Origin of the sequence: Burkholderia anthina, assembly GCF_902498995.1 — a bacterium.
GTDB lineage: Bacteria > Pseudomonadota > Gammaproteobacteria > Burkholderiales > Burkholderiaceae > Burkholderia > Burkholderia anthina.
The window spans coordinates 1-54,286 of record NZ_CABVLY010000036.1; the positions used below are offsets into that span (position 1 = coordinate 1).

Here is a 54,286-nt window from a genome sequence, read left to right on the forward strand (position 1 = left end):
CCGAGGCGCTCTGAGATAAGCATCATCGTCTCAGACGCGGCAGGAATCCGCCGCCTTCAGGCGGCGGAGGATGTCAACCAGGCCCCGATGGTCGGTTCGCTGAGCGCGCTTGCGCCCGCGTTCCCGCTCGCGACGGCCCTCGTCGATCCGCTGCGCGGTGCGTACGAACGCGACGGGCGGGCCGATTTCTCGCTGCTGTGGTCGGGCGAGGCCGCGGCGCTTGCACGCGAGGAGGACGCGGGGGTGCTGACGCAGCGCCTGTGGGGCGACGCGCTGGCATGTGCGGCGGGCTGCGCGACGCATTTCCGCCGGGCGGCTGAGCGGGCGCGGCAGGCGGCACCGGCACGGCGCGTGGAAAGGGGGGCGAAAACGGACACGGAAAGCCGACCCGAACGCGACCCTGAAAAGGCTGCGGAAAAGGCCGCCGAAACGGCCCCGGGCGGGGGCCATCGGCGTATCATCCGGGTTTTCGTCAGCCCGATCCAGGCACCCCCACCATGACCTCCGTCGACACTACCCCCGTCCTCGACCATGACAAGCTCGTTACCTTCGTCGAGCGCAAGTGGAACGATGAAATCCTCCACGCACTGACCGACTACATCGCGATCCCCGCGAAGAGTCCCGCATTCGACCCCGACTGGGCGAAGCGCGGGTATCTCGAACGGGTCGTGACCGATGCCGCGCAGTGGGCCGAACGCCAGCCGGTGAAAGGCCTGAAGCTCGAGATCGTGCGTCTGCCCGGCCGCACGCCGGTGATCTTCTTCGAAACGCCCGCCACGCGCTCGGGCAGCACCGACACGATCCTGCTGTACGGCCACCTCGACAAGCAGCCCGAATTCGACGGCTGGCGCGCGGACCTCGGCCCGTGGACGCCGAAGTTCGAGAACGGCAAGCTGTACGGCCGCGGCGGCGCGGACGACGGCTACGCGATCTACGCAAGCCTCGCGGCGCTCGGCGCGCTCGACGAGCAGGGCATCGAGCGGCCGCGCTGCGTCGGCCTGATCGAGACCTGCGAGGAATCGGGCAGCTACGACCTGCTGCCGTACGTCGACGCGCTGCGCGACCGGCTCGGCCAGGTGTCGCTCGTCGTGTGCCTCGATTCGGGCGCCGGCAACTACGACCAGATGTGGCTCACCACGTCGCTGCGCGGGCTCGTGTCCGGCGACCTGCAGGTCGAGGTGCTCGAGGAAGGCATCCATTCGGGCGTGTACGGCGGCATCGCGCCGTCGAGCTTCCGCGTGATGCGCCAATTGTTCGACCGCCTGGAAGATGCGAAGAACGGCAACCTGCTGCCGGGCGTGTTCCATTGCGAAATTCCGGACAGCCGCGTGCGCGAAGCCGACGCGGCGGCCGCGATTCTCGGCGACACCGTGTGGAAGGGGCTGCCGTGGGCCTGCGGAATGGACGGCAGGCCCGTGCTGCCGACCACGACCGATCCGCGCGAGGCGCTGCTGAATTCGACGTGGCGTCCGTCGCTGTCGGTGACGGGCGCGGCCGGCATGCCGGCGCTCGCCGATGCGGGCAACGTGCTGCGTCCGCGCACCGCGTTCAAGCTGTCGCTGCGCCTGCCGCCGCTCGTCGATGCCGCGCAGGCCGTGCAGCAGCTGAAGGCGCTGCTCGAACTCGATCCGCCGTACAACGCAAAGGTCACGTTCAAGCCGGACGCGGGCGCCGCGACCGGCTGGAGCGCGCCGGATCTCGCACCGTGGCTCGCGTCGTCGCTCGATGCCGCATCGCGCCGCCACTTCGGTGCGGACTGCGCATACATGGGCCTCGGTGGCACGATCCCGCTGATGAACGTGCTGCAGGCCGGTTTCCCGTCCGCGCAGTTCATGGTGTGCGGCGTGCTCGGGCCGAAGTCGAACGCGCACGGCCCGAACGAGTTCCTGCACGTGCCGTACGCGAAGAAGCTCACCGCGGCGGTAGCGGACGTGATCGCGTCCGCGCGCTGAGCGCCGTTGCTGCCCATCCCGCCTCGACCCGATCCGACGGAGCCTTGCCGATGACCGCGCTGCCGACACCCGATACCGAACCGCTGCGCATGCGCGCCGAACCGCTGCATGCCTTCGTCGCGGCACTGTGGGAGCGGGCCGGCAGCGGCGAGCGCGAGGCGCGGCTCGTCGCCGATCATCTGGTCGGCGCGAATCTCGCGGGTCACGATTCGCACGGGATCGGGATGATCCCGAACTACGTCGCATCGTGGCGGGAAGGGCAGTTGCAGTTGAACGGGCACGCGTCGATCGTCCGCGACGGCGGCGCGGTGCTCACGGTCGACGGCGGACGCGGCTTCGGCCAGGTGATCGCGTTCGAGGCGATGGTCGAAGGCATCGAGCGCGCGCGCCGCATGGGCATCTGCGCGATCGGGCTGCGCGACGTGCATCACCTCGGCCGCATCGGGCACTGGGCCGAGCAATGCGCGCGCTCGGGGCTCGTGTCGTTTCACTTCGTCAACGTGCCGGGCGACCTGCTGGTCGCGCCGCTGCACGGCACCGATCCGCGTTTCGGCACGAATCCGTTCTGCGCCGCGTATCCGCGCGCGGGTCGGCCGCCGCTGCTGCTCGACTTCGCGACGAGCGCGATCGCATACGGCAAGACGCGCGTCGCCCATAACCAGGGCAAGCGCGTGCCGGCCGGGGCGCTGATCGATCATCTCGGCCGGCCGACCGACGATCCGGCCGTCATGCACGCGCAGCCGTTCGGCTCGCTGCTGCCGTTCGGGCTGCACAAGGGCTATGCGCTGGCCGCGATGTGCGAGATCTTCGGCGGCGCGCTGGTCGGCGGCCATACGACGTACGGCGACACGCTGCAGAAGACGAGCGCGATCGTGAACGGGATGCTGTCGGTGCTGATCGACCCGAACGCGTTCGATGCGGCCGATGCGCAGCGCGAGGCCGATGCGTTCGTCGCGTGGGCGAAGGCGTCGCCGCAGGCGGGCGATGCGCCGGTGCGGATGCCCGGCGAGCCGGAGGAGGCGAGTCGCGCCGAGCGTGGCGCCGACGGCATTCCGGTCGATCGCGCGACGTGGCGGCAGATTCGCGAAAGCGCGGCGCTCGTCGGCTTCGACGATGCCCGGCTCGACGCGTGGACGCAGCGCTGTACCGGCGCTGCGTGACCGGCTAGCCCGAGCGAGCGGCCGATGAGCTGGCAGGCGGACAAGGCGCATGGCGAAGAGATCGCGTATCAGATCGCGAGCCTTGGCCGTGTCGGCGTCACTCGGTTCTTCAGCGGCGCGGCGATGCGGCTCGATGGCGTGATGTTCGGGTTTCTCGCGCGCGGGTCGCTGTTCCTGCGGGTCGACGACGTGAACCGGCCGGCGTTCGTCGCGGCGGGGATGGGGCCGTTCTCGTACACGGGGCGCACGCGCACCGTCGCGCTCGAAGGCTATTACGAAACGCCGGCCGACGTGCTCGAGGATGCCGGCGCGCTGTTCGACTGGTGCCGCAGCGCGTATCGCGCGGCGCTGTTGGCGGGTGCGCCGAAGCGCAAGACGAAGAAGGTGGCCGGGCCGAAACCGGCGAAGGAGCCGGAATCGGCGGGAGCGTCGAAACCGGCAGCGAAACGGAGTGCGAAGCCGGCCGCGAAAGCGGCTGCGAAATCCGCCGCGAAAGCGGGCGCGAAGCCGGCCACGAAACCCGCCGCACAGTCCGCCCCGAAACCCGCGTCGAAGCGCAAGCAACCGTAGCATCCGCCGCACGCCGTCACGGCGGCGGGATGTCCGTTGTCCTTTCTTTCCGTTTTGTTCTTGCCGGGCGAGTCGGACGACACATCGCGCGCGGGGTACACGAAAGCACCGGGCTTGCCGCACCGCACATTCCCGATGCTTCACAACGGCGGTTGCGGCGTTTATGATCGGCGCGGGTCGCATTCGCGTCTCGCGTTCCCCGTGCCGGCTCCGACGCCGGCGCCGCGAACGGCGCATCGAACGCCGCGCGGCATGCCTTCCCCACTCATCACTCCACACGGAGACAGCCGATGCGCGTCCTGATTCTCGGTTTAGCGATCTTCCTCGGTGTGCACTCGATCCGGATCGTGGCCGACGGCTGGCGTACCGCGATGATCGGGCGGATCGGCGAGAAGGGCTGGAAGGCCGGATATGCGATTGCGTCGATCGTCGGCTTCGTGCTGATCGTGCGCGGCTACGGGCTGGCGCGCGAGAACGTGACGCTGCTGTGGGTGTCGCCCGTCGGCGTGCGTCACCTGACCGGCGTGCTGACCGCCGTTGCGTTCGTGCTGATCGCCGCCGCGTACGTGCCGCGCAACCGGATCAAGCCGCTCGTCCATCATCCGATGCTGGCCGGCGTGATGGTGTGGGCGGTCGCGCACCTGCTCGTGAACGGCACGCTGCATGCGGTCGTGCTGTTCGGCGCGTTCTTCGTGTGGTCGCTGATCGATTTCGTCGTGTCGCGCACTCGCGATCGCCGCGATGGCGTCCGCTATCCGCCGGGCCGGCTGTCGGGCGACATCGTCGCCGTCGTGGCGGGGCTCATCGTGTGGGCCGGGTTCGCGCTGTTCCTGCATGGCCTGCTGATCGGCGTGCGGCCGTTCGGTTGAACGGCCGCGCCTGCCAGGGTTGACCGGCGGGCGCGCACGAACCGGCCGCCGCACCCGCGTGTGTCGCGGGTCGAGGCCGCCGCGCGGCTGCCCGACCGCTCAGCGCACCGATGCCTGTCCGAGCGACGACGACTTGCGTCGCATGAAGTACGACGCGACGATCGCCAGCGCCGTCGACACCGTGAACCAGAACTGGAACTGCGAATCCGGGTTGAACGCCTGCGAGCCGAGCACGGCGACCAGCGCGAGCAGCGCGACCCAGTTCGATACCGGATAGAACCACGCGCGGAACGCCGACGGATCGCGCTGTGCGTGTTTCGTCTGCCGGCGCATCGCGAAGTGCGCGACGATGATGAAGATCCACACGATCATCACGAACGCGCCGCTGCTTTTCGCGAGCATCAGGAACAGGTCGCCGCCGCTGACGAAGTGAATCGCGAGGATCGACACGCAGAGCGCGAGACACAGCAGGAGCGCGTTCATCGGCACGCCTTTCGCGTTGGTGCGGCCGAACATCGCGGGCGCGTGGCCGCGCTGGCTCAGCGAGAACAGCATGCGCGAGTTCGAGAACAGGAACGAGTTCATCACCGACATGAACGACACGAACAGCACGAGCTTCATCGCGATGGCCGCGCCGGTGAAACCCGCCATGGCGAACAGCGACACGTACGGCGACTTCAGGTTGGCCTTGTCGGTCCACGGCATGCACAGGATCAGGATCGACACCGAGCCGACGTAGAACAGCATCACGCGCACGATCACGCTCTTGATCGCGCGGATCACGTTCTTGCCCGGGTTCTCCGATTCGCCGGCGGCGACCGCCGCGATTTCGCTGCCGCCCAGCGAGAAGATCACGACCATCACGCCCGCGAGCACGGGCGAGATGCCGTTCGGCATGAAGCCGCCGTGATCCGTCAGGTTCACGAGGCCGGGCGCGGGAATGCGCGGCTGGAAGCCGAGCAGGATCGACAGGCCGAGCCCCATGAAGACGATGATCGTCGTCACCTTCGCGAACGACAGCCAGTATTCGGCCTCGCCGAACGCGCGCACCGAATACGCGTTGCTCGCGATCAGCGTGACCAGCATGAACAGCGCGCCGCCCCATATCGGCAGCCACGGCAGGAAATCGTGGAGGATCGCGCCGAGCAGGATCGCCTCGACCGTGATCGTCATCATCGACTTGAACCAGTACAGCCAGCCGACCGCGTAACCGGCCCATTCGCCGAGATACGCGCTCGCATACGTCGAGAACGACCCGCTGTCCGGATTGCGCGACGCCATTTCGCCGAGCATGAACATCACCAGCGTGACGATCACGCCGCCGATCAGGTACGACAGGATCGCCGCGGGGCCGGCGGTCGCGATGATCGCGCCGGAGCCGACGAACAGGCCCGCGCCGATCACGCCGCCCAGCGCGATCATCGTGATGTGTCGTTGTTTGAGGCTCTGCCTCAACGAGTTGTCCTGCATCTCCTACCTCTATTTATTGTTGGCCGGGAAGGTATCGGGCGGGGGCGGCGGCTAGCGTTCCGCCGCCGCGCGAAGCGCCGATGTCGGGAGCGTGTGTGACGCGATGTGCCGGGCCGGCGGCGGATGATGAAGGGGGGCGCCGGCCGCGGATTGCCGAGCGTTGCCCGCGAGCAGGCGATGACGATGGCAGCCCCGGATTGTCGACGGACGCGGGCGCGACCGCAAACGAGATATCCGAAAGACGTCTTGCGGTTTGCTCATCAATTGGCGGTGCGTCGCGACCGGTGGCACGTCGGTCGTCCATGCCGACGTCGACATGAAGTACATGGCGGTGCATCGATGGGCGCGGCGCGGCGCTCCGTATATCGTGGTTTCCGCGCGGCAACGTCCGGATATCCGGCAGGCGTCGCGCCGACGACAACCACTGTATGGAGACTCGAATGACGCATACCCAGGTCGTGCCGTTGACGCGGTCACGCGCGCCGCTTCCGCCCCGTAATTGCACGTTCGACACGCGCGATTGGGAAATCCTGAGCCGCTACTGGCATCCGGTGGCGTTCGCGGCCGACGTGGGCGCGCGCCCGCTCGGCGTGACGCTGCTCGACGAGCGCCTCGTGCTGTTCCGGTCCGGCGACGCCATCGTCGCGGCGCGCGACGTATGCCCGCACCGGGGCGCGCCGCTGAGCCTCGGCTGGGTGGCGGGCGACCGGCTCGTCTGTCCGTATCACGGCCTCGAATATGCGGCAGACGGCAAATGCGCGCACATTCCGTCGCAGCCCGACGGCCCGATTCCCGACCGCCTGTGCCTGACGACCTATGCGGTGCAGCAGGCATACGGGCTCGTGTGGGTGTCGCTGGGCGGCGGCGAAGTGCCGCTGCCGGATTTCCCCGCGTGGAATGCCGAGGGCTTCCAGCAGATCCTGCCGCCGTCGATCGACATCCGCGCGTCGGCCGGCCGGCAGACGGAAGGCTTCATCGACGTCGCGCACTTCGCGTGGATTCATCACGAGAGCTTCGCCGACCGGCGCAATCCGGTGGTGCCGCAGTACGCGGTCGAGCGGCGCGAGAACGGCCTGCGCGCGGAATACGTGAGCACCGTCAGCAACTTTCCGCGCGCGATGCAGCATCGCGCGCCGGAGGGTTTCCCGTGGCGGCGGGTGTTCGAGGTCGACGTGCCGTTTTTCGCGCGTCTCACCGTGCATTTTCCGGAAGGCGGCCGGCTCGCGATCCTGAATGCGGCCAGCCCGGTTTCCGCGCGTCTGACGCGTCTGTTCGTGCCGATCGCGCGCAATTTCGATCACGACCTGCCGCTCGACGACGTATATGCGTTCAATCGCCAGGTCTTCGAGGAAGATCGCGCGATCGTCGAGCAGCAGTGCCCGGAGGATCTGCCGATCGACCGTTCGCATGAAGCGCCGATCCTGGCCGATCGTTCGTCGGGCGCGTACCGGCGCGCACTCGGCGAGCTCGGTCTCGGCCAGTCTTATGCGCGCTGAGCGGCGCACGGGAGAAGCGATGAAGATCTGGGAATGCGTGATCTGCGGGTTTCGATACGACGAGGCCGAAGGCATGCCGGAGCACGGGATCGCGGCCGGCACCCGCTGGGAGGATGTGCCCGACGACTGGATGTGTCCGGACTGCGCGACCGGCAAGCACGACTTCGACATGCAGGTGGTGCAGGCATGAGCACATCCGAAACGTCGGGGAACCGGAGCGATCCGGTCGTCATCGTCGGCACGGGCCTCGCCGGTTATACGACGGCGCGCGAGTGGCGCAAGCTCGACGGCGAGACGCCGCTCGTGATGATCAGCCGTGACGATGGCAGTTTCTATTCGAAGCCGGCACTGTCGAATGCGCTCGCGCAGCGCAAGACGCCCGAGCAGCTCGCGATGTCCGACGCGCGGACGATGGCGGCGCAGTTGCGCGCGACCATCCTGACGCACTGCGCGGTGCGGCAGATTCGCGCGGCGACGCGCGAGATCGTGCTCGACGACGGCCGCGTGCAGCGCTATCGCGCGCTCGTTCTTGCAACCGGCGCGGATGCGCGGCGTGTGCACTGCGAAGGGGACGGCGCGGCCGACATCCTGTCGATCAACGATCTGGGCGACTACGCGCGCTTTCGCGACGGGCTGCGCGATTGCCGCTCGGTCGCGCTGCTCGGCGCGGGGCTCATCGGTTGCGAGTTCGCGAACGATCTGGTCGCGGCGGGGCTGCCCGTCACCGTGATCGATCCCGCCGACGCGCCGCTGTCGCGGCTGCTGCCGCCGGAGGCCGGCGACGTGTTCGGACGCGCGCTGAGCGACGCGGGCGTGCGCCTGCGGCTCGGCGCGGGCGTGCAGTCGGTTGCGCGGCTCGCACGCGGGTACCGGCTCGTCCTGACGAGCGGCGAGCCGCTCGAGGCCGACCTCGTGGTGTCGGCGATCGGCCTCGTGCCGAGAACCGCGCTCGCGCGGGAAGCGGGGCTCGACGTCGCGGACGGGATCGTGACCGACGCCTGGTGCCGCACCAGCGTGCCGGACATCTTCGCGCTCGGCGACTGCGCGGCGATCGAAGGACGTGTCCGGCCGTACGTGTTGCCCATCATGCACGCGGCACGCGCGCTCGCACAGTGCCTGCGGGGCACGCCGACGCGGGTGGCGTTTCCCGTGATGCCGATCGTCGTGAAGACGCCGGCGATTCCCGCCGTGGTGGTCGCGGCGGACGGCGGCGGGCGCTGGACCACCGACGTCGGCGTGGGGAACGCGCCGCGTGCGACGCGTGCGCTCTACGCGGATGCCGATTCCGGGCGCATCACGGGCTTTGCACTGCTCGATGCCGCGACGGCGGAAAAGGCTGCGTTGCTGAAGACGATGGCCGGCGACGCGCCGTCATAGCGCGGGCCGCATCGATCCCGAACCGGCGCTTTTCCAGGAGCGCCTTCGACAGGCAGCCCCTTCGCTGACCGACCCCTGTCGCGGACGTGGCCCGCGCGATCTGCGCGGATCCGTCCGTTCGTTGCCGCGAGCACTCGCTCGCGGCTTTTTTGCCTTTCAGTGGAGCGGGCGCACGCCGTCCGGCACCAGCGTCTTCGCAACGCCCGACACGAGGCGCCGCAACCAGACGGCGGCGGCGCTGCGATGCGTGCGGTCGTGCCAGAGCTGGTAGTAGGTCAGCGCCTGCGGCTCGCACGGAATCGGTTCGATGCGCAGCGGCAGCAGCGTGCAGAAATGCGTCGCCAGCGCGCGCGTCGTGGTGAACAGCAGGTTGGAACGCATCAGTACATACGGCGCCATGCCGAAATACGGCATCGTCGTCGTGACGTTTCTCGACAGGCCGCCGCGCGCGAGTTCGCGGTCGATGGTGCCGAGCCCCGTTGCGTGATGCGTGGTCACGCCGAGATGGTCGGCTTCGCGATAGAGGCTGGCGGTGAGCCGGCCGGGCCTGATCGGATGATCGTTGCGCATCAGGCACACGAGATCGTCTCGACACAGCGGCTGCAGATGCAGTTGCTGCGGTGGCGTGCCCCAGTTGCCGACCGCGAGATCGAGCGTGCCGCTTTCGAGCGCGTGTTCGTATCCGCCGTCGACGGTCATCAGGTGCTGGAACTCGATGCGCGCGCCTGGCGCCTCGTGCTTGAATGCGTCGACGATCGCGGGAAGAAAGAACACGTCGAGATAGTCGGGCGAGCCGATCCGGAACGTGCGGCGCGTCGTGGCGGGGTCGAACGTGCTGGCGGGATTCAGCACGGCCGCGATGCCCGCGAGCGCCTGGTCGAGCGGCTCGACCAGCGTCATCGCGTGGCTGGTCGGCACCATCCGGCTGCCGCTGCGGACGAGCAACGGATCGCCGGTGATCGCGCGCAGCCGGCGCAATGCGACGCTGATGGTCGGCTGCGATTGCCCGAGCAGCGCCGCGGTTCGCGACACGCTCGATTCGGTGATGAGCGTATGAAGAATCTTCAGAAGATGCGCGTCGATGACGTGTCGGGACATACCGGCTGCCGATGGGGTGAAGGGTAGCTCGATGTATACGTAGCGATATTTCGGGCGTCAATCGAGCGCGACGCCGGCGGTGTCCGGCAGCCCTTGCGGGGCGGACTTCATAACGGTGCGGATATCGCGTCTATGTTCGTGCGGCCATGGCCGCCGGGCGATTGCCGGTGCGCCGGCGCCGGCCGTTCCTGCGCGTGCGTCAGATCGGCTTGACGAACAACCCGACCGTGAGCGCGACGCCGATGCAGACGATGCCGATCCGCAGCACGCGCTCGTTGACGCGATGCAGTGCCCACGCGCCGAGCAGGCCGCCCACGATCGCGCCGCCGCCGAGCGCGATCGCCGCGCGCCAGTGCAGGTCGGGCGAGGTCACGAACAGCACGACCGCCGACGCGTTCATCACGCCGGCGAGCGCGTTCTTGGTCGACATCGCGTGACGCGGCGACAGGCCGGCCATCGTCAGCGCGGCCATCATCAGGAAGCCGATTCCGCCGCCGAAGTAGCCGCCGTAGATCGCGATCAGGAACTGCGAGATCGCGGCCGTGACCGGGCCGAGATGCCGTGCGCCCGCCCCGGGCTTGCGGAAGAAGCTGCCCCACGCGAACACGACCGTCGCGAACAGCACGAGCCACGGCACGAGGTGCGAGAAGATCGACGACGGGGTTTTCAGCAGCAGCAGCCCGCCGAGCGCGCCGCCGACCACGCTGATCGCGAACAGCGCGCGAAACGACAGCTTGCCCGCGCCTTGCACCATGCTCCGGCTGGCCCACCCGGTGGTGACCTGGCCGGGGAACAGCGCGACCGTCGACGTGATGTTCGCCGCGAGCGGCGACATGCCCGACACGATCAGCGCGGGCAGCGTGACGAACGAGCCGCCGCCCGCGAGGGCGTTCTGCAGGCCGGCCCACAGGCCGGCGAGGATGATGAGAGCGAGCATCGGTGCGGGGGCGCAGAGGTGGCGGGCTCGCATGCCGGAGGCGGGCACGCGCGGTGGTCGCTCGATGGTAATGCAGGATGGCCGGCGCGCAAATGGGGGCAAGCGCGGGGCTTCGGACGTGCGGGGCCGGGGGGCGAAGGGGGCTTGTCGTGTCACGCGGCCATGTCGCCATGCCGTTGTGCCGTCGTGTCGTCGTGTCGTCGTGTCGTTATCGCGCCAACGTCGGTTGGGCGAGCGTCCGGTGCCACGTCATTCGTCCGGCTGCGCGGCGGGTTCTTGCGCTGCCGCATCGCCTTCGACGTCCGGATAGACGATCGAACCGTCCGCCCGGATCACCGCGCCGGCCGTGAGGCGTGCAGGCTCCACGCGGTGCTTGCCCATGATGTGCAGCACCGTTTCGCCGCGCGCGATCAGGTAGTCGGACACGATGCGCCGGTGACAGCGCCACCACACGGCTTCCGAGCACATGATCGCGCAGCGCTGCGCGTGCCCCTGCGCGATCAGCCGGTCGAGGCCCGTTCGAAACTCGGGCGACAGCGCGTAGTCGGCGTAGCGATGGAAGCTGCGGTTCGTCCAGAAGTCGTTGACCTCGTCGGGCACGCCGCGCGACTTGCCGCGCAGGCCGCCGAGTTCCGCGATGTGCTCGTACGCGATGTCGACCGCGGCCAGCGCATCGGGCAGCGTCGCTTCGTTGAATTGCGGATTCGTGCGCGAGCGCGTCATCTTGCGGATGTCGGCGAGCAGCGCGATGTCGACCGCGTCGAGCATCTCGACGAACTCGTCGAGCGTGCGGTTCGAATGACCGATCGTGTAGAACGGGCGCGTCACACGCTGTCCTTGCCCTTGATGCGTTCGAGCACGCGGCCGCGATGCGCGGCGATGTGGTCGGTGCGGTCGCTCTTGATCTCGTATTGCGGATCGTCGGACGACGCGCGGTGCCGATGGCCCTTGTAGTCGAAATCCTGCGTGTGGATCGCGATGATCGTGCCGGTCACGTAACCGGCTTCGGAATTCCAGCGGACGTGGTCGCCCACCCTGAATCGCATCGTCATGCGGGGAGCCTCCTTGCATCGGTGCGTGCGCGGGTTGCACGGTGGTCATTATCGGCGCTGTCGGGGCGCGGAGAAAGATACAGCGGGCAGGGTAGCGCCGTGCGCAATCACCACGCCGTCCCCCATTTTCCCCTCTTGCTCTCGTGAAATTGCCGTGCTAATTTTTCATGAAATTAATTGACGAAAATTTCACGGGAGTCCGCATGTTCGTGCAGTCCGACCGTCACGTCGCAAGCTACTACGCCGGCACCTACCCGGCGCCGATTCCGCATCGTCCCGCACTGGATGAACGCATCGACGCCGACGTGCTGGTTGTCGGCGCGGGGTTCAGCGGGCTGCATACGGCGTTGCGCCTCGCGCTCGCGGGCAAGCGCGTGGTCGTGCTGGAAGCGAGCCGCGTCGCGTGGGCGGCGTCGGGCCGCAACGGCGGGCAGGCGCTGCTCGGCTGGTCGTGCGACATGCAGCCGCTCGAGGCTTCGCTCGGCCGCGACGGCGCGCGCGTGCTGTGGGACAGCATGCGCTGGGCCGCGGCCGAAGTGCGCGAGCTGCCCGCACGAAACGGTTTCGACATCGACTACCGGCCCGGCAGCCTGTGGGCGGCGGTAAGGCCACGCCGCGTGGCGATGCTCGCGCAGGCCCGCGACGAAGCGGCCGAGCGGTGGGGCTACGACCGGCTGCGCGTGATCGAGCAGGGCGAGATGCCCGAATGGATCGGCAGCGCGCGCTATCTGGCCGCGCTTTACGATCCCGAGGCCGGGCACCTGAATCCGCTGAAGCTCGCGCTCGGCCTCGCGCAGACGATCGAACGCGCGGGCGGCCGCATCTTCGAACAGAGCCGCGTGCTCGATTGTCGCGAGACGGCGGGCGGCCATGTTGCGCGCACCGCGCACGGCGAAGTGCGCGCCGACGTGCTCGTGCTCGCGTGCAACGCCTACGTCGACCGGCTCGATCCCGAGCTGTCGCGCCGGCTGCTGCCGGTCGGCACGTACCAGGTCGCGACCGCACCGCTTGCCCCGGACGTCGCGCGCGCGCTGCTGCCGCGGAACAGTTGCGTGATCGACAACCAGTTCGTGCCCGACTACTTCCGCCTGAGCCCCGACAACCGGCTGCTGTTCGGCGGCGGCTGCACCTATCTCGGCGGCATACCGGCCGACATCGCGGCGGCGACGCGTCCGCACCTCGAACGCGTGTTCCCGCAACTGAGCGGCGTGCCGCTCGATTACGTGTGGGGCGGCCACATCGACATCAGCATGCGGCGCACGCCGGACATCGGCCGCCGCGGCCAGCGCTTCTGGCTGCAGGGCTTTTCTGGGCACGGCGTGCTGCCGACGCTCGCCGGCGCGCGCGCGGTCGCCGACGCCGTGCTCGGCGACGACCGCCTGCTCGCGCAGTACCAGCGCATTCGCAACCCGCGCTTCCCCGGCGGCGACCGCCTCGCCGCGCCGCTGGAAGCGATCGGCAAGGCCTGGTACCGTTTGCGCGATACCGTCTGACGCACCGGATTCCAACATGAACGAACAGGAAGAAATAGAAAGTCTGGCGATCCTGATCCGCGATCTGCGCAAGCATCGCAAGGTCACGCTCAACGATCTCGCCGAACGGATCGGCCGCTCGGTCGGGTTTCTGTCGCAGGTCGAACGCGGGTTGTCGCGCCCGACGGTGGCCGATCTCACCGCGATCGGCGAGGCGCTCGGCGTGCCGACCACGTATTTCTACAGCCTGAGCAAGCCGCGCAGCGTGCCGTGGGTCACGCGGCCCGACGAGCGGCGCACCGTGTATTACGCGGCCGGCATCACCGACATCCTCGTGTCGCCGAACATGCGCTCGCGCTTCTCGATCCTCGAAAGCCATCTCGCGCCCGGCGCGAGCAGCGGCGAGCGGCCGGTCGACGACAGCGACGAGCAGGGCGGCTTCGTGCTCGAAGGCGAACTGACGATCTGGGTCGACGGCGACGACACGCCCGTCACGCTCGGGCCGAACGACGCGTTCCAGTTGCCCGCGCACAAGCGCTTCCGTTACGCGAACCTGAGCGATGCGCCGGCGCGCGTGATCTGGGTTTTCACCTGAGTTGTCGGCAGGGCGGCCCGACGGATCGCCGTGTTGCCGGCGTGCTGGTTTGCAGTACTGATCGACATCGGGCATGGGGCATTGATGCATGCCGATGAATCCGGGTCGCCGCAAGGCGGCACCGCCATACAGAACATGGAAAGGATGAGACATGGCTGACGTCGTTACCGTGCTGGTCGATGAAGTGCGCGCCTTTCGGCAGGCGCACCCCGAGATCCGTTATGTCGACCTGATCTGTCTCGACCTGCCCGGGCACTTCTACGGCAAGCGCTATCCGATCGATGCGCTCGAGAAGGTCGCGGCGGGCTCGCTGCTGAAGCTGCCGCAGAACTGCGTGCTGCTCGGCACGCAGGGCGGCCTCTACAAGATCGGCGATTACTGCTTCAACGACGGCGACCCCGATGCGCCGCGCCGGCTGATTCCGGGCACGCTGAAGCCGGTGCGCTGGGAGCGTCAGCCGCTCGCACAGATGCTGATCAGTTCCGACGGCACGGACGCGCCGATCGAGTTCGAGCCGCGCGAAGTGCTCGCGCGCGTGCTGCGGCGGTTCGCGGCGCGCGGGATCCGGCCGGTCGTCGCGTTCGAGCTGGAGTTCTACCTGTTCGCCGCGCAGCTCGCGGACGGGATGCCGCAGTATCCGCGCGACCGCCTGAGCGACGACCGCGACGATCAGCCGAACATGCACATCGAGCGCCTGTCGCGCTTCTCCGACGTGCTGCACGAGATGGTCGAGGCCGCGTGCGAGCAGGGCGTCGACGCGACGGTGATCACGGCCGAGCTCGGCCCCGGGCAGTTCGAGATCAACTTCGGCCATACCGACGACGCGTTGCGCGCGGCCGACTGGTCGGCGCTGTTCTGCCGCAGCACGCGCGGCGTCGCATTGCAGCACGGCTATCGCGCGAGCTTCATGGGCAAGCCGTATCTGCACGCGCCGGGCAGCGGGATGCACGTGCACGTGAGCCTGTACGACGAAGCCGGCCGCAACCTGCTCGCCGCGGACGGGCAGCGGCCGTTGCGGCATGCGGTGGCCGGCTGTCTCGCGCTGCTGCCGCATTGCATGCCGGTGTTCGCGCCGAATCACAATGCGTTCCGGCGCTACGGATCGATGGTGAACGCGGCGAGCCGCGCGAGCTGGGGTTTCGAGGATCGCGACGCGTGCATCCGGATTCCGGAGTCGGATGCGCGCAACCTGCGGATCGAGCATCGGCTCGCGAGCGCGGACGCGAATCCGTACCTGGTGCTCGCGGCGATCCTCACCGGCATGGAGCACGGGCTCGACGCGCGGAAGGAGCCGATTGCCCCGCTCAACGACGATCGCGGCAGCGGGATCGATTTCCCGAAGGAGATGCTGTCGGCCGTCGCGGCGATGCAGGATCACGCGGCCGTGCGCGACGGGCTCGGCAGCGAATTCGTGATGGTGTATTGCGAGAACAAGCGGCAGGAGGAGCTGGATTTCCGTAACGAGATCGGTGCGCGGGAGTATCGGTGGTTTCTGTGACGAAAGGGGCGGGGGAGTCCGCTCCCCCGTTCGTCTCCCGCATTTCGGTCGGTGGCCGGGCGAGGTCCGTCGGTCAGTCGTTGGCGAATCTGAAAAGGCCCAACGTCGAAATACCGAAAAAAGCTTTCAATGCGGCGGCAAGTGCAAGGCGTTGTTCCAGCCATTCCGCTTTATGGTCGAAGAATCGAGCCGCGCCTTGCTGCAGCTGCTGGCGTTCGACCCCTGCGCGCAGCAAGCCGAACGCGAGGAATCGTTCCAGGAAGTCGGCACGGTCTTCGTCGAAGCCGAGCAGATTCCTGACTTCGGACAGCGACATGCGAGCGGTCTCGTTCGCCTGATTGTCAGGGGCGGTCGAGCGACGAATGAAGGCAGTCAGTTGCTCGTGCAGCGTATTGCCCGAGTCGACGGGTTCAGGATCACTATGGAAGGTGATGTCCGAATGGTCGGTGAAGCAATAGTTGTGCTTCAGCACCTTGACCTGCGTGTGAGGGGGGATCGAGACCAGTCCTTCGAACGCCGGCAACCTGCACCATTCGTGACCACCGATACATGCGACTTCGATGGCGATGGAGGAAGGGTTGTATGTGAGCACGCATCCTCCCCGAGAGAGCGATGGCTCATGCAGCTCCATTTCCAGGCGGGTGTGAAAGATCGGCGCGACGTAAGCGACGCCGGTCGGATTCTTTTTCCACATCGCGTGAAGGATGTTGTGCTGCCAGACCGTCGGATCCTCCTTGTCGGCTGGATCGTTCGGTGCCCTGAGCGCGAAGGAGTAAAACGGCGCCAGCGGCCAGCCCTTCGTCGCACAGAACTTGTTTCGCTGGTCGTAAAGCGTTCCTTTCGTCAGAAAGTCGCTGGTCTTGAACTGACAGTAGAACGAAGTGAGCCCGACGATTTCTGCGTCGTAACCGAGGTATTTCTCTTTTCCCGGAGATATCTTCAGCATCTTGTACGCGTTGCCGGACGAGTAGAACTCGTGGACGAGAAGGCGTTGAACGTAAAGTTCCAGTTCGCTCTCAATGAAGTCACTTTTCATCGTATGAGTGGGAATCGATGACTGTTTTTATCGTGTATGCGACGCTCTTTGGTCGCGAGCGCCGCATAATGTGTCTCTGCAACCCGTCTCTGAACCCGTTACTCGCCGAGCTTCGACATCACGCATCCCGTGCTCGAACATTCGCGCTCGCGTTCGCGCAGGAACGACAGCCGCGACTGCGTCATGTCGGTCGCGCACTGCAGATCGACGAGGTAGCCGTTGTTGCGCGTCTCGCTGCATTGCGCGTCGCGCTGCTTCAGCCATGCGAGCTGGCCGGCCTTCAGCGTGGCCTGCTGGTCGCCGCTCAGTTGCTTGCGCAGGCGGCCGTACTCGTCGTTGAGGTCGCGGTCGGTCTGGGAAAATTGCGTGCTGCTGCAATACACCTGGTCGAACGCGCTGTGCGGCTTCGCACAGCCGGTCGCGTGCGCGGCGAACGGAACGGCAAGCGCGAGCAGCGCGCAGGATGCGAGCAGATTCTTCTTTTTCATGGTGATGCTCCTCGGTGGGTGAAAACCGTTGAAACCGGTCGACGTCGTCGGTTACCGGGCGGCCGTGCATGCGTCGGCGCCGCCCGCGATCGCGGTGGCCAGACGCTGGATCGTCTCGCGCTGCGCGAGCCGTTTTTCCTCGTCGGGATTGACGATCACGCCGGCCTCGACCAGCACGGCCGGAATCGGTGCGGTACGCAGCACGACCAGATCGTCGAAGCGGTGGATGCCGAGTTGCGGATCGACGAGCGGGCGGTTCTCGCCCTTGATCGGCTGCGCGTGGTACAGCGACGGCCGTTCGCCGGCCGCGACCAGCCGTTCGGCGATCGCTTTCGCGCAACGCAGGCTTGCCGCGTAATGGGGATTGCGCTCGGACACGAACACCGCGAAGCCGCGGAATTCGCGTTGACGGCCCGCGTCGATGAACTGCTGCTGCATCGAATCGTGATGGATCGATACGAACAGGTTCGCGTCGGGCGCCTGCGTCGAACGCTGGTCGAGCGCGATCTCGCGGCCGTCGGCCGACGTGCGCAGCACGCGATCGCCGTGCGCCGCGAGCTTTTCGGCGACGGCGGCGGACAGGTCGAGGTTGTACCGGTATTCGACGCGGCCGCTCGCGCCGGTGGCGCCTGGATGGGCCGGCGTATGACCGGTATCGACGACGATGTAGCGGCCCGATGCGGGCTGAGCGTCGGCGCTTGCGTCGTTGGCCGCGTGCAGCGCCAGCGGCGCGCCGAGCAACGGCGTGCATGCGAGCAGGCGCGCGGCGGCACGCACGAGCGGGCGCAGGCGTCGGAGGGTTCGATTTGTCATTGTTGTCGTCGAGGAGGGCTGCGGCGCGTCGAATGGCGCGGCACCGTCGGCCTGCTCGATGCAGTCGGAATGTGGCGCGATTATAGCGGGTGGCAGCGGCGGCGCAATGACGGCACGGCTGCCGCCGCGCGGGCGCGAGCCGGTGTTCAGGCGAGCACGCGCCGGGCCGCGAGCATGCCCCAGTAGGACGCTTCCTCGAACAGCGACAGTCCCGACAAGTCCGCATGCGCGAACACGACGGGGCCGTCGGCATCGCGCAGCGCGAGCAGCCCCGGCCGGCTCAGGAAGCCGACGTCGGGCGTCGCCATCGCGTGGCCGCGCACGGTGATCTCGAGCGCGCTCGCATGCTTCCACAGCTCGCGTCCATACACGGCCTGCAGGTCGATCGCCGCCTGCTCGCGCAGCGCATCGGGCTTCGCCTGCGCGAGCCAGCGGCGCGTGTCGTCGGGCGCGCGGGTGCTCAACGCCTGATACGCGGAGAACACCGAACGCGTGGGCGGCGACATGCGGATCAGCTGATGCGTCGATACGACATAGCCGAGCCCCGCGCCATCGTAGACGACGTTGTCCCACGCGAGCGGCACGCCGGCTTCCTCGGCCGGCATCCCGTCGAGCAGGAAGTTGGACACGAGCCACGGCGCGCGCGGCGGCAGGTCGCGTGCGGGATCGAAGCCGGAGGCCCGAAGCTGCGGAAACACGCGCGCGGCGACGAACAGCGGCATCGCGCTGACGACGCGCCGCGCCTTCAGCGTAAAGGTGGACAGCGTGCCGTCGTCGCCGACGCGCGCGCACAGCACGTCGACGCCGCCCGCGCGTTCGGTTGCATGAACCGCGAAACCGTCGCGCGACCATGCGTTCGAACCGGTACGCGCGGTGATCGAATCGCTCAGCTTCGTCACCATCGTATGCAGCCCGTCGGGCCAGGTCAGCACCGCGCCGTCGCTCGCATTGCGCGCATGGCCGCCGCGCGACGAGAAGTAGTGGAGGCCGGCCCAGGCGGACACGTGCTCGTAGCCGGCGCCGTAGTCGTCGCGGCAGCAGTAGTTCAGATACCAGTGCAACGCGGTCGCGGTGTAGCCCTCGTCGAGCAGCCACTGCCGGAACGAGCGCCGGTCGAGCGCGCGCCACTGCGGGTCGTGCGACGATTCCGCGACCGGAATGCAGAACACCTTGCGGCCGTCCGCGCCGCGCGCGGTGCGCAGGCTGTCCGTGTACGCGAAGAAGCGCGTTTGCTGCGCGAGCGCGTCGGCGCCGAGGCCGGCCGTCGGCACGATGCCGTCCTGCCACTGTCCGTTGATGAACAGCCGCTCGTCGGGGGCGTGCACGAGCACGCGTTCGTCGTACACGGGGCGTGCGGAGAACGGCGCGGATTCGATCACGCCGAGGTCGGCGAGCATGTCGCGCAGATGCGCGGATTCGAGCGACGGCAGCGGCAGATAGTGCGCGCCCTTCGGATAGTCGAGATCGCCGAAGCGGCCGCCGGCCGCATTGCCGCCGAATTCCGGGCCGGCGAGCACGACGAAGCGCCGGTGGCCGGCACACGCGAGCTGCCACGCGCACGACAGGCCCGCCGCGCCGGCGCCGAGGATCGCGACGTCGGTCTCGATCGTGCCGGACGGCAGCGGCAGCGCGGCATGATCGCGCAACGCATGGCCTTCGCGCATGCCGGGATAGCCGACGCGCGGCGTCGTCTCGATCCAGCCGGTGCGGCCGCACGCGGCGAGCGACGCGGCCGCGGACGCGACGAGGAACGTGCGGCGGTCCATCAGCGCAGCACGTGCTTCCAGTCGTCGTCGAAGCGGCGCACGAGCGGCTGGTCGTTGAGTTCGTTCGGCGACATCGACAGCGCCGGCATGTCGGCCGGGAAGTGGAACATCTCGACGGCCGTCTGCGCGTCGAGCCAGCGCGTGGGCACCGAGTAATGCGTCGGTATGGTGAAGTCGCGGCGCTTGCCCGCGATCACGAAGCCCCAGTCGCCGAACGACGGCACATAGCAGTGGTACGGCCAGGTGTTGAAGCCGGCTTCGTGCAGCGTCGCGATGATGGTCCAGTACGCATGCGGCGCGAAATACGGCGACGTCGACTGGATCACCGCATAGCCGTTCTCCGACAGATGGCGCGCGAGCAGCCGGAACACCGGCACCGAATACAGGCGGCCGAGCCCGAAGTTGGTCGGATCGGGGAAGTCGACGACGATCGCGTCGTACACGTCGGCGTTCGATTCGAGCCAGCGCACCGCGTCGTCGTTGATCACGTGCACGCGCGGGTCCTTCAGCGAACCCTGGTTCAGCTTCACGAGCGGCGCGGAGGTCGAGAACAGCTTCGTCATCGCGGGATCGAGATCGACGAGCGTGATCTGTTCGAGATTGCGGTGCTTGAGCAGTTCGCGCACCGCGAGGCCGTCGCCGCCGCCGAGCACGAGCACGTGTTTCGCCCACGGCAGCGCCTCGATCGCCGGGTGAATCAGCGCCTCGTGATAGCGATGCTCGTCGCGCGACGAGAACTGCAGGTTGCCGTTCAGGTACAGCCGCATGTCGTCGTGCCACTGCGTGAGCACGATGCGCTGATAGGGCGTCGTTTCCGAATAGATCGTCTCGTCGCCGTACACGCCGTGCTCGGCCCAGTGCGTGATGCGGTCGGACAGCGCGAGGCCGGCGACGAGCAGCCCGATCACGAGCGACGCGCGCATCAGCTTGCCGCGCACGTTGCGGATCTCGTCGCGGAACAGATGCGTGGTCCACAGCGCGACGAAAGCGTTCAGCAGCCCGAACAGGAAGCTCGTGCGCAGCAGGCCGAGACGCGGCGCGAGCACGATCGGGAAGATCAGCGACACGGCGAGCGAGCCGAGATAATCGAAGGTCAGCACTTCGCTGACGGTATGGCGGAAGGCCTGGCGGCGCTGCTGGAACGCGCGCATCACGAGCGGGATCTCCATCCCGATCAGCAGGCCGAGCGCGAGCACGAGCGCGTAGAGCGCCGCGCGGAACGGCGCGGCCAGCCACGCGAACACCGCGAACAGCAGCGCGGCCGATACGCCGCCGAGCAGGCCGACGAGCAGTTCGATGTCGACGAAGCGGTCGAGCACGTCGTCGTCCTCGATGAACTTCGCGAGCCACGAGCCGATTCCCATCGCGAACAGGTAGCAGCCGATCACCGACGAGAACTGCAGGATCGAATCGCCGAGCAGGTAGCTCGACAGTGCGCTGCTGATCAGTTCGTAGCCGAGCCCGCACGATGCGAGCACGAGAATCGACAGGACGAGCGCACGCTTATGCAGCATGGCGCATCCGTTGTGCAGTGTTCGTCAATGTGGATATACTGGCGCGGATTTTCATGGGGCGGCCATCCGTGGGGCAGCGCTGCATGGGCCGACCGGCGACGGGGCAGCGAACCGAGCACAAAATCCGAGGAAAAGAATGAATAGTGCCTATCTTTATGCGGTTCATTTGCTGTCGGCGTTCGTGCTGCTTTTTGTGTTCGCGGCAGTGTACCTGAAGGTCACCCCGTTCGACGAACTGGCGCTGATCCGCGACGGCAACGCGGCCGCTACGCTGTCGTTCGGCGGTGCGCTCGTCGGCTTCTGCCTCACGCTCGCGTCCAGCATCGCGCACAATTCGACGCTCGGCGAAGTCGTGCTGTGGGCCGTCGGCGCGATGGCCGTGCAGCTCGTCACCTATGCGGTGCTGACGCGCCTGATTCCTGGCATGAACCATGCGATCGAGGATCGCAACGTCGCGATGGGCGGCCTGATGGGCACCGCGTCGCTCGTCGTCGGCATCATCAATGCCGCCTGCCTGACCTGACGCGCCACGCGCTCGAGGAGACCGACATGAGTCTGGGATCGTTTATCCGCAAGCAGTTCATCGACGTCCTGCAATGGACGGAAGACACCGACGGCGTGCTGGCCTGGCGCTATCCGATGGAAGACCAGGAGATCCAGTACGGCGGCCAGTTGACCGTGCGCGAAACGCAGGTCGCGATCTTCGTCAACGAAGGCAAGGTCGCCGACGTGTTCCAGCCCGGGCTGTACAAGCTGGAAACGCGCACGCTGCCGGTGCTCACGTACCTGAAGAACTGGGACAAATTCTTTCAGTCGCCTTTCAAGTCGGATGTCTATTTCTTCAGCACGCGGCTGCAGCTCGGCCGGCGCTGGGGCACCGCGCAGCCGGTGACGATCCGCGATCGCGAGTTCGGTTTCGTGCAGTTGCGCGCCTTCGGCATCTATTCGTACCGGATCGTCGATGCGGCCGCGTTCCATCGCGAGGTCAGCGGCACGCGCGCGCAGTACACGGTCGACGATCTCGAACAGCAACTGCGCAACCTGGTCGTCACCGCGATGAGCACGACGTTCGGCTCGGCCGACGTGCCGTTCGTCGACATGGCCGCGAACCAGTCGCTGCTGTCGCAGCGCGTCGCCGATGCGCTGGTGCCGGTGTTCACGCGCTACGGTCTCGCGCTCGACGCGTTCGCGGTCGAGAGCGTGTCGCTGCCCGCGGAGCTGCAGAAGGCGCTCGACCTGCGGATCGGCGCGGGGATGGCCGGCGATCTCGCCCGTGCGACGCAATACCAGACCGCGCAGGCGATCCCGCTTGCCGCGCAGAACCCGGGCGGCATCGCGGGCGTCGGCGCGGGGCTCGCGGCCGGCGCGGCGATCGGGCAGGCGATGGCAGGCCAGATCACGGGAGCCGCGCAACCGGCACCGGCCGCCCCGCCCGCGCCGGTTGCGGCACCGGTTGCCGCTGCCCCGCCAGCCGTGCCGGCCGAGGCGACGGACTACGTGCAGCGGCTGGAGCAATTGAAGGCGCTGCTCGACAAGGGCCTCGTGACCGAAGAAGACTATTCGCGCGCGAAGGCGGAAATCCTCGCGAAGCTCACCCGGTAAGCGTCGCGCATGTTCAGTACCTCGTGCCCCCAGTGCGGCGCGCCGGTCGAGTTTCGCTCGGCGGCGGCGGTGATGGCCGTCTGCGCGTTCTGCCGCAGCACGCTGCTCAAGCGCGGCGCCGACGTCGAGCGCATCGGCGAGCTGGCCGCCGTGCTCGACGACGCGTCGCCGATCCAGCTCGGCACGACCGGACGCTACGGCAAGCGCACGTTCACGGTGCTCGGGCGCATCCAGATGACGTACGACGCCGGCGCGTGGAGCGAGTGGTACGTCGTCTTCGACGACGGGGCATTCGGTTGGCTGTCCGATGCGTCGGGCCAGTATGCGGTCACGGTGCGCGAGCCGGACGATACGTCCGGCGGTGCGTGGCCGTCGTTCGACACGCTCGAGCCCGGCATGCGGATCGACCACGGCGGCCGTGCGTATCTCGTGTCCGACGTGCGTACCGCACGCTGCACGGGCGGGGACGGCGAGTTGCCGTTCCGCGTCGATGCAGGCTGGGAGGCGCGTGTCGTCGACCTGCGCACCGGCAACGCGTTCGCGACCTACGACTATTCCGACGCGGATGCGAATGGCGGAAGCCCGGCCGTCTATACGGGCGAGGCGCTGGCATTCGACGCGCTGGCGTTCACGGGGCTGCGCGATAGCGAAACCGATACGCGCGAGAAACGCGGCGCGGCGATGGTGCCGTTCGCGTGCCCGAGCTGCGGCGCGCCGTTGTCGTATGCGCCGAACGTGGCCGACTATGTCGTGTGCGGCAGTTGCCACGCGGGCGTGCAGTGCACGGCCGAGCAACAGACGGTATTCGCCGCGCAGCGCAAGCTCGATGCGGTGAAGGGCGCGCTGGAACTCGGGGCGACGGGCACGTTCGACGGCGTGAAGTACACGGTAATCGGCATGATGCGCTGCCGCGTGCCGGGCGACGACGAGACGTGGGACGAATACCTGTTGCTGAACCCGAAACGCGGCTTCCTGTGGCTCGTGCAGAGCGAAGGACGCTGGGAGCGCGTGCAGGTGCTCGATCACTGGCCGACGATCGGCGGCGAATCCGACGTGACCGAAGGCGGCAAGACTTACCGGCTGCGCGAGACGTACGACTCGGAAGTGGTGTACGTGGTCGGCGCATTCAACTGGCGCGTGCAGGTGGGCGACCGCACGTCGATCGTCGACTACGGCTGGCAGAAGGACAAGCTCACGCGCGAGCGCAGCACGGCGGAAATCGTCTGGTCGCGTGCGCGGCCGCTGTCGGGCAGCGCGCTTGCCGAACGCTTCGCGACGCCGGCGCTCGCGACCGCGGCGGTTGCGTCCGCAACCGGTTCCGCGACGAAGTCGACGGGCCTGTTCGGCACGAAGCATCCGCACAGCTTTGCGCCGCTGCCGCTCATATTCAGCGCGCTGCTCGTGTTCTTCAACACGGGTTCGCTGTTCTCGTTCAGCGGCCGCTCCGTCTACGTGCTGATCGGCCTGCTCGTGCTGTGGCTGCCTGAATGGCTGTGGAAGGGTTTCGCAACGGACGGAGGCGATTCCTGATGCGCTACATCCTCTACGGCATCTACGGGCTGATCGTCGTCACGTTGTTCAGCTGCGCGTCGATCGGCGGCAGCGGCTCGGGCGGCAGCGGGTGGGGGAGTTCGTCCGCGCGCAGCGGCTACTCGTCGTACGGGTCGCACAAATGACGGCGCGCGCCCGTATCGCTCCGCCGCGCGCCACGCTCGGCTCGCACGTGCTGGCCGACCTGGCCGGCATCGATGCGGCGCTGCTGCGCGATGCAGGACGGCTCGAGACGATGCTCACCGACGCCGCGCGGCAGGCCGGTGCGCGCGTGATCGGCGCGCATTTCCATCATTTCGGCGGCGAGTGCGGCGTGACGGGCGTCGTGCTGCTTGCCGAATCGCACATCACGATTCATACGTGGCCCGAGCATGGCTTCGCGGCCGTCGATGCGTTCATGTGCGGCGCCGCGCGGGCGGCCGATGCGGTCGATGCGATCGCCGCCGCGCTCGGCACGCACGCACAGGTTCGGCAGCAGGTGGCACGCGGCGTCGCGTGAGCGACGCTCAGTGCGGCAATGCTTCGGCTTCGGCCCAGCGCTTGAACGAGTCGAGGCGTCGACGCGTCTGCACGAGATAGAACGCGCCGATCAGCGGTTCGAGCAGCCAGCGCAGCCACGCCGGTTGCACGCGGAAGTGATACGTGAACTTCACCTCCGTCGAGCCGGCCGAGCGTTCGGTGAAATTCCAGCTGCCGCTGAAGCGTTCGAGCACCTTCGGCCCGTCGACCATTTCGATGGCCGCGACCTGCGGCGGACGGTACGAGATGTAGCGCGACACCATCGTCGCGCCGGACTGGCTGCGGCAGAACGCGTCGACGCCGACGTCGGCCGTCATCCCGTCGAGCAGATAGGCGTCGGAGAGGAAACTGTCCCAGACGAGCCGCCGCGCGTAGTCCTGCGACCACGTGAAGAGGCGTCTGCGATCGACGCCGACGATCCGGCTGACTGAGATCCTCATGATGGCGGGCGAAACGGTGCGGATTGGGATGAATCGAGTGTAACCCGCCTGCGCCGCGCACTTGTTTAGACTTCGTCAAGTCGAGCAGCGATTCGATTGACGTTCTCCGGGAATTCACCTAGGATCGAATCCATGCCTTCGGGAAAGACCCGAAGCGTTTCAATCTCTTGAGGGAGCCTCATGAGTACGCAACAGAACCGGCGCTTCGACGCGCTCGTTTTCATTGGTCGTTTCCAGCCTCCGCATCGTGGTCACCAGAATGTGCTGAAGTCGGCATTGAGCCGGGCCGAGCGCGTGTGCGTGCTGATCGGATCGACCGACAAGCCCCGCACCATCAAGGATCCGTTTTCGTTCGACGAGCGCTGCCAGATGCTGGTTTCGCTGCTCGACCCGTCCGAGCGCGAGCGCGTGACGATCGCACCCGTGCAGGATTCGACGTACAACGACGGCGACTGGGTGCGCTGGGTGCAGGATGCCGTGGCGTCCGCGCTCGGCGACGTCGCGCAGCGCAAGGTCGGATTGATCGGTCACGAGAAGGACGCCACGTCCTATTACCTGCGGATGTTCCCGCAATGGGAGCTCGTCGACGTCGATGCGACCGAAGACATTTCCGCGACCGAAATCCGCGACCAGTATTTTGCCGAACGCACCAACAGCTTCGTGCAGTGGGCCGTGCCGGAACCCGTGTTCGGCTGGCTCGAGCGCTTTCGCACGCAGCCGACCTTCGCACAACTGAAGGCCGAGGCCGAATTCATTGCCGCGTATCGCAAGGCGTGGTCGGCCGCGCCGTATCCGGTCACGTTCGTGACGGTCGATGCGGTGGTCGTGCACTCGGGGCATATCCTGCTCGTGCGCCGGCGCAGCGAACCGGGCCGCGGCCTGTGGGCCTTGCCGGGCGGATTCGTGAACCAGGACGAGCGGCTCGATGCGGCCTGCATTCGCGAACTGCGCGAGGAGACCGGCGTGAAGCTGCCGGAGCCCGTGCTGCGCGGCTCGATCAAGGATCGCCAGGTATTCGATCACCCGGCCCGCTCGCTGCGCGGCCGCACGATCACGCACGCGTGCCTGTTCAACTTCCCGACTGGCGAGCTGCCGCGCGTGAAGGGCAGCGACGACGCGGACAAGGCACGCTGGGTGCCGCTCAACGAATTCGCGCAGATGCGCAACGTGATGTTCGAGGATCACTTCGAGATCGCGTATCACTTCCTGGGGAAGCTGTGATCCGCTGATTCCCCGGCACCGGTCCGCTGCGACAGACGCGGCGGCACTTCAACGGCCTAGAGGAGCTCTAGCCATGCAAAACGTTCCCGGCGGCTTTGCCGCGGTTCTCGCCAATCCGATCCTCAACACGGATTCGTACAAGGCTTCCCACTTCCTGCAATACCCGCCCGACGCGCAGGCGATGTTCTCGTACGTCGAATCGCGCGGCGGCCGCTACGACCGCACGCTGTTCTTCGGTCTGCAGATGCTGCTGAAGGAATATCTGTGCCGGCCCGTCACGCACGCGATGATCGACGACGCGCGCGATTTCTTCGCGGTGCACGGCGAGCCGTTCAACGAGGACGGCTGGCGTCATGTCGTCGAGCGCTACGACGGCTACCTGCCCGTGAAGATCCGCGCCGTGCCAGAAGGTTCGATCGTTCCGGTGCACAACGTGCTGATGACCGTCGAATGCGACGATCCGAAGGTGTTCTGGCTCGCGTCGTATCTCGAGACGATGCTGTTGCGCGTGTGGTATCCGGTGACGGTCGCCACGCGCAGCTGGCACCTGCGCCAGACGATCCGCCGCTTTCTCGAGAAGACCGACGACGATCTCGCGCAATTGCCGTTCAAGCTGCACGACTTCGGCGCGCGCGGCGTGTCGAGCGCGGAGTCGGCCGCGATCGGCGGCGCGGCGCACCTCGTGAGCTTCATGGGCTCGGACACGGTGCTCGGCGTGCTGGCCGCGAACCGCTTTTATCGCGAGCCGATGGCTGCATACTCGGTGCCGGCGGCCGAGCACAGCACGATCACGTCGTGGGGGCGCGACGGCGAGGCCGATGCGTACCGCAACATGATCGACCGCTTCGGATTGCCCGGCGCGATCGTGTCGGTCGTATCGGACTCCTACGATCTGTTCGCCGCGCTGGAAATGTGGGGCGGCCCGCTGCGTCAGGCGGTGATCGACTCGGGCGCGACGCTCGTCGTGCGTCCCGATTCGGGCGACCCGGTGACGATCATGCTGCAGACCGTGCGCGCGCTCGACGCGTCATTCGGTTCGACCGTGAACGGCAAGGGGCGGCGCGTGCTCAATCGCGTGCGCGTGATTCAGGGCGACGGTGTCGACGAGCAATCGATCGAAGCGATCCTCGCCGCGCTCGACGATGCGGGTTATGCGGCCGGCAACGTCGTGTTCGGGATGGGCGGCGCGCTGCTGCAGCAGGTGAATCGCGATACGCAGCGCTTTGCGATGAAGTGCTCGGCGATCCGGCGCGACGGCGTGTGGCACGACGTATGCAAGGATCCAGTCACCGACCAGGGCAAGCGCTCGAAGAAGGGGCGGCTCACGTTGCTGCGCAATCGACGCACGGGCGAGTATCGAACCGTGGCGCTGCCGGTCGCGTGGGACGATCGCGCACTGGAAGGCGAATGGGACGATGCGCTCGAAACGGTGTTCGACACGGGGCGGATGCTGGTCGATGCGACGTTCGCCGAGGTGCGGGCGAGGGCGCACGCGGGCGAACGGTGACACACGCGTCGGGGTGATGCGGCGGCGTGCGTCACCCTGGCGATGCCGGGGCGTGTCGCGCACCCGGTACACCGCGCACTGCGGGTAGTCCGCTGTTTCACGGCCCGGTTCGCGTGCGCATCGCATTGGTGACTGCGTCGCGCACACAACTCGCGGCGATTTCCGACGCACGCGTGCGTGCCGCACGCGCCAGACGCGCGATCACCAGCGGCTGGATCACGGTCGATTCCCGAATCGCACATTCGACGACGAGCGGCGAGCGCGTGACCGCCGGGCTTTGCGTGATCAGCAGCGACACGCCGAGCCCGCTTGCGACCATTGCCCGAACCAGTTCGATCGAGACCGCGCGATAGCGGACGTTCGGTGACAGGCCGCATTGCCAGAACGGCGCCATCAGGAAGTCGCGGCTATGCGGCAGGTCGATCAGGATGACCGGATACGCGGCGAGATCGCGCAGCGAAATCGCGCGCTTGCGTTTCGCGAGCGCGGACCCGGCCGGTACGAGCGCATAGGGCCGCAATTCGGCGAGGCACTCGCGCTCGATATCTTCGGGCAGGCCGACGTCGTACATCAACGCGAAATCGATCTGCTGCTTGTGCAGTGCCATGTCGAGCTGCGCCAGATCGCCTTCCACGAAACGGATGTCGAGGCGAGGGTGGCGCTGCTGCGCGAGTTCCAGCACGCGCGGCAAATAGACCGGCGCGATCGTGCTGAATACGCCGATATGGACGATGCCGCCCGGCTCGTCGCCGATGTCGTCGGTCGCGAATGCGGACGCCGACGCCAGCAACTGGCGCGCCTCGGCGAGCTTGCGTTCGCCGAAATGCGTGAGCGTCATCCGCGTGCCCGCGCCGCGCGTGAACAGCCGGTCGTCGAACAGCGCTTCGAGCTCGCGGATCGCCACCGAGATCGAGGGTTGCGACACGCTGAGCTGGACCGCGGCGGCGGTCGTGCTGCCCGATTCGGCGGCGGCAACGAAATAACGAAGCAATCTCAGGGACAGAGCCATGACGAACCCATATGAAAATCTTATAGGCGTTAATTTATTCCGATATTTTATCTGATTGCCCCGCTCGAACAGAATCACTGCATCGGCCGACCCGGCCCGACCTTCAGGAGAAAGATGCCGTGACTGTGTCCAGGCTGCCGCTCGACGGCATACGCGTGATCGATTTTTCCCGGGTGCTCGCGGGGCCGCTGTGTTCGGCGCTGCTCGGCGACCTCGGCGCCGACGTGATCAAGATCGAGCCGCCCGCGGGCGACGACTACCGGGCGATCGGCCCGTTCGCGAACGGCGAGAGCGGGTTGTTCGGCGCGATGAACCGCAACAAGCGCAGTGTCGTGATCGACATGAAGACGTCCGACGGCCAGGCGCTTGCGCAGTCGCTGTGCGCCGGTGCGGATGTCGTCGTCGAGAACTTTCGCCCCGGCGTGGCCGAGCGGCTCGGGATCGGTTATGCGACGCTGTCGGCCCTCAACCCGGCGCTGGTGTACGCGAGCGTGTCCGGATTCGGGCAGACCGGCCCGGAATCGCGCCGGCCGGCGTACGACATCATCCTGCAGGCGATGTGCGGGCTGATGGATGCGACCGGCGCGCCCGACGGCGAGCCGACGCTCGTCGGCGATTCGGTGTCCGATGTAGTCAGCGGGATTTTTGCGTCATGGGGCGTGCTCGCGGCGCTGGTCGCGCGCGATCGCACCGGACAGGGCACGCACGTCGACGTAGCGATGTTCGATGCGACGATGAGCCTGACCGCGGCACTCGTCGCGCGTTACGCGACCACCGGCATTGCGCCGCGGCGTGTCGGCAACCGCCATCCGACGTCCGCGCCGTTCGGCGCATATCGTGCCGCGGACGGCCATTTCGTCGTCGCGGTACTCAACAACAAGCTGTTCGGTTTGCTGGCCGACACGATCGGCCAGCCGGCGCTGGCCGACGATGCGCGTTTCGCGTCCGACACGTCGCGCTGCGAGCACGAAGCGGCGTTGCGCGCGTATATCGAGCAGTGGGCCGCAGCGCGCTCGGTCGACGAGGTCAACGCGACGCTGGCCGCGGCGGGGATTCCGGTCGCGCCGATCCGGAATATCCGGCAAGCGCTCGAAAGCGAGCAGGCACGGACACGGCGCCTGCTCGTCGATACCACCGCGGCCGACGGCTCGCCGATCCGATTGCCCGCGCAACCGCTGAAGTTTTCCGCATATCCCGACACGCGCACCACCCGCGCACCGCAGCTCGGCGAACACACGCGCGCCGTGCTCGGGCAGGTGCTCGGCCTCGACGACGCAACGATCGCCGCACTGGCGAAGGCCGGCGTGATTCATGCGGCGCCCGGCATGACCGACGGCGGCGCCGCCGAACCGTCGCCACAGACCGAAATCCATCAGGAGATGAACGATGCTTAAACGACTGGGCGTCGGCGACGCCGACCTCGAAATGGCCGACGCGATCCGCCGCTTCGCACAAGCCGAACTCGCACCGCACGCGGCGCAGGTCGATCGCGACGAGACGTCGACCACGCGTTACGTGCCCGCGCTGGCCGAACTCGGCGTGATGGGGATGAACCTGCCGGAGCGCTGGGGCGGAATCGGCGCATCGCCGGCCGCGATCATCCTGTCGCTGGCCGAGATCGCGAGCGCATGCGCGGCGACGTCGTCGATGATCGGCGCGCACTATCTGGCGACCGATTCGGTGCTGATCGGCGGCGACGACGCATTGCGCGCGCGCTATCTGCCGGACGCCGCAAGCGGCGCGAAGCTGGGCGCATTCGCGTTGACCGAGCCGCAGGCCGGCTCCAATCCGGCCGGCATGACGACGCAGGCCGTGCGCGACGGCGACAACTACCGGATTCGCGGCGTCAAGCACTTCATCTCGAACGCCGATGCCGCGCAGTTCATCGTCGTCTATGCGAAAACCTCGCCCGAGCTCGGGACGCGCGGCATCAGCGCGTTCGTCGTCGATCGCGATACGCCCGGCGTGTCGGTGTCGTCGCCGGAGAAACTGATGGGCATTCACGGCGCGCCCGCGCACGAAGTCGCATTCGATTGCGTGGTGCCGGCATCGAACCGGCTCGGCGACGAAGGGAGCGGCTTCCGCACTGCGATGAAGGTGCTCGACAACAGCCGGCTCGATGTCGCGGCGACGAGCCTCGGGATCGCGGAAGCCGCGCTCGGCGATGCGATCGACTGGGCGAAGCAGCGTCACGTCGGCGGCGAGGCGCTCGCGAACAAGCAGGGGCTGCAATGGCGATTCGCCGACATGAAGACGCAGCTCGAAGCCGCGTGGCTGCTGACGCTGCAGGCCGCGGCGCGGCGCGCTGCCGGCGAGCCGTTTACCGACATGGCGTCGATGGCGAAGCTGTATGCGTCGGAGATGGTGGCATTCGTGACCGATGCGGCCTTGCAGATCCATGGCGGCTACGGGTTCACGCGCGAAATGCGGATCGAACGGCTCGTCCGGGACGCTCGCATTCTGAGGATCTACGAAGGATCGTCGGAGATCCAGCGCACGGTGATTGCACGCACGATGCTTGCATGACGGCTCGTGAAATCGAACAAGGAGACGCGTGGTGAAAGTATTGGTGGCTGTGAAAAGAGTGGTCGATTACAACGTGAAGGTCCGCGTGAAATCGGACAACACGGGTGTGGACATCGCGAACGTGAAGATGTCGATGAACCCGTTCGACGAGATCGCGGTGGAAGAAGCCGTGCGCCTGAAGGAAGCGGGCGTGTCGACGGAAGTGATCGCGGTGTCGGTCGGTGTCGCGCAAGCGCAGGAAACGCTGCGCACGGCGCTCGCGATCGGTGCGGATCGCGCGATCCTGGTCGAGTCGAACGACAGCGTCGAGCCGCTGGCCGTCGCGAAGATCCTGAAGGCGCTGGTCGACAAGGAACAGCCGCAACTGGTGATCCTCGGCAAGCAGGCGATCGACGACGATTCGAACCAGACGGGCCAGATGCTGGCCGCGCTGGCTGGCCTGCCGCAAGCGACGTTCGCGTCGAAGGTGACGATCGCCGACGGCAAGGCGACTGTTGCACGCGAAGTCGACGGTGGCGCGGAAACGCTGTCGCTTCAACTGCCCGCGGTCGTGACGACCGACCTGCGCCTGAACGAGCCGCGCTACGTGACGCTGCCGAACATCATGAAGGCGAAGAAGAAGCCGCTGGAAACGGTGAAGCCGGAAGACCTGGGCGTGGACGTCGCGCCGCGTCTGAAGACGCTGAAGGTGGTCGAGCCGCCTAAGCGGGCGGCGGGCGTGAAGGTGCCGGACGTGAAGACGCTGGTCGAGAAGCTGAAGACCGAAGCCAAGGTGCTGTAAGAGGGAGCGGAAAGAAATGACGATTCTGGTGATTGCAGAGTGCGACGCCCCGAAGGAAGCCCCCTTGGGGGGCAACGCGTCGATCAAGGCCGCGACGCTGAACACGGTGGCGGCGGCAGCGAAGATTGGCGGCGACATCCACGTGCTGGTGGCAGGCCACAACGCGCAAGCGGCGGCTGATGCAGCAGCGAAGATCGCAGGCGTATCGAAGGTGCTGCTGGCCGACGCGCCGCAACTGGCCGCAGGCCTGGCGGAAAACGTCGAGGCGACGGCGCTGAACATCGCGAAGGACTACTCGCACATCCTCGCGCCGGCGACGGCCTACGGCAAGAACATCGCCCCGCGTATCGCCGCGAAGCTGGACGTCGCGCAGATCTCGGACATCACGGCAGTGGACTCGGCCGACACGTTCGAGCGTCCGATCTACGCCGGTAACGCGATCGCGACGGTGCAGTCGAGCGACCCGATCAAGGTCATCACGGTGCGTGCGACGGGTTTCGACCCGGTGGCAGCGGAAGGCGGAAGCGCATCGGTCGAGAAGATCGAAGCGGCAGCGGACGCAGGCAAGTCGCAGTTCGTGAGTCGTGAGGTGACGAAGCTGGACCGTCCGGAACTGACGTCGGCAAGCATCATCGTGTCGGGTGGTCGCGGTCTGGGCAGCGGCGAAAACTACACGAAGGTACTGGAGCCGCTGGCGGACAAGCTTCAGGCCGCACTCGGCGCGTCGCGCGCGGCCGTCGATGCAGGCTACGTCCCGAACGACTATCAGGTCGGCCAGACCGGCAAGATCGTCGCGCCGCAGCTGTACATCGCGGTCGGTATCTCGGGTGCGATCCAGCACCTGGCCGGCATGAAGGACTCGAAGGTGATCGTCGCGATCAACAAGGACGAAGAAGCACCGATCTTCAGCGTGGCCGACTACGGTCTCGTCGGCGATCTGTACGAACTCGTTCCGCAACTGACCGCGTCGCTCTGATCCCTGCAACCCGTCAGGATCGATCGATCCTGCCCGCATGCCGTGTCGTCGCGGCCGGCGTGCGATTCACGCGAAGGACCGTAGCCTGATGCGCCGGTCCGAGCGAACCCCCAAGCGCAGTTTTCCACCGGTCAGGAGCCGAGCATGGAACGTACCGCTTCACCTGTCGCCAATCCGTCGCTGATCGAGCGTCGCTCGATCGACCATATTCCCGATGCCGAGCGCCACGGCAACCTGTTCAGTCAATTTACCCTGTGGTTCGGCGCGAACCTGCAGGTCACGGCAGTCGTCGTCGGCGCGCTGGCGGTGGTGCTCGGCGGTGACGTGTTCTGGTCGCTGATCGGTTTGCTGGCAGGCCAGGTACTTGGCGGCGCGGTGATGGCGCTGCACGGGGCGCAAGGGCCGCAGCTCGGGCTGCCGCAGATGGTGTCGAGCCGCGTGCAGTTCGGCGTGTACGGCGCGATCGTGCCGCTCGCGCTCGTCTGCGTGATGTATGTCGGATTCTCGGCCGGCGGAACGGTGCTCGCCGGGCAGGCGATCGCCGAATTGCTGCACGTCGGCCATACCGCCGCGATCCTGATCTTCTCCGCGCTCGTCGTGCTGCTCACCGGCCTCGGCTACCGGACGATTCATGCGATGGGGCGCGTATCGAGCATCGTCGGCACGCTCGCATTCCTGTATCTGTTTGCGAGCCTGCTGCACGGGCACGCGTTCGGTGCATTGCTCGCGAATCGCCACTTCACGCCCGCATCGTTCCTGCTCGCGGTGTCGTTGTCCGCGTCGTGGCAGATCGCATACGGGCCGTACGTCGCCGACTATTCCCGGTACCTGCCCAGAGCGACGTCGCCCGTCAAGACCTTTGCCGCGGTGTTCTGCGGCACCGTGATCGGCGCACAGGTATCGATGACGTTCGGCGTGCTCGCCGCCGCGCTCGCCGGCGATCGCTTCTCGGGGCACGAGGTTGCGTTCATCGTCGGCCTCGGCGCGACCGGCGCGATCGCCGCCGTGCTCTATTTCACGATCGCGCTGGGCAAGCTGACGATCACGACGCTCAACGCGTATGGCAGCGTGATGTCGGTTGCGGCGATCCTGACCGGCTTCGGCGGGCGGCGCGAGATCTCGCCGCGCACGCGCATCGCGTTCGTACTGCTGACCGTTGCCGCATCGAGCGGGATCGCCCTGGCCGGGCAGCACGATTTCCTGAAGGCGTTCTCGTCGTTCCTGCTGTTTCTGCTGGTGTTCTTCACGCCGTGGAGCGCGATCAACCTCGTCGACTATTACTGCGTCACGCGGGAACGTTACGACGTGCCGGCATTGTTCGACCCGGACGGCCGGTACGGCCGCTGGAACGTCGTCGGCATCGCGGTCTACACGGTCGGCGTGCTCGTGCAGATGCCGTTCGTCGCGACGGGGTTTTACACCGGGCCGTGGGTCGATGCGCTGGGCGGCGTCGACGTGTCGTGGATCGTCGGCATCGTCGTGCCGGGCCTGTTGTACTACGTCGCGTCGCGCGGTGCCCTGGCGAGCGTGCCGGATCGCCTGATCCTGTCCGACTCGGCCCGCGATGCCGACTAGAGCCTGTTCACACTCTCACGAGCGGCCCAAAGGCGCAGGCAAGCACCGCGAAGGCGAGATAGTTGCCCTCGAGTTTGTCGTAACGAGTGGGGACTCGACAAAAATGTTTGATGCGATGGAAGAAGCGTTCGACGATATTCCGAGTTCGATACAGCACGCGGCTGTATCTACGCTTGGTCTTTCGATTCGAACGCGACGGGTCGTGTTCGGGATGGGCGGCTCACGTTGCCGCGCCATCGCCGTACAGGCGTGTACCGGACCGTGGCGTTGCAGGTCGCGTGGGACGATGCGCTCGAAACGGTGTCCGTCATGGAGCGGATGGTGGTCGATACGACGTTCGCCGAGGTGCGGACGAGGGCGCACGCGGCGGAGGCTCGACGGTGGGGGGCGTGAGAGAAGGCGTCACCTCGTCGCTGACGATGTCCGGTGGTGGTGAATCGAAACGGCTTTCAACGGAGGACTCCGGATGTCGGCGTGATGCGAGGATCATCGCAAAGATGCCGGCATCCGTTCTTGCATATCGGAACCAGTGTCACACCAATCTGGAGATAGCCTTCGCGGCCGGTACTGTCTTTCGGGTATGGTTTCGAAATAATGTGCGTATCCGACCATATGTTTTCGGCCTTGATACCCAATTGAACCAGATACGCCTTCAGGTTTGCCGCGCGTTGCAGCGCGAGCGCTTGCGGATCATTTTCCCCGACGTACGCGCCGGCCGCGATGATGCCGCGGATTCCGACATCCGGCCATTGGCGGGCGCGTATCACCATCGCCGCGATCTCGACGCGATCAGCGTTCGGAATGCCGGCCGAGTTGAGCGGGACGCTGTCGAGCATGTCTTCGGACACGGTACATGCCAGGAGCGGCGACGAAAATAGCAGGCACAGCCAGAGTGCCATGCCTGTCGGGCGGGGAAGCAGTTTCACCACAGGATCCTGTCGTCAAAGAATGCAATGTAGCAAGCGAGGCTGTCTGCGTTGTGGATCGCGATGTCTCCATTCTCTTGGGCCCAGTATTTCAAACCCGTTCCAAATCCGTAGACTTCATCGTTCGAGTCGAAGGTATCGACGTAGTGCGTGCATTCGTGGATCAGGACCTTGAGCTTGCAGTTGGTGGAGAGGCGAACGTCGGGCAGTGAGCAAAAATGAGGGTAGATTGCGATGATTCGCCTGTCCGAATCGGGCTTGCATATCGCTGCATCCGTGATTCCATTGTCCGGAAAAACCGTACATGTGATGTTTCGCTGTTTCTGCTCGTCCCACCGGATCACATTCTCCGGCTTCAATTCCTGCATGACGCGCAGGAGTTTCGGTAACCCGGTTCTCAGGCGAGTCCGAACTGCTTCATCGGATCGTCCGAACCAGGTCTGGATGCGTTGTTGCTCTTCGGGTGCCCAGCCCTCCACACCACGAATCCGTTCCTGAATCAACGTAACCGCAGCGTCGCGCAATCTCACGATCAGCTTGCGGAATGCATTATTCGACATGTTTTCGCAAATCCGAGCCATATCGAGTTCGATGACATGCGTGGATCCCGGGATTGTGTTGGTGCAGGCGCTGCCGACACACACCCATTCTTCATCGTCGTCGTTGACCGGGCTGTCGGGATTCAGTGGTTCGCTCATTGATTCGATAGGTCTCTTGATGAATTTGACCAGAACTATCGAGGAATCAACGAGTATGCGTCTATGAGACGAGTATGATTTTGCGAACGGGGGGATCATGAACGTTACGGATCCCTGGTCAATGAACGTTCCCCAGCATCCCTCCGTGCGTCCGCCCGCGCCGCCTCCATCGCCCGCGCAAGCGCATCGAACACCGCCGGTCCCTTGCAGCGCGACACGTTGAAGCGCATGAACGACGTCGCGCTGCGCGCCGCACTGAACACGTTCCCCGGCGCGAGCACCACGTCGTGATCGAGCGCGTGGCGCGCGACGTGCGCGGCGTCGAGCCCGTCGGGCAATTCCGCCCATACGAACAGTCCGCCGCGCGGTTCCGTCCAGATTCCGAGTCCGGAACGCGCGAGCCGCCGTACCGTCTCGCCCATCGCATCCGCGAGATGCGCGCGCAGGCTGTCGAGATGGCGGCGGTACGTGCCGTCGACGAGCAGCCGGTGCACGACGTTGGCGCCGATCTGCGCATTGCCGAACGACGTCGCGAGCTTCAGGTCGACGAGCGCGTCGATCCATTCGGGACGCGCGGCGACATAGCCGCAGCGGATCGCGGCCGACAGCGTCTTCGAGAAGCTGCCGATCGACACGACGCGCGACAGCCCGTCGAACGCCGCGAGGCGCGGCGCGGGCGTGCTCTCGAAGTCCGCGAAGATGTCGTCCTCGACGATCAGCAACCCATGCTCGGCCGCGAGCGTCAGCAGCCGGTGCGCGACCGGCGGCGCGAGCGTCGCGCCGGTCGGGTTGTGCAGCGCCGCGTTCGTGATGTAGAGCCGCGGACGATGCTCGACGAGCGCCTGTTCGAAGCGTTCGAGATCGGGGCCGTTCGGCGTGTACGGGACGCTGACGATCCGCGCGCGATGCGCGCGCAGCAGCGCCTGGAAGTTGAAGTAGCACGGGTCGTCGAGCACGACGGTGTCGCCGGGTTCCAGCAGCAGCCGGCACACGAGATCGAGCGCATGCGTGCCGCCGTCGGTCAGCATGATCTGCGCGGGCTCCGCATGGATGCCGTGCTGCGCGAGGCGCCACGCGAGCTGCTGGCGCAGGGCGGGCAGCCCGAGCGGCGTCGCATAGTCGGTCAGCGCGTCGGGTTCGTCGCGCGATACGGCGCGCAGCGCGCGGCGCAGGCTCTCGTCGGGCAGCCACGACGACGGCAGCCAGCCGCAGCCGGGTTTCACCGAGCCGGGGGCCGCTTCGAGCGCCTGGCGCGACAGCCACAGCGGATCGAGCTCGCGATCGAGGCGGGGCCCGAGTTCGGCGAGCGCGAGCGGCGGCGCATGGCCCGACACGTAGAAGCCGGAACCGCGGCGCGCGACGAGCACGCCTTCGCTCGCGAGCCGTTCGTATGCGTCGACGACGGTCGATTTCGACACGTGCAGCGCGTCGGCCATCATCCGGATCGACGGCACGCGCGCGCCGGGCATCAGCGTGCGGCTCGCGATCCGCGCGCGCAGCGTGTCCATCACGGTTTCCACACGCGTGCGCGATGCCGCGGGCGGGGCGGGGTGCGGGGCGGATTGGCTCATGGCGAAAGGTGAACTGTACGGTCGGTTGTTCAGTACAGTTTGTCCGAATTGTATTGGGCTGTAGCTTACGCGCATTTCGCGGGCGGCGGATCATCGGACATCCCCCTTTTTCCGATCAGGATGTGCCGTGCAAAAGACGACCGACGGATGGCTCAGCGGCCTGCTGGGCGTGATCATTTTCAGTGGCTCGCTGCCTGCGACGCGTGTCGCGGTGCAGGGGCTCGACCCGCTGTTCCTCACGTTCGCGCGTGCGGCGATCGCCGGGGTGCTCGGCCTCGGGTTGCTCGTCGCGCTGAAGCAGAAGCGCCCCACGCGTGCCGAGACCGCGTCGCTCGTCATCGTCGCGCTCGGGGTCGTGGTCGGTTTTCCGTTGCTGACCGCGCTTGCGCTGAAGCACGTGACGTCCGCGCACGCGATCGTGTTCGTCGGGCTGTTGCCGCTGGCGACGGCGCTGTTCGGCGTGTGGCGCGGCGGCGAACGGCCGAGGCTGCCGTTCTGGATCTTCTCGCTGCTCGGCAGCGGCGCGGTGGCCGCGTTTGCGCTGCGCAACGGCGGCAGTGCGTCGGTGGTCGGCGATGCGCTGATGCTGGCCGCGATCGTCGCCTGCGGGCTCGGCTATGCGGAAGGCGCGCGCCTGTCGCGCCAGCTCGGCGGCTGGCAGGTGATCTCGTGGGCGCTGGTGCTGTCGCTGCCGGTGATGCTGCCGCTCGCGTGGTTCACGTGGCCGGCCACGTTCGACGGCGTCGACGCCGCCGCGCTGTGGGGGCTCGCCTATGTGTCGCTGTTCAGCATGCTGATCGGCTTCGTGTTCTGGTATCGCGGGCTCGCGCTCGGCGGGATCGCGGGCGTCGGGCAGCTGCAGCTGCTGCAGCCGTTCTTCGGCTTCCTGCTCGCGGCCGGGCTGCTGCACGAGACGGTGCCGCCGTCGATGCTCGTCGTGACGGTCGTGGTCGTCGGCTGCGTCGCGGGCGCGAAGTACTTTTCGAAAATGGCGCCGGTGCAGCGTGCGGGCTGACGCGCGGCGCATGGCGACGTGACGGGCCCGGTCGAACAAGCGGATCTGCCGCGTGCCGAGCGTCGCGAAAGACGGGCCGTGCATGCCGCACGGCCCGTTCGCCGGCACCCGTCGACATCAGGCGCCCGCGGGCTTACGCAGCGTGCGCAACGCCGTATTGCGACGACAGATAGCGCCGGATATCGGCGGGCGAAGCGATGAAGCGCCGGCCGTTGTGTTCGCGAATCCCGATCGCATCGTCCTTCGGCGTCTGCCCGTTGCCCAGCACGAGCACGGGTGCCGACTGGTTGTCCTCGCCGATCAGCGCGACGATCGGCTGGCGCGGCCGCGGCGCATCGACGTACTCGACCGCGACCGCGTCGCGCAATTGCGGATAGAAACTGAGCAGCCCTTCGACGGCAACCGAGTCGCCGCAGTAGAACGGACCTTCGGCGTCCTTGAAGAAACCCGGGCGGAGAATGAACAGCGTGTCTTTCATGATGGCCTCGCTATCAGTAGTGGTCGAACGTTGAAAAAAGCGTGATGCGTCGTGATATGAACAGGCGCGCTGCATTGCCCGATATCAGGCTTCCGCGAATGCGGCGGCGGCGGCGCGCATTCTCGCGAAACCGGCGTCGAGGTCCGCGATCATGTCGTCCGGATGCTCGAGCCCCGCGTGAATGCGCAGCAGCGGGCCGGCGGCCGCCCATTGCGTCGCGGTGCGATGGCGCGACGGGTTCGACGGGATGATCAGGCTTTCGAAGCCGCCCCAGCTGTAGCCCATGCCGAAGCACGTCATGCCGTCGAGCAGCGCACGCACGGCCTCGCCGGGCTGCGGATGCAGCACCAGGCCGAACAGCCCGCACGCGCCCGTGAAGTCGCGTTGCCACAGCGCGTGGCCGGCGTCGCCGGGCCGCGCCGGATACAGGATCTGTGCGACTTCCGGCTGCCGCGCGAGCCATTCGGTCAGCACGTGCGCGTTGCGCTGGTGCCGCTCGAGCCGGACCGACAGCGTGCGCAGGCCGCGCAGCGCGAGATACGCATCGTCGCCGCTGACCGTCATCCCGAGCTGCCGGTAGCAGCGCGTGACTTTCGGCGCGAGCGCCTCGGTGGTCAGGATCACGCCCATCAGCACGTCGGAGTGGCCGGCGATGTATTTCGTCGCCGCATGGATCGACACGTCGACGCCATGCGAGAACGAACGGAAATTCAGCGGCGTGCCCCACGTGTTGTCGAGCAGCACGACCGCGCCGTGCTCGTGTGCGACGCGGCAGATCGCGGGGATGTCCTGCACTTCGAAGGTCAGCGAGCCGGGCGACTCGGCGAATATCGCGCGCGTGTTGGGCCGCATCAGCGACGCGATGCCGGCGCCGATCGACGGATCGTAGTATGTCGTTTCGATGCCGAGGCGCGCGAGCGTTTCGTCGCAGAACGAGCGCGTCGGATCGTACGCGGAGTCGACCATCAGCAGATGGTCGCCGGGATCGAGCACCGCGAGCAGCGCGGTCGTGATCGCGCTGAGTCCGCTCGGCGTCAGCAGCGCGGCGTGCGCGCCTTCGAGACGCGCGAGCGCCTTTTCGAGCGCGCGCGTGGTCGGGCTGCCGTGCCGTCCGTACGCGAGCGGCGTGCCGCGCACCGCGTCGAGCGCGTCGGTGCCGTGAAAAAGCAGCGTCGACTGGCGATACACGGGCGGATTCACCGGCGAGCCGGGCTGGCCGTGCGAGCGGCCTTCGTGAGCGAGGAGGGTGTCGGTCGAGTGCAGGTGGTTCAAGATGTCGTCCTTTGAAAGTCGGTCAATCGAAGCGGTGCGGCCGTCGTGCGCTCAGTGCAGGATCTTGTCGAGGAAGTCGCGCGCGCGGTCGGAGCGCGGCGCGGCGAAGAATGCATCGCTTGCCGCATCCTCGACCACCGCGCCCTGGTCCATGAAGATCACGCGATGCGCGACCTTTCTCGCGAAGCCCATTTCGTGCGTGACGCACACCATCGTCATCCCGTCGCGCGCCAGCTCGACCATCACGTCGAGCACTTCGTTGATCATCTCCGGGTCGAGCGCGGAGGTCGGTTCGTCGAACAGCATCGCGACCGGGTTCATCGACAGCGCGCGCGCAATCGCGACGCGTTGCTGCTGCCCGCCGGACAACTGCCCCGGATACTTGTGCGCATGGGCCTTCAGACCGACGCGATCGAGCAGCTTCATCGCGTTCTCGATCGCCTCGTCCTTGCGGCGGCCGAGCACCTTGACCTGCGCGAGCGTCAGGTTGTCGGTGATCGACAGGTGCGGAAACAGCTCGAAATGCTGAAACACCATGCCGACCCGCGCACGCAGTTGCGCGAGTTTCGCGGCGGGATCGCCGAGCCGCATCCCGTCGACGACGATGCTGCCTTTCTGGAACGGCTCGAGGCCGTTGATGGTCTTGATCAGCGTCGACTTGCCGGAGCCCGACGGCCCGCACACGACGACCACTTCGCCTTTCGAGACCGCCGCGCTGCATGCGGAAAGGACCTGATGCTTGCCATACCACTTCGATACGTTGTCGAGCGTGATCATGTTGTGTCCGTGGTTGAGGTTCATGTTGATGGGCGCGTGCCTGCTCAATGCGTGGACGGCAGCGAGAGGCGCGTTTCGACGCGGCCCTGCAGGCGCGTGAGCAGCGTGCTGAGCACCCAGTAGATCGCGGCGGCGGCGAGGTAGAGCGGCAGCGGCTGGAAGGTCGCGGCGATCACTTCCTGCGTCGAGCGCAGCAACTCGGTGACGGTGATCACCGACACGAGCGACGTGTCCTTGATCAGGCTGATCAGCGTGTTGCCGAGGCTCGGCACGGCCAGGCGCAGCGCCTGCGGGCAGACGATGTAGCGCAGGGTCTGCACGTGCGTGAGGCCGAGGCTGTGCGCGGCCGCCCATTGTCCGCGGCCGATGCCGAGGATCGCGCCGCGCATGCTTTCGGACAGGTACGCGCCGGCATTGAGCGTCAGCGTGAAGATGCCGGCCGTCGTCGGGTCGAGCGTGATGCCGAGATCGGGCAGCCCGTAGTAGACGACGAACATCTGCACGAGCAGCGGCGTGCCGCGCATCAGGCTCACGTAGCCTTGCGCGAGGCCGGACGCGAGCCGGTTGCTGCCGATGCGCATGATGGCGACCACGAGCCCGACGACGAGGCCGAGCGCCATCGACGCCACCGCGAATTTCAGCGTGAGCAGCGCGCCCTTCATCATGACGGGCAGCGTATGAATGATCAGATCGAGTGCTTCCATCGCGTGTCTCCTGATTGTGTTTTCGACGGCCCGCGCATTGGGGCGCGCGGGCTCGTGCAGCGCTGCGTTATTGCGTGACCGGCCGGGAGGTGTCCGCGCCGAACCACTGCATCGAGATCTTCTTCAGCGTGCCGTCCTGCTGCAGCGATGCGACCGCGTCGTCGATTGCCTTCGCGAATTTCGGATTGCCCTTGCGGAACGGGATGCCCATCCGGTCTTCGCCGCCCGGGAGCACGGAGCCGGGGCGCAGCGGCAGGTGCGAGTTCTTGATCAGGTAGCTCAGCATCAGGCGGTCGTTGACCGCCGCATCGATACGGCCCGCCGCGAGGTCGCGCAGGTTCTCCGGCGTGCCCGGATACACCTGCAGATCGATCGCGGGCACGGTCTTCACGAGATCGACGTAGTTGCTGCCCATCGTCACGCCGACTTTTTTGCCCTTCAGTTCGTCGAGCGACTTGAACGCACGCGTGTCGTTCTGGCGTTGCAGCAGTTGCGCGGACGAATACACGTAAGGTGTACTGAAATCGAGCGCCTGCTGGCGCGACGGCGTGATCGCCACCTGGTTCACGATCACGTCGAACTTGCCGGCCTGCAGCCCGGCGAGAATCCCGCTCCATTCGGTCGTGACGAACTGCGGCTTCACGCCGAGCCGGGCGGCGACCGCCTTCGCGACGTCGACGTCGAACCCTTCGAGCTGCCCGTCGGCATTGCGGTAGTCGAACGGCGGGTAGGTGCCTTCGAGTGCGATCTTCAGCACGCCGGCCTGCTTGACGGTGTCGAGCAGGTCCGCCGCATGCGAGGCCGTGGCCGCCACGCAGAGGAGGGTGGCGGCGAGGCCTTGCTTGAGCGTCGAGGTGAAGTGTTTCATGGTCGTCTCCGTGGTCGTTGTCGAAAATTCAGGGTGTGCGTGTCCGCGGCGACGGGCGGCGTCGCCGTGGGCGGGAATCGGATAGAAGGGGGCGCGGCGGGATGCGGCGCGGGGCAGCGTGGCGGCGAGTGCGGCGCGTGCCGTTCGCCGCGATGCGTTACGGCATGCGTTCGCGCACGCAGGCGGACCGCACGGCGTTCGTATCGAACGGGTTCCGGTGCGCGGCGAGGAGTTCAAGCATCGTGTTCATGATTGCCCGTGCGGCTTGCGAGTGAGGGTGACCGGCTGCATCGTCGATGCGTATCCGGCGACGCAAATGCTGAACGACTGAGGGCAATCTTAGTTTTGTCAAAAAGGAAAGTGCTTCCAAAAATGCGCGCACTTTCCACGTGCCGTGGAATGTTTTTCTCTCTGCGTGGAACGTGATGCAAGCGATCTGCTGCGGTTGCACGGGGTGCGCAGCATGAGGTGCTACGGCGTGCGTGAGCGGTTGCCCTGCGCGAGCGGCGCGCGCCAAAAGCAAAACGGCCAGGCATGCCGGAAGCGGCAAGCCTGGCCGTGGGCGTTCGAGCTGTGTCGAACGCGGCGTGAAGGCGCGGTTACTCGAACGTTTCGAGCGCGAGCAGTTCGTCGATCGTCTGCCGGCGGCGAATCAGCCGCGGCGTGCCGCGATCGACGAGCACTTCCGGCGCGAGCGGCCGGCTGTTGTAGTTCGAGGACATCGACGCGCCGTACGCGCCCGCGTCGTGCAGGAACAGCAGGTCGCCGATCTGCGGCTGCGCGAGCTTGCGGTGCGTGACCACGCCGCCGGCGTCCTGCGTGAACACGTCGCCGGATTCGCACAGCGGCCCGGCGATCGCGATGTCGACGAGCGGCCGGCCGGCGGGCAGCGCGCCGTCGTGCGTGTGCACGGACACCGCGTGATAGCTGCCGTACATCGACGGACGCATCAGGTCGTTGAAGCCCGCATCGATCAGCACGAAGTCGTGCTTCGGCCGGCGGTTCACGCCCTGCACTTCGGTGACGAGCGTGCCGGCTTCCGCCACGAGGAAGCGGCCCGGTTCGATCTCGATGCGCACCGCGTGGCCGAGATGTCGTTCGATCCGCTTGCGCGCGGCATCCCACTGGCTGAAGTAGTGGCCGACGTCGACACGCGGCTCGCCGTCGCGATACGGGATCGACAGCCCGCCGCCCGCGGAGATTGCTTCGATGTCGTGGCCGAGCGACGTGACGAGGTCGACCATCGCATCGCACACCTGCGACAGGTGGCCGTAGTCGACGCCCGAGCCGATGTGCATGTGAATGCCGACCAGCTTCAGCCCGTACTGGCGCACGATCTCGATCGCGCGCGGCACGTCGTCGATCCAGATTCCGTGCTTGCTCTGCGGGCCGCCGGTGTTGGTCTTGTTGCTGTGGCCGTGGCCGAAACCCGGATTCACGCGCAGCCAGACGCGATGGCCGGGCGCGTGCTCGCCGACGCGCGCGAGCATGTCGAGCGAGCCGGCGTTCACGGTCACGCCATGCTTGAGCACGGCCGCGAGCGTCGGGCGGTCGATCAGGTCGGCCGTGAACACGACGCCTTCCGGTTCGCCTGCAGGGCTGAACCCGGCCGCGAGGCTGCGTTCGATCTCGCCGAGCGACACGGCATCGACGCACGCGCCTTCTTCGCGCATCAGCTTCAGGATATGCAGGTTCGAGTTCGCCTTCTGCGCATAGCGGATCACGTCGAACTGGCGCAGTTGGGCGATGCGGTCGCGGATGACGTCGGCGTCGTACACCCACAGCGGGGTGCCGTATTGCTGCGCGAGCGCCGCGAGCTGGCGGGAATCGAGGGACATGGCGGATGAATCGGATCGAATGAACGGATAGCGTGAATGATGCGCCTGAAAGGCTATACAGTAAAATGCCTGTTTATCGATATTCGATTCATTCTGGATATAGGGTGACATGCTTACACACCGGCATATCGAGGTTTTTCGCGCGCTGATGGTCACCGGCAGCACGACGCGTGCGGCCGAGATGCTCTATACGTCGCAGCCGACGATCAGCCGCGAGCTCGCGCGCATGGAGCAGGTGGTCGGCTTTGCACTGTTCGAGCGCTCGCATGGCCGGCTGCGGCCGACGATGGCCGCGCTCACGCTGTTCGACGACGTGCGGCTCGCCTATGTGGGGCTCGAGCGGGTCGCGGCGACGGCCGCGCGGCTGCGCGAGTTTCGCGACGGACAGTTGTCGGTGATCGCGCTGCCGGCGTTCTCGCACGCGATCCTGCCCGGGGCGTGCCGGCGTTTTCACGACGCGCATGCGGGCGTCAGCGTGTCGGTCGCGACGCAGGAGTCGCCGGTGCTCGAGGAGTGGCTGACCGCGCAACGCTACGACCTCGGGCTGACCGAGCACGACGTCGCGCCGGCCGGCACCGTGCTCACGCCGCTGCTCGAAGTCGACGAGGTGTGCGTGCTGCCCGACGGTCATCCGCTGCTGGCGAAGGACGCGATCGATCTCGCGGATCTCGCCGATCGCCCGTTCGTGAGCCTGTCGCTGAACGACCCGTACCGGATCATGATCGACGAGGCGTTCGCGCAGCTCGGTGTCGCGCCGCGCTCGGTGATCGAAACGCCGTCGGCGGTGTCGGTGTGCGCGTTCGTGCGGCAGGGGCTTGGCGCCGCGATCGTCAATCCGCTGACCGCGCTCGATTTCGTCGGGCGCGATCTGCACGTGCGGCCGCTCACGCGTTCGTTTCCGTATCGCGTCAGCGTGATCGTGCCGGAGCACCGGCCGAAGAGCCTGCTCGTCGACGCCTTCGCCGACGCGCTGCGCGGCGAAGCGAAAGCGATCCGGCGCCGGCTCGCGGCGCTGCCCGGTTAGCGGCGGCCGTATGATGAACGTTTCGCCGCAGTCGTTGCCATCCTCGTCCTCACTTTCACGGAAACGGAACCCGTCATGACCGACGCTTCATCTTCCCTCGCACAACCGACGCTCGCCGGCGAGCGCATCGTACTGCGGCCGCTCGACGCGTCCGACCGGCAGGCGCTGCTGGATGCCGCCGCGGACGGTCGACTGTGGAACCTGAAGGTCACCGTCGTGCCGGGCGAAGAGACGGTCGACGCGTATATCGACACGGCGCTGCAAGGGCGCGCGAGCGGCACCGTGATGCCGTTCGTGATCGTCGATCGCGCATCGGGTCGCGTGATCGGCAGCACGCGCTTCTGGAAGATCGACCGCCGGCATCGCAAGCTCGAGATCGGCCATACGTGGCTCGGCGAATCGGCGCAGCGCACGCGCGCGAATACCGAAGCGAAATGGCTGCTGCTCGCGTACGCGTTCGACACGCTGCATTGCGTGCGCGTGCAGTTCACGACCGACGAGCTGAACGAGAAGTCCCGTGCGGCGATTCTGCGGCTCGGTGCGAAGCAGGAAGGGATCGTGCGTCACGAACGGATCATGCCCGACGGCCGCAAGCGCAATTCGGTGCGCTTCAGCATCATCGACGACGAATGGCCGGCAGTGCGCGAGCGGTTGAAGGCGAAGCTCGCGACGTAACGCGTATCGGGTGCTGCATGCATCGCGCCGCCGGAAGGGGCGCGGCGGCGCGACGATGGGGGGGAGCGGGGTGCCGCGCGATGCGCGGCCATGCATCGTGTTACTGCGCCGATGCGAGGTGGTGACGCTGCGCGAGCTTCTGCGCGTCCGCGTAGTGCGCCTGCAGGATCGGCAGCGACTGGCGTGCGACTTCCTTCAGCTTCGTGTCGCGGCCCGACGCGATTTCGGCCTGGAACGCCGAGATCGTCTTCTGCTCGCCGGCGAGCGCGACCTGCTCGATATACGCCTTGTCGAAATCCGCGCCGCGCAGGTTCTTGATGCTGTCCAGCACGGTGGTGTCGGGATTGTTGGCCGGCACGTCGACGCCGCGCGGGCTCGCTGCGCGCATCGCCTGGATGATCTTCTCATCGTCGGTCGACACGCGTTGCGCGAATGCCTTCACCTGGCTGTCCGACGTGCGCGAATCGGCGATGCGCGCGGCGTCGTGCTGCGTCGACACGGTCTTCGTGCCGTCCGTGATGAAGGTCTGGTCGGCTTCGTGGATGCGTGCCTCCGCGGCGGCCGGTGCGGACGGCGACGGTTGCGCGGTTTGCGCGTTCGCCGTCACGGCGACGAGCAGCAGGCCAGCGGCAGACAATGCAAGGCGCGAGAGGGTGGGAAAGCGGTTCATGGGACCTCCTTTCGATCGGGGCTCTGATTAACGGACGGATCGCGTGATCCGCAGCTGTGCGAGAGACCGGGCGCGCCCGGGCCGGAACCGACCGCCGCTCTGCCGCGGTGGCGGTCGAAGTGTTGCTCGGCCCGACTGATTCTAGGAGAGCGTTCGGGTAGCAGGTGCAACCGCGCTGTGCTTTGTGTAACGGTTGGTAAGACGAATCGATGGGCGCGCGAACGGGCCGGTAGCGGGTACCTGTCGCGCGTATTGCGGCGGCAATTTTTGCGTGCGTCGCGGGCTTGAAATGGCGGTGGCGTGCATGCGTGTCATCGCCGTTTCATCGTCGTGCGGGTAGGGCGCGCAGTGGATGCATAGCGCAGGAGTACCGTATGCGCGGCGTCGGTCACATGCGATCGAGCAACGCGTCGAGGCGCGGCAGCAGCGGCGTTGCGCAATGCTGCTGCAGTGCGTCGGGTGCCGTGTAGCCCCATGCGACACCCAGGAACGCGATGCGTGCGCGGCGCGCCGCATCGGCATCGCGGATTTCGTCGCCGACGTACAGCACGTCGGCGGGTTGCATGCCCGCTTCGCGCACGAGCGCGCGCAGCCGGTGCGCCTTGCCGAACAACGGAATGCCGCACGCGAAGAGATCGACGTGACGGCTTGCGCGCGGCCCGAGCCGGTCGCGCACGATGTCCTCGGTGTTCGACGTCGCGATCGCGATGCGGATCCCGCGCGCGGCGAGCGCATCGAATGTGTCGTCGACGCCGGGGAACAGCTTCACCTGCGCAATGTGCGGCCGCATCAAGCGCCGCATGTCGACCGTCACGCGCGGCACTTTCCACATCGGCACGTCGAGCGCGCGGATGATCTCGCGCGCCGACATCCCGCGCAGCGCGGGGCGCAGTTCGGGCGTGGCGTCGCGAAAGCCGTGCAGGCGCGACGCCTGCGTCAGCGCCGCGAGAAAGCAGTCGAGCGAATCGGCGAGCGTGCCGTCGAAGTCGAACGCGATGAGCCGGTAGGACATGAAGCGGTGCGGTAACGTTAGTGCGCAGGCGACGAGGCGACCGAATCGAGCCCCGTTGCGTGCACAACCGGTTGTGCCTGCGGCGATGCGAGATAGTCGAGCAGCTTCCTCGCGTCGTCCGGATGCGCGGCGCCCACCGGAATGCCGCCCGCGAAACGCGTGACGGACTGCACCGATTCGGGCACCTTGCCCGCATACGTGATGCCGGCAACCGGCAGCAGCTCGCTGACCTGCTGGAAGCCGAGTTCGTAGTCGCCGTTCGCGACGACGGACGCCACCGGAATGCGCGGCACCATCGACGCCTTCGGTTTCACCTGATCCTCGACGCCGAGCTTCCTGAACATTTCCTTCTCGATGTAGACGCCGCTCGCGCTGTCCGAATACGCGACCGATTTCGCGTGCAGCAGCACGTCCTTCAGCTTGTCGACGGTGCTGATGTCGGGCGCCGGCGCGCCGGCGCGCACGACCATGCCGATCCGCGAATCGGCGAGCTCCACGCGCGACGCGGGGATCACCTTGCCTTCCTTGATCAGCCGGTCGAGCGCGTAGCCGACCATGATCAGCACGTCGGCCTGTTCGCCGCGCGCGAGGCGGTTCGGAATCGCTTCCTTCGATTCGCCCATCGACGGGCCGGAGATCGTGTCGAGCGTGTCGCCGGACGACGCGCTGAAGCGCGGGCCGAGTTGCTTGTACGCGGCAGTGAAGCCGCCGGAGATCATCACGCGCAGTTCGGCCGCGTCGGCCGGCAGCATCGCGGACGCAAGCGCGGCGGCGGCGAGCCAGCATGCCGCACGGCGTGCGAACGGGCGGTGGCGGGTGGACGTAGTGAACGAGGCTCGGTCGCGCATTGAAGTGTCTCCTTCCAGTCTGTCGTTGTCGGCGGGCGACGCCGCAAAAGGGCTGCGCACAGGCTACCTGATTCGCCGGAATCCGTGCGTGGGGAGACCGGCGCGCAAACGATGCGCAAAGGATGCATAAAGGGGGCGCGAAAGACGGGTATGCTGTCGACGCTGCCGTTTCCCGCTGCTTCCTTTCGTCCGTATTCATCGATATGAAAATCGCTCGTACTCGCCTGACGATGTGGGTTTTCGGTACGGCCTTCGCGCTGACCGTCGCGACGCACGCCGTTGCTGCTCGTGAAAAGCGCTGCGGATGGCTCGAGAATCCGACGCCGGCCAACTGGTGGCTGGTCGACAAGGACGACAGCTGGACGCTGTCGACGCAGGGCAGTCCGCCGGTGCCGGGCTTCGACGAGATGCCCGACATGTCGACGCATGGCTGGGTTGTCACCAACGCCGGGATGCACGGCTACGGCTGCGCATGCCTCGACCTGGAAATCAACCCACGCACCCGCGAGGTGACGCGGATCGTCGTGGCCCGGCCGCTGCCGTTGAAGCGTTGCAAGGCCGATCGGACGTTGCCGGCGCCGTGAGCGGGGAAGGGGAAGGCGGTGGGGTTGGCGCTACGCGTAGTGATAGCGGCAGGACACGATGCTGATCTGAAGATCGTCCGCTTCATAGACCAGACGGTTCGTATCGTCGATACGGCGCGACCAGAATCCGGACAGATTCGCCTTCAGCGGTTCGGGTTTGCCGATACCTTCGAACGGCGTCCGTTGGGCTTCGCGAATGAGCTGGTTGATGCGCTTGAGCGTCTTGCGGTCTTGCCCCTGCCAATAAACGTAGTCGTCCCACGCGTCGGATGTAACGAGCACACGGCGGACGCTCATTCATCGTCCTCCGCGAGCTTGTGCTCTTTCGCCTTGCCCTTGCGCAATTGCGCGATCGAGCGTTCGAGGTGGGCGACATTGGCCGGCGAGCGAAGCAGGTGAACCGTCTCCATCAGGCTGTCATAGTATTCCTGCGACATGATGACTGCGTTTGGCGCGTCGCGACGCGTGATGAGCGTCACATCCGCATCGTCGACGACCTGATCGATGACCGTCTTCAGATTGCCGCGAGCATCCGAAAAGTGAATCGTGCGCATGGTCTGCCTCACTTGTACTTAAAACTGTACAGGTATAACACGGGCGGAATTATTGTACGGATTGTTGTACATGTCGAATCGCACGCCGCTTGTCGCCCACCCCGCACCGCGCTATCGTGGCTGCTCCGCCCCGATCCGACCGGAGAGCCGACGTGCCCGCTGCCACCCCTGCCACGCTGAGATTTTCCACCGACAAGCGCGAACTCGACATCGACGCGATCTTCGATTTCCTGCATCGCGACGCATACTGGTCGCAGGGCATTCCGCGCGACGTCGTCGAGCGCGCGATCGAAGGGTCGTTGTGTTTCGGCGCGTATGTCGGCGACCGGCTCGTCGGGTTTGCGCGGCTCGTCACCGATCACGCGACGTTCGCGTACCTGTGCGACGTGTTCGTGTTGCCGGCCGAGCGCGGCAACGGCTACGGCCGCGCGCTGATCGACCACGTCTTCGCACAGCCGATGGTGCAGGGCCTGCGCCGCATCATGCTGGTGACGACCGATGCGCACGCGTTGTACCGTCCGGTCGGCTTCGGGCCGTCCGCGAATCCCGAACGGCTGATGGAGATCCGCCGCCCCGATATCTACGCGAAACGCTGATGCGCGGCGAGCGCATACGAGCGCATACAATACGCGCTTTCGTTTTTGCCGAAGGAAAGCAGATCATGACCGAACAGGAAGCCGAACAGCTCGCCACGCATCGCCACTACAAGGGCGGGCTGTATCGCTACATCGGCGTCGCCCGTCATTCCGAAACCGAGGAATCGGTGGTCGTGTACGAGCATCTGTGGCCGCATGCGCGCGGTCTGTGGGTGCGGCCGGAAGCGATGTTCAACGAGAACCTGCCGGACGGCACGCCGCGTTTTCGCAAGCTGCGCGACTGAGCGGCAGCAGGCGACGTTCGCGCAAGCGCAGCGTGCATCGTCGCCTGCCAACGCAACGACGCAGGCGTCACGCGCCTGCCAGCGCCTTCTCCAGCTCCGGCGGCGCGTGCGCGACCGTCACCGCGGGCGTCCCGTGCCATGCCGCAAGCTTTTTCACGGCCTTCGCGACATCGGCCGCGAGCCCCGCGCCGAACCGCACGCCGGGCTCGACATGGAACGCCTTCAGCTCGAACGTGCCGAGCACGCGATGCGCCTTCGCGTCGACGCGCCCGATCAGCCGGCCGCGATGCAGCACCGGCAGGCAGAAATAGCCGTAGCGCCGCTTGTGCGCGGGCGTATAGCACTCGATCGTGTAGTCGAACCCGAACAGCGTCGAGGCGCGCCGCCGGTCCCACACCACCGGATCGAACGGCGACAGCAGCGTCGTGACCGTCGAGCGCAGCGTGTCGGCCGCGGCGGCCGGCAGCAGCGATTCGAGCGTGCGATGCACGTAGGCCGGCTCTTTCCAGCCGGCGATTTCCACCGGAATCAGGTCGCCCGCGTCGGCGAGCCGATCGAGCTCCGCGCGGTATGAACGGCGCGGTAGCCGATAGTAGTCGGCCACCCAGTCCGCCCGCACGACGCCGAGCGCGCGACACGTGTGGTCGAGCAGCGCGGGCAGCACGGCTTCGCGCGGCGGCAGGTCGCGCGCATCGTCCCAGCCGGGCAGCACGCGCTCGCGCACGTCGTACACACGCTGGAAGTTGCGGCGCTCGGACACCATCAGGTCGCCCGTCGTAAACAGCACTTCGAGGTGTTTCTTCTCCGGCTTGCGGTCCCACCAGCCGTTGCCTTTCGCGCCGTCTTCACGGATGAAGTCCGCCGAGCGCACCGGGCCTTTGTCGCGAATCCGCGCGAGCAGCCGTTCGATGTCGGGGCGATTCTGCGCGTGCCATTCGGCTGCGTATTTCCAGCCCATCCCCGACGGATCGAGCATCTTGTAGCGCATCAGTCCGAACTGCTCGACGGGCAGGAAGCACGCCTCATGCGACCAGTATTCGAACAGGCGCGCCTCGGCGAGATGTTCGTCGAGCCACTGCGGGGTGAAGTTGCCGAGGCGGCTGAACAGCACGAGATACGGGCTGCGCGCGACGACGTGAATGGTATCGATCTGTAACTGCGCCATCCGGCGGATCGTGTCGAGCACGTCGGCCTTGGTCGCCTTGCGGCGCGGCGGAGTCAGCAGGCCCTGCGCGGCGAGATGCAGCGCGCGGGCGGCGGCGGGCGAGAGCATAAGCATCGGAACGGCGGCTGAGGGTGGCGGTCGGGCACCACTTTAGCGCGAAAGCGGCACGCGTGTGCGGCGCGGGCGCGTGCCGGCGTCTGACAATGGTTGACAGATGCGCGACGCGAGTTTCCCTATAGTGCAGTCATGGCGCGACGAAATGTGCGCGCAACGATTCCGCTTCCGACGCACATATGTCAATGGCACGCAGGAAGCGAATCCGGGATTCTCAACCCCCAACGAGAGACCCGGAGCCCTGAGCGGACATCCATGCGGCTGTGCACCGGCCCCGAGTGGATGTCCGCTGATTTTTTTGTTGTTCCGGCTTTTCGCGGCCGACCCCGCCGACCTTTCTCCCGCCCGCCCGTTTATTGCCGCTTGCCGCGCGCGACTTCGTCGCCGGCGCCGGGCGGCAGCCGCCGCGTGATCGGAATCGATGCGAACGAGCACAGCCCGACCACGACGAACGCCGGCCAGAAATCCGACCACACCATCGTCGGGTGTCCTTGCAACCAGTGCGAGATGTGCAGCACGAGGCCCGCGACCGTCACGCCGAGCCCGAGCGACATCTGCTGCACGACGCTGCCGAGGCTGGTGGCGCGGCCCGCGTCGCTTTGCGAGATGTCCGCGTAGATCATCGAATTCAGGCTGGTGAACTGCAGCGCGGGGAAAATGCCGCCGACCAGCACGATCGTCCAGATCGCCCAGGTCGACATGCCCGGATGGAACAGGCCGTAGGCGGCGATCGCGAGCCCGGCGAACGCCGCGTTGTAGATCAGCACCGTGCGAAAGCCGAAGCGGCGCAGCGTATGCGTGGCTGTCGAGCGGCTCACCGCGCCGCCGAGCGCGGACGCGCACGTGATCAGGCCGGAATGGAACGCGCTCATCCCGAGCCCTTCCTGCAGTGCGAGCGGCAACAGGAACGGCACCGCGCCGAGGCCGACCCGGAACAGCGACCCGCCGACCACGCTCGCGTGGTACGTCGGAATTTTCAGGAAGCTGAGGTCGAGCACCGGGCGCTCCTTGCGGCGCGCATACGGCACGTAGAGCGCGAGCATCGCGGCACCCGCCACGCACATCATGATCGCGTTGCCACGCGACGTGAGCGAACCGTCGATCAGCGTCAGCCCCATCAGCAGCAGCGCCGCGCCGCTCGCCGACAGCAGGAAGCCGAACCAGTCGAGCGGGCCGGGATCGGGCTCGTGCGTGTTCGCGATGTGCTTGCTCGCGAGGTAGATTCCGTAGATCCCGATCGGCACGTTGATGAAGAAAATCATCCGCCAGTGCAGATAGGTCGTGATGAAGCCGCCGACGAGCGGCCCGAACGTGGGCCCGAACAGCGCGGGAATCGCGAGGTAGTTCATCGCGCGCACGAGATCGGCGCGCGACACCGCGCGGAAGATGATGATCCGGCCGACCGGCACCATCATCGCGCCGCCGACGCCTTGCACGAAGCGCGCGAACGTGAGCAGACCGAGGGAATTGGATGCCGCGCACATCAGCGAGCCGGCGACGAAGATGCCGATCGCGGTGCGGAATACGGAGCGTGCGCCGAAGCGGTCGGCGAGCCATCCGCAAATCGGAATGAACACGCCGAGGCCGACCACGTAGGCCGTGATCGCAATGTTCAGGGTGACGGGGCTGTGCCCGAAGTCCCTCGCCATCGCGGGCAGCGCGGTGACGATGATGTTCGCGTCGACGCTTTCCATGAACAACGCACAGGCAACGATGAGCGGTGCTAGAAAGACGGGCGACATG

The 54,286-nt window shown here is 66.9% G+C and carries 57 protein-coding genes and 3 pseudogenes; 30 read left to right on the top strand and 30 right to left on the bottom strand.

Annotation, left to right across the window (positions count from 1 at the left end):
- The 5 genes and pseudogenes from BME24068_RS35185 to BME24068_RS31490 all read left to right on the top strand — a co-directional run.
- Nucleotides 1-501: pseudogene (locus tag BME24068_RS35185) on the top strand (hypothetical protein); the annotation flags it as partial.
- Entirely contained in the window at nucleotides 498-1,952 is a 1,455-nt protein-coding gene (locus tag BME24068_RS31475; RefSeq protein WP_174928410.1) for a M20 family metallopeptidase, read from the top strand. The pseudogene BME24068_RS35185 and the gene BME24068_RS31475, both read left to right, overlap by 4 nt.
- A 50-nt stretch (nucleotides 1,953-2,002) precedes the next feature.
- On the top strand, nucleotides 2,003-3,112 hold the full coding sequence (locus BME24068_RS31480; protein ID WP_174928411.1) for a malate/lactate/ureidoglycolate dehydrogenase: 1,110 nt from the start codon (nucleotides 2,003-2,005) through the stop codon (nucleotides 3,110-3,112).
- A 24-nt stretch (nucleotides 3,113-3,136) separates the two neighbouring features.
- Nucleotides 3,137-3,682: a TfoX/Sxy family protein gene (locus BME24068_RS31485; protein WP_174928412.1), complete on the top strand. Its 546-nt coding sequence runs from the start codon at nucleotides 3,137-3,139 to the stop codon at nucleotides 3,680-3,682.
- 290 nt (nucleotides 3,683-3,972) lie between these two features.
- The gene (locus tag BME24068_RS31490) at nucleotides 3,973-4,551 is read left to right on the top strand and encodes an NnrU family protein (RefSeq protein WP_096508161.1); all 579 of its coding nucleotides are present in this window, start codon (nucleotides 3,973-3,975) and stop codon (nucleotides 4,549-4,551) included.
- Nucleotides 4,552-4,650: 99 nt separating this feature from the next.
- On the opposite strand, the gene BME24068_RS31495 is transcribed toward BME24068_RS31490, so the two are convergent.
- Complete coding sequence (locus BME24068_RS31495; protein WP_174928413.1) at nucleotides 4,651-6,021, bottom strand: amino acid permease; 1,371 nt, start codon at nucleotides 6,019-6,021, stop codon at nucleotides 4,651-4,653.
- Nucleotides 6,022-6,461: 440 nt separating this feature from the next.
- Between BME24068_RS31495 and BME24068_RS31500 the strand changes: the two genes are divergently transcribed.
- The 3 genes from BME24068_RS31500 to BME24068_RS31510 are packed head-to-tail and all read left to right on the top strand — an operon-like array spanning nucleotide 6,462 to nucleotide 8,894.
- Complete coding sequence (locus BME24068_RS31500; protein ID WP_096508159.1) at nucleotides 6,462-7,517, top strand: aromatic ring-hydroxylating oxygenase subunit alpha; 1,056 nt, start codon at nucleotides 6,462-6,464, stop codon at nucleotides 7,515-7,517.
- Between the two features lie 19 nt (nucleotides 7,518-7,536).
- On the top strand, nucleotides 7,537-7,707 hold the full coding sequence (locus BME24068_RS31505) for a rubredoxin (protein ID WP_174928414.1): 171 nt from the start codon (nucleotides 7,537-7,539) through the stop codon (nucleotides 7,705-7,707).
- Nucleotides 7,704-8,894 (top strand): NAD(P)/FAD-dependent oxidoreductase, encoded by a 1,191-nt coding sequence (locus tag BME24068_RS31510; protein ID WP_174928415.1) that lies wholly within the window; start codon nucleotides 7,704-7,706, stop codon nucleotides 8,892-8,894. The genes BME24068_RS31505 and BME24068_RS31510 overlap by 4 nt, the downstream gene beginning before the upstream one ends.
- A gap of 156 nt (nucleotides 8,895-9,050) precedes the next feature.
- Here the strand turns inward: BME24068_RS31510 and BME24068_RS31515 are convergent, their stop codons facing one another.
- From BME24068_RS31515 to BME24068_RS31530, 4 genes are all read right to left on the bottom strand, one after another.
- A complete protein-coding gene (locus BME24068_RS31515; protein WP_096508156.1) occupies nucleotides 9,051-9,992 on the bottom strand; it encodes a LysR substrate-binding domain-containing protein in 942 nt (313 codons plus the stop codon).
- A gap of 199 nt (nucleotides 9,993-10,191) precedes the next feature.
- Nucleotides 10,192-10,929, bottom strand: coding sequence for a sulfite exporter TauE/SafE family protein (locus BME24068_RS31520; protein ID WP_096508155.1), 738 nt, complete (start codon nucleotides 10,927-10,929; stop codon nucleotides 10,192-10,194).
- Between the two features lie 249 nt (nucleotides 10,930-11,178).
- Entirely contained in the window at nucleotides 11,179-11,757 is a 579-nt protein-coding gene (locus BME24068_RS31525) for a DUF488 domain-containing protein (protein ID WP_174928416.1), read from the bottom strand.
- Complete coding sequence (locus BME24068_RS31530) at nucleotides 11,754-11,981, bottom strand: hypervirulence associated TUDOR domain-containing protein (protein WP_174928417.1); 228 nt, start codon at nucleotides 11,979-11,981, stop codon at nucleotides 11,754-11,756. The genes BME24068_RS31525 and BME24068_RS31530 overlap by 4 nt, the downstream gene beginning before the upstream one ends.
- Nucleotides 11,982-12,184: 203 nt before the next feature.
- Here BME24068_RS31530 and BME24068_RS31535 point away from each other — a divergent pair, with 203 nt between their 5' ends.
- The 3 genes from BME24068_RS31535 to BME24068_RS31545 all read left to right on the top strand — a co-directional run bounded on the left by BME24068_RS31535 (nucleotide 12,185) and on the right by BME24068_RS31545 (nucleotide 15,546).
- Nucleotides 12,185-13,474, top strand: coding sequence for an NAD(P)/FAD-dependent oxidoreductase (locus BME24068_RS31535; RefSeq protein WP_174928418.1), 1,290 nt, complete (start codon nucleotides 12,185-12,187; stop codon nucleotides 13,472-13,474).
- A gap of 16 nt (nucleotides 13,475-13,490) precedes the next feature.
- Nucleotides 13,491-14,048, top strand: a complete 558-nt coding sequence (locus BME24068_RS31540; protein WP_096508151.1) for a helix-turn-helix domain-containing protein — start codon at nucleotides 13,491-13,493, stop codon at nucleotides 14,046-14,048.
- 151 nt (nucleotides 14,049-14,199) lie between these two features.
- A complete protein-coding gene (locus BME24068_RS31545; RefSeq protein ID WP_174928419.1) occupies nucleotides 14,200-15,546 on the top strand; it encodes a glutamine synthetase family protein in 1,347 nt (448 codons plus the stop codon).
- Between the two features lie 73 nt (nucleotides 15,547-15,619).
- Here BME24068_RS31545 and BME24068_RS31550 read toward each other — a convergent pair whose 3' ends face one another.
- The 5 genes from BME24068_RS31550 to BME24068_RS31570 form a co-directional block, all read right to left on the bottom strand.
- A complete protein-coding gene (locus tag BME24068_RS31550) occupies nucleotides 15,620-16,582 on the bottom strand; it encodes a hypothetical protein (protein ID WP_174928420.1) in 963 nt (320 codons plus the stop codon).
- A 98-nt stretch (nucleotides 16,583-16,680) separates the two neighbouring features.
- Nucleotides 16,681-17,070, bottom strand: coding sequence for a lysozyme inhibitor LprI family protein (locus tag BME24068_RS31555; protein WP_174928421.1), 390 nt, complete (start codon nucleotides 17,068-17,070; stop codon nucleotides 16,681-16,683).
- Between the two features lie 51 nt (nucleotides 17,071-17,121).
- Complete coding sequence (locus BME24068_RS31560; protein WP_174928422.1) at nucleotides 17,122-17,883, bottom strand: N-acetylmuramoyl-L-alanine amidase family protein; 762 nt, start codon at nucleotides 17,881-17,883, stop codon at nucleotides 17,122-17,124.
- Between the two features lie 146 nt (nucleotides 17,884-18,029).
- Complete coding sequence (locus tag BME24068_RS31565) at nucleotides 18,030-19,649, bottom strand: NAD(P)-binding protein (RefSeq protein WP_174928423.1); 1,620 nt, start codon at nucleotides 19,647-19,649, stop codon at nucleotides 18,030-18,032.
- Entirely contained in the window at nucleotides 19,649-21,163 is a 1,515-nt protein-coding gene (locus BME24068_RS31570) for a polyamine aminopropyltransferase (protein WP_174928424.1), read from the bottom strand. The genes BME24068_RS31565 and BME24068_RS31570 overlap by 1 nt, the downstream gene beginning before the upstream one ends.
- A 136-nt stretch (nucleotides 21,164-21,299) precedes the next feature.
- Here BME24068_RS31570 and BME24068_RS31575 point away from each other — a divergent pair, with 136 nt between their 5' ends.
- Genes BME24068_RS31575 through speD form a run of 5 tightly spaced genes read left to right on the top strand, consistent with a single transcriptional unit; the run spans nucleotide 21,300 to nucleotide 24,815 of the window.
- Nucleotides 21,300-21,686 carry a DUF350 domain-containing protein gene (locus BME24068_RS31575; protein ID WP_014898735.1) on the top strand — a complete coding sequence of 129 codons (387 nt, stop codon included), beginning with the start codon at nucleotides 21,300-21,302 and terminating at the stop codon, nucleotides 21,684-21,686.
- A gap of 26 nt (nucleotides 21,687-21,712) precedes the next feature.
- Nucleotides 21,713-22,765 (top strand): SPFH domain-containing protein, encoded by a 1,053-nt coding sequence (locus tag BME24068_RS31580; RefSeq protein ID WP_174928425.1) that lies wholly within the window; start codon nucleotides 21,713-21,715, stop codon nucleotides 22,763-22,765.
- Between the two features lie 9 nt (nucleotides 22,766-22,774).
- Nucleotides 22,775-24,295, top strand: coding sequence for a DUF4178 domain-containing protein (locus tag BME24068_RS31585; protein ID WP_174928426.1), 1,521 nt, complete (start codon nucleotides 22,775-22,777; stop codon nucleotides 24,293-24,295).
- Nucleotides 24,295-24,441, top strand: coding sequence for a hypothetical protein (locus BME24068_RS31590; protein WP_162840577.1), 147 nt, complete (start codon nucleotides 24,295-24,297; stop codon nucleotides 24,439-24,441). Before BME24068_RS31585 ends, BME24068_RS31590 begins: the two co-directional genes overlap by 1 nt.
- Entirely contained in the window at nucleotides 24,438-24,815 is a 378-nt protein-coding gene (gene speD, locus BME24068_RS31595; protein ID WP_174928427.1) for an adenosylmethionine decarboxylase, read from the top strand. The genes BME24068_RS31590 and speD overlap by 4 nt, the downstream gene beginning before the upstream one ends.
- Nucleotides 24,816-24,822: 7 nt before the next feature.
- Here the strand turns inward: speD and BME24068_RS31600 are convergent, their stop codons facing one another.
- Complete coding sequence (locus BME24068_RS31600; RefSeq protein ID WP_096508140.1) at nucleotides 24,823-25,275, bottom strand: type II toxin-antitoxin system RatA family toxin; 453 nt, start codon at nucleotides 25,273-25,275, stop codon at nucleotides 24,823-24,825.
- A gap of 180 nt (nucleotides 25,276-25,455) precedes the next feature.
- On the opposite strand from BME24068_RS31600, the gene BME24068_RS31605 reads away from it, so the two are divergent.
- Together BME24068_RS31605 and BME24068_RS31610 are read left to right on the top strand one after the other, a co-directional pair.
- The gene (locus tag BME24068_RS31605; protein WP_096508139.1) at nucleotides 25,456-26,496 is read left to right on the top strand and encodes a bifunctional nicotinamide-nucleotide adenylyltransferase/Nudix hydroxylase; all 1,041 of its coding nucleotides are present in this window, start codon (nucleotides 25,456-25,458) and stop codon (nucleotides 26,494-26,496) included.
- Nucleotides 26,497-26,569: 73 nt separating this feature from the next.
- On the top strand, nucleotides 26,570-28,003 hold the full coding sequence (locus BME24068_RS31610; RefSeq protein ID WP_174928428.1) for a nicotinate phosphoribosyltransferase: 1,434 nt from the start codon (nucleotides 26,570-26,572) through the stop codon (nucleotides 28,001-28,003).
- 97 nt (nucleotides 28,004-28,100) lie between these two features.
- On the opposite strand, the gene BME24068_RS31615 is transcribed toward BME24068_RS31610, so the two are convergent.
- Nucleotides 28,101-29,012, bottom strand: coding sequence for a LysR family transcriptional regulator (locus BME24068_RS31615; protein WP_174928460.1), 912 nt, complete (start codon nucleotides 29,010-29,012; stop codon nucleotides 28,101-28,103).
- A gap of 119 nt (nucleotides 29,013-29,131) precedes the next feature.
- Here BME24068_RS31615 and BME24068_RS31620 point away from each other — a divergent pair, with 119 nt between their 5' ends.
- The 5 genes from BME24068_RS31620 to BME24068_RS31640 all read left to right on the top strand — a co-directional run bounded on the left by BME24068_RS31620 (nucleotide 29,132) and on the right by BME24068_RS31640 (nucleotide 34,870).
- The gene (locus BME24068_RS31620; protein WP_174928429.1) at nucleotides 29,132-30,406 is read left to right on the top strand and encodes a CaiB/BaiF CoA transferase family protein; all 1,275 of its coding nucleotides are present in this window, start codon (nucleotides 29,132-29,134) and stop codon (nucleotides 30,404-30,406) included.
- A complete protein-coding gene (locus BME24068_RS31625) occupies nucleotides 30,399-31,538 on the top strand; it encodes an acyl-CoA dehydrogenase family protein (RefSeq protein ID WP_174928430.1) in 1,140 nt (379 codons plus the stop codon). Before BME24068_RS31620 ends, BME24068_RS31625 begins: the two co-directional genes overlap by 8 nt.
- 31 nt (nucleotides 31,539-31,569) lie before the next feature.
- Entirely contained in the window at nucleotides 31,570-32,319 is a 750-nt protein-coding gene (locus BME24068_RS31630) for an electron transfer flavoprotein subunit beta/FixA family protein (RefSeq protein ID WP_174928431.1), read from the top strand.
- Between the two features lie 16 nt (nucleotides 32,320-32,335).
- Nucleotides 32,336-33,295: an electron transfer flavoprotein subunit alpha/FixB family protein gene (locus tag BME24068_RS31635; RefSeq protein WP_174928432.1), complete on the top strand. Its 960-nt coding sequence runs from the start codon at nucleotides 32,336-32,338 to the stop codon at nucleotides 33,293-33,295.
- Between the two features lie 144 nt (nucleotides 33,296-33,439).
- Nucleotides 33,440-34,870, top strand: a complete 1,431-nt coding sequence (locus BME24068_RS31640; protein WP_174928433.1) for a purine-cytosine permease family protein — start codon at nucleotides 33,440-33,442, stop codon at nucleotides 34,868-34,870.
- 7 nt (nucleotides 34,871-34,877) lie between these two features.
- On the opposite strand, the pseudogene BME24068_RS31645 reads toward BME24068_RS31640, so the two are convergent.
- A pseudogene (locus BME24068_RS31645) lies at nucleotides 34,878-35,069 on the bottom strand (transposase); the annotation flags it as partial.
- A gap of 2 nt (nucleotides 35,070-35,071) precedes the next feature.
- Between BME24068_RS31645 and BME24068_RS35190 the strand changes: the two are divergent.
- Nucleotides 35,072-35,263: pseudogene (locus BME24068_RS35190) on the top strand (nicotinate phosphoribosyltransferase); the annotation flags it as partial.
- Between the two features lie 56 nt (nucleotides 35,264-35,319).
- Here BME24068_RS35190 and BME24068_RS31650 read toward each other — a convergent pair.
- The 3 genes from BME24068_RS31650 to BME24068_RS31660 all read right to left on the bottom strand — a co-directional run bounded on the left by BME24068_RS31650 (nucleotide 35,320) and on the right by BME24068_RS31660 (nucleotide 38,065).
- Nucleotides 35,320-35,796: an OmpA family protein gene (locus BME24068_RS31650; RefSeq protein ID WP_174928434.1), complete on the bottom strand. Its 477-nt coding sequence runs from the start codon at nucleotides 35,794-35,796 to the stop codon at nucleotides 35,320-35,322.
- Nucleotides 35,793-36,494, bottom strand: a complete 702-nt coding sequence (locus BME24068_RS31655) for a M35 family metalloendopeptidase (protein WP_174928435.1) — start codon at nucleotides 36,492-36,494, stop codon at nucleotides 35,793-35,795. The genes BME24068_RS31650 and BME24068_RS31655 overlap by 4 nt, the downstream gene beginning before the upstream one ends.
- Nucleotides 36,495-36,598: 104 nt before the next feature.
- Complete coding sequence (locus BME24068_RS31660) at nucleotides 36,599-38,065, bottom strand: aminotransferase-like domain-containing protein (protein WP_174928436.1); 1,467 nt, start codon at nucleotides 38,063-38,065, stop codon at nucleotides 36,599-36,601.
- 127 nt (nucleotides 38,066-38,192) lie between these two features.
- On the opposite strand from BME24068_RS31660, the gene BME24068_RS31665 reads away from it, so the two are divergent.
- Nucleotides 38,193-39,080, top strand: coding sequence for a DMT family transporter (locus tag BME24068_RS31665; RefSeq protein WP_174928437.1), 888 nt, complete (start codon nucleotides 38,193-38,195; stop codon nucleotides 39,078-39,080).
- A 133-nt stretch (nucleotides 39,081-39,213) separates the two neighbouring features.
- On the opposite strand, the gene BME24068_RS31670 is transcribed toward BME24068_RS31665, so the two are convergent.
- The 7 genes from BME24068_RS31670 to lysA form a co-directional block, all read right to left on the bottom strand.
- A complete protein-coding gene (locus BME24068_RS31670; protein ID WP_174928438.1) occupies nucleotides 39,214-39,558 on the bottom strand; it encodes a DUF3088 domain-containing protein in 345 nt (114 codons plus the stop codon).
- Nucleotides 39,559-39,642: 84 nt separating this feature from the next.
- The gene (metC, locus tag BME24068_RS31675; protein WP_174928439.1) at nucleotides 39,643-40,830 is read right to left on the bottom strand and encodes a cystathionine beta-lyase; all 1,188 of its coding nucleotides are present in this window, start codon (nucleotides 40,828-40,830) and stop codon (nucleotides 39,643-39,645) included.
- A gap of 51 nt (nucleotides 40,831-40,881) precedes the next feature.
- Nucleotides 40,882-41,607 carry an amino acid ABC transporter ATP-binding protein gene (locus tag BME24068_RS31680; protein ID WP_124830614.1) on the bottom strand — a complete coding sequence of 242 codons (726 nt, stop codon included), beginning with the start codon at nucleotides 41,605-41,607 and terminating at the stop codon, nucleotides 40,882-40,884.
- 44 nt (nucleotides 41,608-41,651) lie between these two features.
- Entirely contained in the window at nucleotides 41,652-42,311 is a 660-nt protein-coding gene (locus BME24068_RS31685; protein WP_174928440.1) for an amino acid ABC transporter permease, read from the bottom strand.
- A gap of 67 nt (nucleotides 42,312-42,378) precedes the next feature.
- A complete protein-coding gene (locus tag BME24068_RS31690; protein WP_174928441.1) occupies nucleotides 42,379-43,179 on the bottom strand; it encodes a transporter substrate-binding domain-containing protein in 801 nt (266 codons plus the stop codon).
- A 157-nt stretch (nucleotides 43,180-43,336) separates the two neighbouring features.
- Nucleotides 43,337-43,630, bottom strand: a complete 294-nt coding sequence (locus tag BME24068_RS31695; RefSeq protein ID WP_174928442.1) for a hypothetical protein — start codon at nucleotides 43,628-43,630, stop codon at nucleotides 43,337-43,339.
- A gap of 148 nt (nucleotides 43,631-43,778) precedes the next feature.
- Complete coding sequence (gene lysA / locus BME24068_RS31700; protein ID WP_174928443.1) at nucleotides 43,779-45,017, bottom strand: diaminopimelate decarboxylase; 1,239 nt, start codon at nucleotides 45,015-45,017, stop codon at nucleotides 43,779-43,781.
- Between the two features lie 109 nt (nucleotides 45,018-45,126).
- On the opposite strand from lysA, the gene BME24068_RS31705 reads away from it, so the two are divergent.
- Complete coding sequence (locus BME24068_RS31705; protein ID WP_096508122.1) at nucleotides 45,127-46,041, top strand: LysR family transcriptional regulator; 915 nt, start codon at nucleotides 45,127-45,129, stop codon at nucleotides 46,039-46,041.
- Between the two features lie 75 nt (nucleotides 46,042-46,116).
- Complete coding sequence (locus tag BME24068_RS31710) at nucleotides 46,117-46,716, top strand: GNAT family N-acetyltransferase (protein WP_174928444.1); 600 nt, start codon at nucleotides 46,117-46,119, stop codon at nucleotides 46,714-46,716.
- Nucleotides 46,717-46,816: 100 nt separating this feature from the next.
- Here the strand turns inward: BME24068_RS31710 and BME24068_RS31715 are convergent, their stop codons facing one another.
- The 3 genes from BME24068_RS31715 to BME24068_RS31725 form a co-directional block, all read right to left on the bottom strand.
- The gene (locus BME24068_RS31715) at nucleotides 46,817-47,386 is read right to left on the bottom strand and encodes a DUF4142 domain-containing protein (RefSeq protein WP_096508120.1); all 570 of its coding nucleotides are present in this window, start codon (nucleotides 47,384-47,386) and stop codon (nucleotides 46,817-46,819) included.
- A gap of 388 nt (nucleotides 47,387-47,774) precedes the next feature.
- Nucleotides 47,775-48,398 carry an HAD hydrolase-like protein gene (locus BME24068_RS31720; RefSeq protein ID WP_174928445.1) on the bottom strand — a complete coding sequence of 208 codons (624 nt, stop codon included), beginning with the start codon at nucleotides 48,396-48,398 and terminating at the stop codon, nucleotides 47,775-47,777.
- 17 nt (nucleotides 48,399-48,415) lie between these two features.
- Nucleotides 48,416-49,150, bottom strand: coding sequence for a substrate-binding domain-containing protein (locus tag BME24068_RS31725; RefSeq protein ID WP_239008129.1), 735 nt, complete (start codon nucleotides 49,148-49,150; stop codon nucleotides 48,416-48,418).
- Between the two features lie 218 nt (nucleotides 49,151-49,368).
- Here BME24068_RS31725 and BME24068_RS31730 point away from each other — a divergent pair, with 218 nt between their 5' ends.
- On the top strand, nucleotides 49,369-49,830 hold the full coding sequence (locus tag BME24068_RS31730) for a DUF4087 domain-containing protein (RefSeq protein ID WP_203368182.1): 462 nt from the start codon (nucleotides 49,369-49,371) through the stop codon (nucleotides 49,828-49,830).
- A gap of 30 nt (nucleotides 49,831-49,860) precedes the next feature.
- On the opposite strand, the gene BME24068_RS31735 is transcribed toward BME24068_RS31730, so the two are convergent.
- Nucleotides 49,861-50,127 (bottom strand): Txe/YoeB family addiction module toxin, encoded by a 267-nt coding sequence (locus BME24068_RS31735; protein ID WP_174928447.1) that lies wholly within the window; start codon nucleotides 50,125-50,127, stop codon nucleotides 49,861-49,863.
- Nucleotides 50,124-50,384, bottom strand: coding sequence for a type II toxin-antitoxin system Phd/YefM family antitoxin (locus BME24068_RS31740; RefSeq protein ID WP_012366507.1), 261 nt, complete (start codon nucleotides 50,382-50,384; stop codon nucleotides 50,124-50,126). The genes BME24068_RS31735 and BME24068_RS31740 overlap by 4 nt, the downstream gene beginning before the upstream one ends.
- Nucleotides 50,385-50,536: 152 nt before the next feature.
- Here BME24068_RS31740 and BME24068_RS31745 point away from each other — a divergent pair, with 152 nt between their 5' ends.
- Together BME24068_RS31745 and BME24068_RS31750 are read left to right on the top strand one after the other, a co-directional pair.
- Complete coding sequence (locus BME24068_RS31745; RefSeq protein ID WP_096508115.1) at nucleotides 50,537-50,980, top strand: GNAT family N-acetyltransferase; 444 nt, start codon at nucleotides 50,537-50,539, stop codon at nucleotides 50,978-50,980.
- Between the two features lie 65 nt (nucleotides 50,981-51,045).
- On the top strand, nucleotides 51,046-51,264 hold the full coding sequence (locus BME24068_RS31750) for a DUF1653 domain-containing protein (protein ID WP_006751720.1): 219 nt from the start codon (nucleotides 51,046-51,048) through the stop codon (nucleotides 51,262-51,264).
- Between the two features lie 67 nt (nucleotides 51,265-51,331).
- Here the strand turns inward: BME24068_RS31750 and BME24068_RS31755 are convergent, their stop codons facing one another.
- Together BME24068_RS31755 and BME24068_RS31760 are read right to left on the bottom strand one after the other, a co-directional pair.
- Nucleotides 51,332-52,543 (bottom strand): winged helix-turn-helix domain-containing protein, encoded by a 1,212-nt coding sequence (locus tag BME24068_RS31755; RefSeq protein WP_174928448.1) that lies wholly within the window; start codon nucleotides 52,541-52,543, stop codon nucleotides 51,332-51,334.
- Nucleotides 52,544-52,896: 353 nt separating this feature from the next.
- Nucleotides 52,897-54,285 carry an MFS transporter gene (locus BME24068_RS31760; protein WP_174928449.1) on the bottom strand — a complete coding sequence of 463 codons (1,389 nt, stop codon included), beginning with the start codon at nucleotides 54,283-54,285 and terminating at the stop codon, nucleotides 52,897-52,899.
- Nucleotide 54,286: the final 1 nt, after the last annotated feature.

Bases quoted from the DNA above. Each gene is read 5' to 3' on its own strand.
- BME24068_RS31475 (WP_174928410.1), top strand. From the start codon at position 498: ATGACCTCCGTCGACACTACCCCCGTCCTCGACCATGACAAGCTCGTT.
- BME24068_RS31480 (WP_174928411.1), top strand. From the start codon at position 2,003: ATGACCGCGCTGCCGACACCCGATACCGAACCGCTGCGCATGCGCGCC.
- BME24068_RS31485 (WP_174928412.1), top strand. From the start codon at position 3,137: ATGAGCTGGCAGGCGGACAAGGCGCATGGCGAAGAGATCGCGTATCAG.
- BME24068_RS31490 (WP_096508161.1), top strand. From the start codon at position 3,973: ATGCGCGTCCTGATTCTCGGTTTAGCGATCTTCCTCGGTGTGCACTCG.
- BME24068_RS31495 (WP_174928413.1), bottom strand. From the start codon at position 6,021: ATGCAGGACAACTCGTTGAGGCAGAGCCTCAAACAACGACACATCACG.
- BME24068_RS31500 (WP_096508159.1), top strand. From the start codon at position 6,462: ATGACGCATACCCAGGTCGTGCCGTTGACGCGGTCACGCGCGCCGCTT.
- BME24068_RS31505 (WP_174928414.1), top strand. From the start codon at position 7,537: ATGAAGATCTGGGAATGCGTGATCTGCGGGTTTCGATACGACGAGGCC.
- BME24068_RS31510 (WP_174928415.1), top strand. From the start codon at position 7,704: ATGAGCACATCCGAAACGTCGGGGAACCGGAGCGATCCGGTCGTCATC.
- BME24068_RS31515 (WP_096508156.1), bottom strand. From the start codon at position 9,992: ATGTCCCGACACGTCATCGACGCGCATCTTCTGAAGATTCTTCATACG.
- BME24068_RS31520 (WP_096508155.1), bottom strand. From the start codon at position 10,929: ATGCTCGCTCTCATCATCCTCGCCGGCCTGTGGGCCGGCCTGCAGAAC.
- BME24068_RS31530 (WP_174928417.1), bottom strand. From the start codon at position 11,981: ATGACGATGCGATTCAGGGTGGGCGACCACGTCCGCTGGAATTCCGAA.
- BME24068_RS31535 (WP_174928418.1), top strand. From the start codon at position 12,185: ATGTTCGTGCAGTCCGACCGTCACGTCGCAAGCTACTACGCCGGCACC.
- BME24068_RS31540 (WP_096508151.1), top strand. From the start codon at position 13,491: ATGAACGAACAGGAAGAAATAGAAAGTCTGGCGATCCTGATCCGCGAT.
- BME24068_RS31545 (WP_174928419.1), top strand. From the start codon at position 14,200: ATGGCTGACGTCGTTACCGTGCTGGTCGATGAAGTGCGCGCCTTTCGG.
- BME24068_RS31550 (WP_174928420.1), bottom strand. From the start codon at position 16,582: ATGAAAAGTGACTTCATTGAGAGCGAACTGGAACTTTACGTTCAACGC.
- BME24068_RS31555 (WP_174928421.1), bottom strand. From the start codon at position 17,070: ATGAAAAAGAAGAATCTGCTCGCATCCTGCGCGCTGCTCGCGCTTGCC.
- BME24068_RS31560 (WP_174928422.1), bottom strand. From the start codon at position 17,883: ATGACAAATCGAACCCTCCGACGCCTGCGCCCGCTCGTGCGTGCCGCC.
- BME24068_RS31565 (WP_174928423.1), bottom strand. From the start codon at position 19,649: ATGGACCGCCGCACGTTCCTCGTCGCGTCCGCGGCCGCGTCGCTCGCC.
- BME24068_RS31570 (WP_174928424.1), bottom strand. From the start codon at position 21,163: ATGCTGCATAAGCGTGCGCTCGTCCTGTCGATTCTCGTGCTCGCATCG.
- BME24068_RS31575 (WP_014898735.1), top strand. From the start codon at position 21,300: ATGAATAGTGCCTATCTTTATGCGGTTCATTTGCTGTCGGCGTTCGTG.
- BME24068_RS31580 (WP_174928425.1), top strand. From the start codon at position 21,713: ATGAGTCTGGGATCGTTTATCCGCAAGCAGTTCATCGACGTCCTGCAA.
- BME24068_RS31585 (WP_174928426.1), top strand. From the start codon at position 22,775: ATGTTCAGTACCTCGTGCCCCCAGTGCGGCGCGCCGGTCGAGTTTCGC.
- BME24068_RS31590 (WP_162840577.1), top strand. From the start codon at position 24,295: ATGCGCTACATCCTCTACGGCATCTACGGGCTGATCGTCGTCACGTTG.
- speD (WP_174928427.1), top strand. From the start codon at position 24,438: ATGACGGCGCGCGCCCGTATCGCTCCGCCGCGCGCCACGCTCGGCTCG.
- BME24068_RS31600 (WP_096508140.1), bottom strand. From the start codon at position 25,275: ATGAGGATCTCAGTCAGCCGGATCGTCGGCGTCGATCGCAGACGCCTC.
- BME24068_RS31605 (WP_096508139.1), top strand. From the start codon at position 25,456: ATGAGTACGCAACAGAACCGGCGCTTCGACGCGCTCGTTTTCATTGGT.
- BME24068_RS31610 (WP_174928428.1), top strand. From the start codon at position 26,570: ATGCAAAACGTTCCCGGCGGCTTTGCCGCGGTTCTCGCCAATCCGATC.
- BME24068_RS31615 (WP_174928460.1), bottom strand. From the start codon at position 29,012: ATGGCTCTGTCCCTGAGATTGCTTCGTTATTTCGTTGCCGCCGCCGAA.
- BME24068_RS31625 (WP_174928430.1), top strand. From the start codon at position 30,399: ATGCTTAAACGACTGGGCGTCGGCGACGCCGACCTCGAAATGGCCGAC.
- BME24068_RS31635 (WP_174928432.1), top strand. From the start codon at position 32,336: ATGACGATTCTGGTGATTGCAGAGTGCGACGCCCCGAAGGAAGCCCCC.
- BME24068_RS31640 (WP_174928433.1), top strand. From the start codon at position 33,440: ATGGAACGTACCGCTTCACCTGTCGCCAATCCGTCGCTGATCGAGCGT.
- BME24068_RS31655 (WP_174928435.1), bottom strand. From the start codon at position 36,494: ATGAGCGAACCACTGAATCCCGACAGCCCGGTCAACGACGACGATGAA.
- BME24068_RS31660 (WP_174928436.1), bottom strand. From the start codon at position 38,065: ATGAGCCAATCCGCCCCGCACCCCGCCCCGCCCGCGGCATCGCGCACG.
- BME24068_RS31670 (WP_174928438.1), bottom strand. From the start codon at position 39,558: ATGAAAGACACGCTGTTCATTCTCCGCCCGGGTTTCTTCAAGGACGCC.
- BME24068_RS31680 (WP_124830614.1), bottom strand. From the start codon at position 41,607: ATGATCACGCTCGACAACGTATCGAAGTGGTATGGCAAGCATCAGGTC.
- BME24068_RS31685 (WP_174928440.1), bottom strand. From the start codon at position 42,311: ATGGAAGCACTCGATCTGATCATTCATACGCTGCCCGTCATGATGAAG.
- BME24068_RS31690 (WP_174928441.1), bottom strand. From the start codon at position 43,179: ATGAAACACTTCACCTCGACGCTCAAGCAAGGCCTCGCCGCCACCCTC.
- lysA (WP_174928443.1), bottom strand. From the start codon at position 45,017: ATGTCCCTCGATTCCCGCCAGCTCGCGGCGCTCGCGCAGCAATACGGC.
- BME24068_RS31705 (WP_096508122.1), top strand. From the start codon at position 45,127: ATGCTTACACACCGGCATATCGAGGTTTTTCGCGCGCTGATGGTCACC.
- BME24068_RS31710 (WP_174928444.1), top strand. From the start codon at position 46,117: ATGACCGACGCTTCATCTTCCCTCGCACAACCGACGCTCGCCGGCGAG.
- BME24068_RS31715 (WP_096508120.1), bottom strand. From the start codon at position 47,386: ATGAACCGCTTTCCCACCCTCTCGCGCCTTGCATTGTCTGCCGCTGGC.
- BME24068_RS31720 (WP_174928445.1), bottom strand. From the start codon at position 48,398: ATGTCCTACCGGCTCATCGCGTTCGACTTCGACGGCACGCTCGCCGAT.
- BME24068_RS31725 (WP_239008129.1), bottom strand. From the start codon at position 49,150: ATGCTGCCGGCCGACGCGGCCGAACTGCGCGTGATGATCTCCGGCGGC.
- BME24068_RS31730 (WP_203368182.1), top strand. From the start codon at position 49,369: ATGCATAAAGGGGGCGCGAAAGACGGGTATGCTGTCGACGCTGCCGTT.
- BME24068_RS31735 (WP_174928447.1), bottom strand. From the start codon at position 50,127: ATGAGCGTCCGCCGTGTGCTCGTTACATCCGACGCGTGGGACGACTAC.
- BME24068_RS31740 (WP_012366507.1), bottom strand. From the start codon at position 50,384: ATGCGCACGATTCACTTTTCGGATGCTCGCGGCAATCTGAAGACGGTC.
- BME24068_RS31750 (WP_006751720.1), top strand. From the start codon at position 51,046: ATGACCGAACAGGAAGCCGAACAGCTCGCCACGCATCGCCACTACAAG.
- BME24068_RS31755 (WP_174928448.1), bottom strand. From the start codon at position 52,543: ATGCTTATGCTCTCGCCCGCCGCCGCCCGCGCGCTGCATCTCGCCGCG.
- BME24068_RS31760 (WP_174928449.1), bottom strand. From the start codon at position 54,285: ATGTCGCCCGTCTTTCTAGCACCGCTCATCGTTGCCTGTGCGTTGTTC.